The sequence below is a fragment of the Leptothoe spongobia TAU-MAC 1115 genome (assembly GCF_018739885.1).
GTDB lineage: Bacteria > Cyanobacteriota > Cyanobacteriia > Phormidesmidales > Phormidesmidaceae > Leptothoe > Leptothoe spongobia.
The window spans coordinates 173581-231251 of record NZ_JADOES010000004.1; the positions used below are offsets into that span (position 1 = coordinate 173581).

Sequence of the window (57671 nt, forward strand, 5' to 3'; positions counted from 1 at the left end):
CCACATTGACGGCATTGGGTCCCGTTCAGAGTACTCTCTACCTTGATCAACCAGGCTCCTGTGCCTGTCGTGCAGGTTTCTAGTACTCGCACGCTGGGCAAATCCAAGGGGATATGAATTGAGTTATCCATAAGCTAGGGCAGACGCTGTTCTTCCTCTATTATCCCTAACGGGGAAGAACCTGAACTCTACACTAAATGTAGGGGGCTCCACGGGAATTCCGGAAGAGCCTATTTTTACCATCGCTGAGGCATTGCAGGATCCTGACTGGCAACGCTTTTTGCGAAGAAGAGCGGCTAAGGAGAGGGCGGTCAAGTGAAGAGAAGTCTGTTTACCCCCTTACACCACCACTACAACCATGAATCTCGAACAATTTATTCGTCGGCAACGTCAACAAAAAGATATTTTACTGATGTCCCATACAGTCTTAGGCTATCCATCCTGGGACGATAACCGGAAGGCGATCGCGGCCCTGGTTCACGCTGATGTAGAGCTGATTGAACTACAATTTCCGTTCTCAGAACCCATTGCCGATGGACCGACCTTATTAGCCGCAAACCATGCCGCCATCCAGTCAGGTGTTTCGACTCAAGACTGTCTGGATTTTGCCGCAGAGGTCAGCCAGCAATACCCCCAGACTCGCTTTGTGATCATGACCTATGTCAATATTCTCTTTCGGTATGGCATCCATAACTTTATCAAAGCGGCTGCCCAGGCAGGAATTTCTGGATGTATCATCCCCGATCTCCCCTTGGAACAGGCTCAAAGTTATATTAAAGCTTGTCGTGAACAAGCACTGGCCACTATCTTCTTAGTAACTACTGAAAATAGTCAACAACGGATACAACAGATTCTTGATCACACCAGTGGTTTGGTTTACTGTGTGGCCCGAACAGGAGTAACGGGTCAACGCACCCAATTCTCGACACAACTCCATCAATACCTGGACCGGGTACGCTCAGCCACCCCATTACCCATGGCCATTGGCTTTGGCATCCAATCTACCGATGATGTCCGCGACCTAATCGGATATGCCGATATCGCCGTTGTCGGTAGCCAGGCTGTCAAACACTATGCTGACTTTGGAGCGAATGCCCTGCAACAGTTTGCCCAGGGACTAAGGGATTAACTCAGATCTTGCACCTAGCGAAGCAGCGTTAGACCACCATGGACTCAAAGTCGCACGGCTAATTGAATCAAAACCCACTATAGGCGCAAGACTTCTCGCAGAGTAGGGGTTGAGAGATCGGTAAGAGTTCTATATCCAGAGCCTCACAGCCAAGTTGTCGCTTTAGCAGACAGCCCTCGATTAGCGCTGGGTTTTGAACCCGGCGTGGGTTATTGCCTCATCACTAGCAGACTATTCTATCTTGCGAGCAGCAATGGGATTCTTCTCTAGGGATTCGGATTCCCAGTCATTAAACTGATAATCCATAAACACGAGCCCCGAGAAAAACGTAAAGAATAGCCATAGGATCATTGCTTTCGCCAGCATCCTTCCAATCAAGAACACTGCTCCCTTCTAAACAACACTGAACCTGAGAGCCTCAGAATTAAGGAAACTGCAGCTGCTCAATGGAACTGTAATTGAGAAATCAATTTTGATTATGCTATTTGATTACCGCTAATCATAATTTTACATCTTAGGGAGACTCAAGTTAATTACAAGTAAATTAATATAGTTTCTTTGCTTGTAGACAAATACTGGATGTTCGTTTTTCAGAATTTTGGGTGAGAATATCTAAAATCCATCAATAATGCTTGAAATTTGCCTGGAATGGGATGGTGAGCAATAAGAAATAGATCGTTATCATCTTAAATAATATTTAAACTTTGGATGGCTAAGCTCCTGGGTGGCGTTACCGGTTGTTTATCAAAAAGTTAAGCTGTGGCCTCTTCTGCTGGACAGTTATAAAAATATTTCGTCAGAGATTTAGTCTAAATTATGCAAGAAGTTTAGGCTTAGAATAATGCTGAGACGATTTAAGCGATATCTTCGCTGGCGTTCAAGTGATGAAGGATTTTCAACAGGAATTAAGCAATTTGAAAGCTTGGTTTCAAAGTTGCTTTCCATAGCAATGTTGATTGTGATTATGGTGATCATGGTCGATCTTGTTCTGTTTTTGTCAACCGAACTCTTTAATCCCAGTCCAAAAGGCTTTTTTGTGACGACGCTCAAAGAAATTTTTGGTCTGTTTCTGAGTGTGTTGATTGCTTTGGAAATTCTTGAAAATATTACGGCCTACCTGAGAAAGCATGTGGTTCAGGTTGAACTGGTGATTGTGACATCGCTGATTGCCGTTGCCCGTAAGATTATTATTCTGGAGCTGGAGAAGGTTTCGGGGCTAAGCTTGATTGGACTTGCGATCGCAATTCTAGCCCTATCCATCAGCTACTGGATTGTTCACAATATCCATCAATAATCACTGATTACTGTTCGCTTGATGCGGTAAGTTGTTGTCAAGACTTGCCATTATTGACGATGAATGGAACTGGATTTTGAGCGACCCTGAGGGGTTGTGGTTAACAGATCATTAGCTATGGCCGTTCCTAGCAACACCAACCCACAGCCCAAAATCATTGATGATGTCACCGTTTCCTTCAGGACAATGGTCCCCCATAGCATGGCAAATATGGGAATCAGATAGGTCACTGTCAGAGCTTTGGTGGAACCGATATTTTGAATTAGTCTAAAAAAGAGAATGTAGGCAAAGGCTGTAGACAGGACAGCCAGGGAGAGAACAGAAATGATCACTTTTGCAGACGGTACTTGTTGCGGCACCGTAAATGGTAGGGCCGGTATGATGACCAGGGCTGCTCCAAGCTGACTACCTGTAGTCGCTACTAATGAAGGCACATCGGCTAGGTTTTGCTTAATGTAAGGCGCTGCGATCGCGTACATGAATGCGGCCAACAGTGCTGCCACGATAGCAATCAAAAAACCAGGTGTGGTTTCAACCGCTTGCCATCCCACGAGAATCACAACGCCGATAAATCCTAGAAAAAAGCCCAGCATCCTTGCTGGCGTGAGCTTCTCCTGTAACCAAACCGATGCCACCACAGTGCCAAATAGGGGAGCCGTACCATTCAAAATGGAGGTAAACCCTGCAGGTAGAGATACGGATGCAAAAGCGAGTAGTAAAAATGGAATGGCTGAGTTGATGCATCCAACCGTCAGGAGGGGGATGAGATTGCGGCGCATCTCACCTAATAGACCTAATCGGGCCAACAGTGGCAACAGGGCTAACCCTGCTAGCAACACCCGAAACTCAATTAACCAGATTGGCCCAATCACCGGGGCGGCAATCCGCATAAACAGAAATGAACCACCCCATAGGGCAGCCAGCAATAACATCTCAAAAACGTCTGATAGTTTCATGATTGCCCTTCCTGTTGACTTGCTTCCCAGCCCAAAAGAACCGTTTTACGATCCAGACCCCAACGATAGCCACCGATCTCCCCCGAACCGCGAATCACCCGATGGCAAGGGATGAGATACCCCACTGGATTGCGTCCCACAGCATTGCCAATGGCCCGTGCTGCTGTGGGTTTACCGATAGAAGTGGCTAATCCTTGATAGGTGGTAAGACTGCCAAAGGGGATTTGTAGGAGTGCTTGCCACACCTGGATCTGAAAATTTGTTCCTTTGACATGGAGTACTAGGGGAGAGGGAAGGGGCGATTGGAAGATAAGATCTCGAATATTCTCAGTCCCTCTTTGATCAGCCATAATGTCAGCATTGGGCCATTCTGTTTGTAAATGCTGTTTAGCTGTAGCTCTATCGACTTTATCTAAAAAGTGTAAATTGCAGATGCCACGGTCAGTCGTTGCAATTAGACAGGCCCCAAAAGGTGTTTCATGGATGCCATAGCAAATCTTCAATCCTGCACCTTCCGCTTTAAATTCACCCGGTGTCATGGCCACTAGCTGTACAAACAGATCGTGTAAACGACCTGAGCTTGACAACCCAGACTCTAGAGATAACTCTAAGAGATTTTTTGTTTCAGTGATTTTTGATTTTGCATATTCCAGGGTGAGATATTGCAAAAAGCGTTTTGGGCTAATGCCAGCCCATTTTGTAAACAATCGCTGAAAATGATACTCACTGAGATTGACATGCTGAGCGATGGTGGTCAGACTAGGCTGCTCCAAATGATTGTCGCGAATAAACGCAATTGCCTTAGCTATTTGACCATAGGTTTGTCTATCGTAAACAGGGCTTTCCATCAATGAATTTATGCAGTAACAGGTTCTGATGCATCTGTTCCACAGGCTAGATACACCCCATTAAGATATCGACAGCAAGGGGCGAAAGCCACCCGTTTCTTGCTAACTGTAACTTTTAGTACAGTTACTTTTGCTGCTCGACCATAGACTACTGTAAGTCAAGCATGAAGCATAGACTTGATTACTCCTATGCTAGGGCGTTACTAATTTATGGACCTCAGGTACATTGTTCCGATGACTAGAGATGTCATTATTTAGAAATCTTTGGTGCGGGAGAACCATGGCCAGGAGTTGCCGATTTTAGTAACGCCATTTTTCTGCCATGACTTGGATCGTACGGGGGCACATCTGACCTGCTGTGCGTCTACCCTGCGTCCGCCGATGGATGTAGTCCGTGCTTATGTGCTTGTTCTGCAGTGACCTAATGTGGTTTATCCTTGAGGCAAGGAGAATACCTTGCCTCTTTTTTTTTATGACTATTGAGCAAGACTCTTCCCTATGTTGTAATCTCAATAGAGGTTAAATCACTTCTATTTGAGTGCCTTTTTTGAGCCTCTATAACATCGACTTGTTTTGCAGTCTGAATAGGCTATCCATTGAGAATACGATCTGGGGAGCAGTTGCTTGCATTAATTGACTGTGCATGGTTTTCTAAAGAGAATGTTAAGTATCTAGCCTGGCCGAGCTTAAGCCTTGTGGCGTACGCAATATTAGACAAATTGCTTGAAAAACATTGGTTCACTGGAAAGTAAGTACATCAGGTAAGTACTCTTATAGGTATCTTGAGAGGTTGCATTTACATTAATAAAATCCGGCGTTGCTGATCCCCGGAATGGTTTTATCGCTCAAGTTCAGATTTATGGCCTCATTGATCGATCGATTCATACCCTAAATCAGCAATGGCAAAATCCATTATCGATTGAGGCTAGTTTTGTGGCCAGTATTTTAATAATTGAAGATGAACCCCGTACTGTGTCCTTCTTATCACAAGGGCTTCAACAGATGGGATATCGAACGTTTGCCGTCACTAATGGAGAGCGAGCCCTACCTTTAGCGCTCTCAAAGATGTTTGATCTTGTTTTGCTAGATTTGATGCTACCTGGATTAGAGGGGGTGTCAATCCTCAGTGTTATCCGGGCGCAGAGACTACAGGTGCCTGTCATTGTGATGACGGCCTTATCCAGTGAAAAGGAGCGCTCCCATGCTTTTCTGTTGGGAGCCAATGAATATATCGCTAAACCCTTTAACTTTGATTATCTGTTAAGTCATATCCGTACCTATGTGTAAGCAAGGTATATTTGCATCTAAGTAGTTTTAGTTGAGAAAAGTCGTCCCATCAAATCTTCGCCATCAAATCTTCGTTAGCAATCATTAGGGCGTGCTTGATATCAGTTGTAAAAACTTTTGTCTAGTTTGTCTAGATAGTTATTTACCTACATAATAAATTTGCCGTTAGCATAAAGAAAACTGTGTTGCACAACGCGCAGATTTACCATGACCTCTTGCCCCTTTTGCGACATTGTTAACGGGACCGGCCCTGCTAGCCTCGTCCACGAAGACGATTTGACCATGGCGTTCATCCCACTAAACCCCATCTATCCAGGGGCATGTATTGTTATTCCCAAAGAACACATTGATCACTTTACCGAGCTGCCCGATGATTTAGCCGCTGCCGTTATGGTTGTGAGCCAGCGGATTGGTCGCAAAATCATGAAAATCTATCAGCCCCTAAAGGTGGGTATGGTAGTCCATGGATTTGGTGTTCGTCATGCTCATCTGAACTTGATTCCCCAGTATCATCCCCTCGATATTACCTATAAGCATCTAGCCTACATTGAAGATGGGAAAGTGAAGTTTAGTGAAAAGCATTTGCCACATCCGACCCGCGATGAGTTGGATGCACTCGCAGCGGTTTTGCGGTTGGATTGATAGCGCATAGGGCATAGAAAATAGGGATGATTGGGGGGATTAATCTGCCAGGCAGATACACTATCTTCTAGTACGCATAGCCAGGTATACGCTTGGAACATATTGATATCATGTATGCTAGAGCACTGTACAGCAATAGATTGAATTCGACCTTGACAACTCATATGATTAGGATAAGTTCTCAAAATCTTTTGGTACGTGAGAATTGAGATTGAGTGTACATTCTACAAACAATTTCACGAGGGTGCTCTATTTATTGGTAAGTCCCTAAACGCTTTCTAAAAGAGACCTCAGCAGTAGGGTATCTCATATCTTGCACCTGGCAGTTAGGTTCTATCTTTTGATGTACAGGTTGCTATGGAACAGCTCTTCAGACATGGTTTTTGGATCTTATAAAATCCTTATCCCTAAGTAGCCTGGAAATTGGGTTGACTTTACAATCCTGATCGGCAATTGGGACAATAGGGTTAGAAACCCGACTTATGGGCGATAGGTAAGATATTTATTCATCCATGGATCAGATCGACGCTCAGACCGATCAAACCGAGGTGACCCATAGCTTTCTAGCCTGGTTGCCTCAGTTCAGACGCGAAATATGGATTTTAGCAACCGGTCAACTGCTGTTGTACATCGGTCAAGGCTTTACCCTGGTCTACGCATCCATTTACTTTGTCAATGAGTTAGGTTTTTCCCCTACTCAGGTGGGTTTAGCCCTTAGCAGCAGCGGTTTTGCGGGCATTGCAGGCCGATTTTGGTCAGGCTATGCCATTGATGCTGAGTTCTGGGGACGTCGCCGCACATTGATACTATCGTCAGTAGTTACGGCTCTAGCCTGTTTTTGTCTAGCCTTTGCCAGTACTTTTGTGCTGTTGGTGCTTGGTAATATGCTGCTGGGATTAGGTGTGAGTCTATATTGGCCAGCAAATTTATCGGTAACAACGGACCTGACTACAGTCGAAAATCGTACAGAGGCCTTTGCCCTGACACGACTGGTGGATAATTTGGGCCTTGCCCTGGGGGCACTATTAGCTGGACAGTATGTCGCCATGTCCGGTAACTACAGCATTCTGTTTATTCTCAAAGGCTTGACCTATCTTTTATTTGCTGGGGTTATTTATGTTGCTATTGGGGAAACACGACAACCTCAAATTGAGGTACGTAATGTATGGCAGGATTGGTCACAGGCATTTCGCGATCGCACCCTCCTCACCTTTCTCAGCGCCAACATCATCTTTACCATCTACGCCGCCCAGCACACCAGCACTCTGCCCCTGTATTTAGCCAACTTTATTCCCCATGGCAATACAGAAAGCGGCTTCTCAGAACAGTGGATTAGTTACTTCTTCGTCTGGCAAGTCTTTCTAAAAATTTTCCTACAGCTACCCATTACCCGGCTAGTCAAAACCATTAACCATGTCTCAACGTTATTAATTGCCTTAATCATCTGGAGCATAGGCTTTTTCCTGCTCTGGATCATTGGCATTACCCCCACCATTACCCTGCCATTCACCATCGCCGCCTTCAGCCTGATTGCCTTAGCCGAGATCCTCTACTCCCCAGCCGGTGTCTCTCTCATTGGCGAAATGGCTCCATTAAATCTACGCGGTATCTACTTTTCCCTAGAGTCCCAATGCTGGTCCATTGGCTTCACCATCGGCCCCGCCCTGGGTGGGTGGGCACTGGATCATCCTGAGACAGTCGGCGTTAATCTGTGGTTGTATTTAATCACTGGAGGGTTGATTGCGAGCGTGATTTTGACGGTTTTAAAGCAACAAATGACAGTCGTGGGTAAATCTGATCTTGCGGTTGATGGGTTCTGAATGGCTTTGTCATAGTTAGTTGGCTGGTTTTTGGGATCAGAGTAGTATAAATTGTCACCGAGGGAATTTTTGTATGGTGGTGTAGGGGTTGAAGCTGGAGGATGAGTTAGGAATGGAGAGCTTGGTAGCGTTGACTGAGGAGATGATCTGAATTGCGCTTCAGGCGCTGAGGCTGTCTTTTTATGGAGATAGTTTTATTATCTCAACAAGGTGAAATAGTCTCTTCTCAGTTCTGGGAGAGATCGATCTCAAAGCTTGCGACTTTGAGGGGGCATATTTGAGATTGTGGGCTCTTGGTTTTCTATTTTATATCTGCTTTGGTCAACTTGCTCAGGGGTATGCAAGGAGAAGATATGAGGGAAAAATGTCAGGTTATGGATATATGGAAAGGGCTAAGGGGATATACATCCACACGATGTTAAAAGGTGCGCATATATCTCTGATTTGGCGGCCTATGTGCACCTTTTGGGTAATGACACAGTAGAAATAAACGGAACAGTGCCGTTATTTGCAATGTTATAGGGAATAATGGAAAGCCTATAACAACGAATTAAGAAAAATCAAAAAGGTTTGAGGTATGTATGAACAAGTAGAGAAGCCGAAAGAAAATAAAAGTAGGGCGATTTCAAATTTTGTTTCTCAGAAGAAAAGTAACGAGAAGCAAGGTTTTGGGTTTGTGGATAATCGACCTGAAGCAGCTCATCAGCATAATTTGCAAAAAATGGCTGCCAATGCTTCGAATTCAAATAAAGAATTGCAACCTATTGTTGATACCAGAAGTATCCCGAGTTCCGATAATGGGGTGATTCAAGGCATGTTCTACGAAAAGGATGCAGAAACTGGTGAAATGATTTGGCACTGGGATCCTGTTGTCAACATGATTTGGCAAAAAAAAATGAACGGTGACACCCAGGAAACGTATAAAGGCTATGGCGTTTGGGAACGTAAAATAAATGCTGATAGTGGCGAAAGAATGTCATTTTCAGACTATCTGCAGCATCATAGTAAAACTATTGTTGCTGCAGCTCCTAATATCGCGCTTGGTTACTTTATTCTGACTGCTCTCGAGTCTATTCCTGGAGCCGTTGCTCAGGAAATTTTTGTGCAAAGCAATAGTACAAATGCCACGGCTATTGCCATTGCTAATTCTTCGGATTTGTCGCTGGCAAGCATGTTCTTAAATGCAACGATTTTGAACGCTGCAATGCTGGGTTATTTGGCCCAGCATTACGCAATGACAAGAGCCTCTGATAACGCGACTATTCTTCGAATCAATGCCCCCCTTCGAGACTTTGTAGGCGATGACCTCTTTGAACGTCATTTTCAACTCGCGGAGGTAACTGAATATGACGAAGTTATTGTCAGTGATCAAGTAGATTTGCGTAATGAAGATGAATCAAGTTCTGAAGAATCTCACGAAACTCATGGAACAGAGATAGACACTCCTGTTCCGATTGATGGGAGCACAGTTGTTTTTAAAAACTGGATATTAAACGAGGTGAAGGAACACTATGATGGCAGTGAAGAAGATGTGCTGTGGTGGTTACATGAAAAACACCCAGGAAAGTTTGAATTTTCTGGTGCTGATGTAATGAGAACCGAGAACTACAAATTTTTTATAAAAGAAGACCCGTATGGTGTGCGATATGCGGGATCGCTAGCCGTTAAAAGAGTAATAAAAGAGTATTCCCTGACAAGAATCGTAGGACCCGAGAAAACCCAGTTAAACTTGGCCGGGAAGTCCTTTGTTTTAGTCGAAGGGTTGCCTTTGGCAGAAAAGGAACAGCGTGATGCTGCAGATTGGGATCAACCAGATTCAAAGTTGCTCAGTGAAGTAGGCTTTGTAATTTTGAAAGGAGGTATTGGAGATCTTGCTTCGATAAATGTTAGAAAATTAAAAGGAGATGTAGATCCTCCACTATATGCACTTGCAGACCCAGGTGGAAGTTTCGTTGATGATCCACGGGAGATCATGGAAGGAGAAACAGATGAAGAGATGAGAAAAAGGAAACTTCAGCATCTGAAACAAAATTACCAGAACTTTCTGGAAGGTCTAGGTCAGTACGCATCCGTACTCAAACCCGCCGATAACATCCTGGAAATAGTACTCGAAAAACCTGAGGATTTGTTAAAATAATTTTCTTTATAAAAAGCAACGTCTTTTCAGAAAACCCACGTCCATAACAAAACCTAAAAGCCATTAAAAACGTCTTTTAGCCCAATTGTTACCAAGCCAGAAAAGTCAAACCATTTAACAGCAATACGATCGCACCGTTTCCAACTTACTGGCTGCATGTAAAAGTTGTCCCATCAGGCAAGATCGCTCCACAGAGCTTAGTGGTATCACTAAATTGAATGCCCCCTAACGATGCACCATCAAGGTTCGCTCCCCGTAAATCTGCGCCGCTAAAATTAGTGTTTGTCAGCGTAGCACCTGCGAAATTAGCCTCCCGAAAATCTCCCTCACTTAGATCAGCTTCTGTAAGATCAGCGCCACTTAAATTTGTTCTCATCAGCTTGGCCCCAATCAAAAGACTATGGGTGAGAACCGCACCGCTAAGGTTGGCATCTCTCAAGTCAGAGTTGCTCAGATTACTATTGCTTAAGTCCGAACCTGAAAAGTCAACGCCTCGTAAATTCTGACGACTCAGGTCAACGGACTGTAAACTAAGACCCCGCAGGGTCTCCAAATCGTTAGTGCTAAATGCCCTGGCTGGTAAAGGCATCAGTAGTAAAACAACGATAGGCAAAACAAAGGTGGGCTTGGCACGGAGGATGATCATTGGTTGAAAGGGGGCGACAGGAGAGAATAAATTATGTGGACAGGCTCCAAACGTCTGTTAAGGAATCTGTACGGTAAACTGGCCGGGGTTGATAATCGAAATCACCCCACCCCAGGTACATATACATTTCGAACTATTATTCAGCGCCGGGAATGTGCCAATCAACACCGTTGGTGACCCCGGTGCCCAGGGAGCCGGAATCACAGGAATACAGGGCATAGGCGTCAACACCCCCAGGGCCGCCGCTGTTGCAGTGGCCACCGTCGGATTTGCCAACGACGTACACATCCCAAAGGGCATAACATTTGCAATCGGGGCAAAGTCCATAATCGTTGCAGCGAAAGGCCCCGATGCAAATGTAGGGGGTCCCTTGGGAATCACATTAAGCGTACTCGGAGCAACACCAAACGGACATTGGAGCATGGCCCCCGCCACAACTTGCATTCCCATAATTCACCTTAATTTAGCTTCAAGATACTGCCCGCCACCTTAGTCATACCTGTACTTTGCACATTGACACTCCCCTGCCCTTTCACATCCACCATCGCCCCCTGTAGCTTGGCACTCGCATTGGCCTTCATATTCAGTTGCGTACCTGTAATATCGATTCCCGAACTACTGAGAACAATTGTATTGCTACCCACCTTCAGGGTAATTTTAGTTGTACCCGTGAGGGTAATCTCACCCCCATTAATATTGATCTTTTCACTGTTGCCACTGGTTCCCGATTTAGCATTAAGACTGCCAGTGGAGATAATATTCACCTTCTTACCGCCGTCATCCATGGTGATTTGATGACCACCTTTGGTTTTTAGATCGATTTTTTTGTTTTTATCATCCAACTTCAGCTGATGACTATCTTTCGTCTTGAGTTCAATGTACTTATCCGTATCATTAAAATGCAGCAAATGATTATCGACCGTGGTCAAATAAACTCCTTTTTTACTATCCCCCTTATCCTCTTCGACAAACTGTAACGTGTGTCCCAAACGGGTTTTGAATGTCCGCAGTCGCACCTTACCTCCGGCAACAACATCCTCTGTCTTTTCCGGAGGAGCATCTTTTCCATTCCAAATGCCGCCCAACACAAACGGTCGATGAATATCACCATGTTCAAAGGCTACCAATACCTCATCATTAATTTCCGGTAACCAATCCACCCCCCGTGATGGTCCCACCCCTGCTGATACTACCCGCGCCCAGTTACTCATGTGCTCCTCAGTTAAAGTGGGTAGCTTAACGCGCACCCGTCCCCATCCCTTCGGATCATTATTGTCGGCAACAATGCCCACCATGTGGGTTTGCCCTGGCTGTAAGGTATTTCTAGCTTCCAGGGTTTGGAGCAAATCACCACCCCGCAGGCCCCTAACCGCAAACTCTGTCGTATAGATCCGTTCATGGAAAAGCTGACGGGTTTCTGTTACGTAATAACTCCCGCTATACTTGCCCATCCCCGTCAGCTTAACCACCCGCCCCGGACGGATCAATGGGTTACCTTCCGCCCGCGCATCGGCCTGGACAAACTCTCCCCCCAGTTCATCAAATAGGGCCTGGGCCATGGTTTTGGCTTCTTTGGATTGAGAGATCGGTTGGTCCACCATCACTAGGGTGGGAGTGCTAGGCTGTCCATTAAAGCTACTGACGGTTTTACTGCCCGCACCGCTATCTGTTTCCGTCAACACCTTTTGAGTGGAGCTAATACTTTCCGCAATCACTTCCTTGCGGCTATAGTCCCACCCTCGCACCTCCACGCTTTTCATCTGTTCCGCACTGCTGACGCGGACGCGGAAACTGTGGACGTTTTTCAACCACTCCAGTTCTAGGGTGCTATCTTTTTTAGGCTTACGAAAATACAGTTTTCCATCCTGCACAAATAGTTCAAATCCATTGCGAGCCGCCCGCTCCCGCAAAAACTCCATATTGGTCTGGTTTTGTTGAAACACATAGCCACTGGCCCCACCAATGTCACCATAACCATAGGGACCGCCCGTGGTATCTACAGTCCCGACTGAAATACCCACTTCAGACGCAATCGATTTAACAATGTCAGAGTCTGTTTTATTTTGAAATGACCGATTGTGACGACCGCGATGTAACCGATGGGAGGTATCATAACCGCGCACAATGATGGGTGCTTGGGCCTCACTGGTAAAATGGGTTTCAATCGCGGTAATTTCGCCCTTAATTACATTACCTTTATTCTCATCGTCAAAATCATCGGACTCCGTCGTGCTAGAGGCAAAGCCAATCTCTATGGATTTGCCAATTTCAAAGAGTTTCTCATGTTTCCAGACTTCATAATTGGCAGCACCACCGTAATAGTCATTCCGGATGACAAGGGTAAACATGCCTGGCAAGTGTAAACTCTCCTCCACAACAATTTGGAGGATATCATCCATTAAGTCAGATGACGCTGTCGACCCATCAATTTTGAGGGTGGGTTGGGCTATAAAGGAGGATGCAGGCATGGGGGGAGCATTTTCTCCGCAAAGAATACTTAATTCTAAAGGGGGTTATTCCCAGGGAACGCATTGGCAGCAATAGATTCACATTAGTATAAATGACTCAAAATTTTCTAAGCCATTTATGTTGAGCGAGTTGTACTGCCTCGACCCGGTGTTCCCGAACTGGCAGCGCCACTGACTTCACCAATTTCCGTGAGGGTAATATCCACGGTGGCACGAACGGGGGTGCCATCGGCTAAAAACATGGTGAGTTTATAGGATAGGGACTCCACAAAACAGCGTAAATATTCTTGCTTGCCCCAGGTTAAGAGATAGATGGGAGGACGCTCCTGGCTATCCATAAATTCAACCGCCTGACGAAAATTTTCGACATATTTATCGATCACATTTTCACCGGTTTCATAGGTATCAAAAACCAGACCAGATACGTTAACGCTGTAGGGCTCAGGCGAACCAAAACTAACCTTGGGTAGACCCTCATCAGTGCGAGCACCGCCGGAGCTATTGAGCCGAAGACTCCGACTGAAACCCAACTCTGTTGGGTTAAACATAAACTCAATATTGTTGCCACCCCCTTGGGCAATCAGTTTGGCTTTGACGAATGTGCTCATCGGTTAATGGACTTTATCAAGGTTGACAATGTGTGGTGGTGAAATATTTTCTGGTATCAACGTGCTGGTATCAACGATATAAGAACTATCGGATTATCGGGGATATTTAGGCCCTCGACGTTCCTGTTCCAAGCAAAGGCGTTGTCTTAACAGGCCATAGACCTCCTGGGCCAATAACTCCAGGTAATGACTATAGTTTTGAATAGCATGGGCGTCCTCTCCCTGGTTGGCGTTGGCTTTGCGGCGGATAGTGACTGTGGGTAGATCTTGAGCTGTTTGGATTACATTAACAGGGGAGGTGGGTGGTGGATTAGGCCGATCCAGTTTGCGTTGGATAGAAACAACGGGGGGATCTACGGGGTGCTTAGTTGATTGGGTACGGTTGATGGAGGTGGGTGGTGCTGAAGCTGTAGAGTTTGAACTGGTGTCTGTTGTGACAGTAGGAATAGTAGGCGTGGATAATGTTGGGGCACTAATCTCTTGGGCAGATATCTCTGGGTTAGGGGTGGGCTGAAAATGAGTGACCAGATCTTCGATATTAGACCAGGTACTGGGAAACGCTTTCTCCGGTGGCTGGTCTGATAGTTGATTAGATATCTGGCGTTGAACGGTGGAGTGCTCTGGAGACTGCGTAGGTGACGATTGAGCAGAGGTGTGATTTGAGGCTGGAGGCGAGGGGTGGGCCGATGATGGGGTAGAGGAAGTAGAGGAGGTCATATGGGTCACTAAGTCCTCTAAACTAGACCATGCGCTGGGCATCTCTTCGTCTCTGTTCTGGGGCGTTATTTGACGCTGGATCGGGTTGGCCTGGGTTGGATTGGGAGGAGCCGGAGTCGAGCTATGGGGAATCTCTACAGACGGTGAGTAAGCACTGAGTTGGTTGGTTTGAGAATGGGTTACCACCGATGACTTTAAAGACGGTAAAGGGCGCAGCACACCAATGGGCTTAAGCACTTTGAGCTGCATGCCATCAACACTGGTATGGGGGATGGCCACTTGCTCTGAGTCCATGGATGGACGGGAGTCTTGGCTATCTGGCCTGGGTAAGGGGTGTACAGATGGCCCAGCCTCGGTCTGTTTTTGAGAGAACTCAGTTGATGCGGCCTGGACTACAGGGGTGTGTTCAGACAAGGCAGACGGCGGAAAGTCTGCTGTACCAGGTTGTCCCATAGATTGAAGAGAACGTAATACTCCCAGGGGTTTGAGCACCATCGGTAATGGTGCAAGCTGGGAGGTATTGATATGGCGAGCTTCTGACTGGGAATGGGGATGCGTTGTCTCAGATGTATCAGTTATAGATCGCTGCACATCACGGGGTTGAACAACCTGTACTGGTTCTGTAGGTGAGACATTAGGGGCTTGAGCACTTGCCTGAATGGGGTCCCCAGACCCAGGAAAAGATGATTGGGCGGTAGACAAGGTGGCTTCAACATCAGAAGAGTTGAAAGATGACGATGCTGATGGTAAAACCGTGATTGACTGTTCTGGAGGTTTAGCGTTAGCAGAACGTTGGTGGATCGGCTTTTGAGCTTTAACCTGGAGATCGGAGACGCCAGGCTTGGAGGAGGAGCCTATGGCCGATTGACCCTTGGCGACTAATGGAGAAACATCAGTCGCTTCTGGTGATGGCGAGCGTTGAAGCGGTGCAGAAGCTGCCGTCGGCAGTTGAGTCCCATGGGAGACTTTTGGTGATTGTGATAAAGCGTTAGGGGGTTGGTCTAATGGGGAATTGGAGGGGTTATTCAGATGCTGAATCGGTGCAGAGACATCTGTTGGACTAGATAGTTGGGTATTAGGCTCAACTATGGATGGGGTAGCTGCGTTATCGGATCGCTCCTGATTGATAGAGAGCTGAGCGGGACTGGCTGAGGACTGGGGTAAGTCAGACTTTGGTTGGATGACGGTCGAATGATCAGGATCTACTGCCGATGCTGAAGGAGATAGATCAGTTGATTTCTTTGATCTGGTGGAAACAGAATCTATTAATGATGACGTTGGACTGGGACTGGAAATAGATTGAGGAGGATCGATTACCCTGTCATTTGATCCAATCGCAGACGCTAAGTCAGTCGGTTGGCTGTCGGTTGATTGTACACTTTTACGTTGAATAAATGGCAGCGACGCAGAATCTGTTCCTGCTTCTAACGTTGATGGAGATGTACTAATCGATTGCTCTGTTCTGTTCGGATCAGGAGCTGTAAATGATGACGTTGGACTAGAACTGACAATAGGTTGATGAGAATCGATTGACCCGTCATCTGAGCTAATCACAGACAGACGGTCAGTCTCTGGGCTGTCAGTTGATTGTGCTCTTTTACGTTGAATAAATGGCGAAGATGCAGGATTGGTGCCTGCGTCTAAGGTTGATGGAGATGTACTGCTCGGTTGCTCTATCCTGCTAGGCTCAGGGACTGTAAATGATGACGTTGGACTAGGACTAGGATCGATTACCCCACCATTTGATCCGCGCACAGACGGACGGTCAGTCAGTTGGCTGTCGGTTAACTGTGCATTTTTACGTTGAATAAACGAAGGCCCAGCATTTGGTCCTGTTTCCAATGCTGACGAAGATGTATTGGCCGATTGCCCTGCTCTGTTAGACTCAGAGGCTGTAAATGATGACGTTGGACTAGGACTGGCAACAGTTGGATGAGGAAGATCAGTTGACCCGTCACCTGATCCAATTACAGACGCGAAGTCAGTCAGTTGGCTATCGGTTGACTGTGTACTTTTACGTTGAATAAATGGCGGAGATGCAGGATTGGTGCCTGCTTCTAAGATTGCTGGAGATGCATGGCTTGATTGCTCTGTCCTGTCAGATGCAGAGGCTGTAAATGATGACGTTGAACCAACACTCGAAACAGGTTGAGGATAATCGGTTGCTCCTTCATCTGATCCAATCACAGACGCACGATCAGTCTGTGAGCTATCGGTTGACTGTACACTTTTACGTTGAATAAATGGCGGAGATGCAGGATTGGTGCCTGCTTCTAAGATTGCTGGAGATGCATGGCTTGATTGCTCTGTCCTGTCAGATGCAGAGGCTGTAAATGATGACGTTGAACCATGACTGGCAACAGGGTGAGGATAATCGGTTGACTCGTCATCTGATCCAATTACAGACGCTAAGTCAGTCTGTGAGCTATCGGTTGACTGTGTACTTTTACGTTGAATAAATGGAGACGGCGCAGGCTTGATACCTGTTTCTAAGGTTGATGGAGATGTACTGCTTGGTTGCTCTGTCCTGCTAGGCTCAGGGGCTGTAAATGATGACGTTGGACTAGGACTGACAACAGGTTGAGGAGGATCGGTTGACCCGTCACCTGATCCGATTACAGACGCTAAGTCAGTCTGTGAGATGTCGGTTGACTGTACACTTTTACGTTGGATAAATGGCAGCGATGCAGAATCTGTTCCTGCTTCTAACGTTGCTGGCGATGTACTGCTCGATTGCTCTGTTCTGCTAGGCCCAGGAGTTGTAAATGATGACGTTGGACCAGGGCTGGAAAAAGTTGGAGGAGGAGGATCGGTTGCTCCTTCATCTGATCTAGTTACAGACGCTAAGTCAGTCTGTGAGTTATCGGTTGACTGTGTACTTTTACGTTGAACAAATGGAGAAGGTGCAGAATCTGTTCCTATTTCTACAGTTGATGGAGATGCATTGCTCGATTGCCCCACTCTGTTAGGCTCAGGGGTGGTGAATGATGACGTTGGACTAGGACTGACAACAGGTTGAGAATGATCGGTTGCCTCGTCATCTGATCCAATCACGGACGGTAGACTAGTCGGTGAGCTATCGGTTGATTGTGCGCTTTTACGTTGAATTAATGGCGGCGGCAAAGGATTGGTGCCTGCTTCTAACGTTGATGGAGATGTACCGCTCGATTGCTCTTTCCTACTAGGCGCAGGGTCTGTAAATGATGACGTTGGACTAGGGCCAGAAACAATTGGGTGAGGATCGATTGCTCCTTCATCTGATCCGATTACAGGCGAACGGTCAGTCTGTGAGCTATCAGTTGACTGTGTACTTTTACGTTGAATAAATGGCAGCGACGCAGGATTGGTGCCTGCTTCTAAAGTCGATGGAGATGTACTGCTCGATGGTTCTGTTCTGTTAGGTATAGGGTCTGTAAATGATGAGGTTGGACTAGGGCCAGAAACAATTGGATGAGGATCGATTGCTCCTTCATCTGAGCCAATCACGGACGGTAGACTGGCCTGTGAGCTATCAGTTGACTGTGCGCTTTTACGTTGAACAAATGGAGGCGGCGTAGAAGCTGTTCCTGTTTCTACAGTTGATGGAGATGCATTGCTTGATTGCCCTGCTCTGTTCGGCTCAGGAGCTGTGAATGATGACGTTGAACCAAGACTCGAAACAATTGGATGAGAATCGGTTGCTCCTTCATCTGATCCGATTACAGACGAACGGTCAGTCTGTAAGTTATCGGTTGACTGTACACTTTTACGTTGAATAAATGGCAGCGACGGCGCAGAATTGGTGTCTGTTTCTAAAATTGATGGAGATGCATTGTTCGATTGCTCTGTCCTGTCAGATGCAGAGGCTGTGAACGATGACGTTGAACCAGGACTGACAACAGTTTGAGGAGAATCGATTGACTCGTCATCTGATCCAATCGCAGACGGATGGTCAGTCGGTTGGCTGTCGATTGACTGTACTCTTTTACGTTGAATAAATGGCAGCGACGCAGGATTGGTGTCTGCTGCTAAGGTTGGGGGAGATGCATTGCTCGATTGCTCTGTCCTGTCAGATGCAGAGGCTGTGAATGATGACGTTGAACCAGGACTGACAACAGGTTGAGAAGAATCGATTGACTCGTCATCTGATCCGATTACAGACGGACGGTCAGTCGGTGAGCTATCGGTTGACTGTGCGTTTTTGCGTTGAATAAAGGCAGGAGGATCAGGAGCTGTTCCGATCTCCATTGGAGCACCTGATTCAGCAGTTGGCGGCGGCGATGCTGCTGGCTGACCGGCTGCTTGAACAGGATCCACCGAGGCAAGAGTTTCATTCGTAGCAGCCTTGTTCGCAGAGGCTTTATGTGTGGTGGAGTGAACTGTGGGGGTTGTGGATGATGGTTGTTGTGGCGCTTGTAAGCTTTGAATTGATTGGGAAACATTAACGGGCGGAAAGTCTGTTGATGTTGACTCTGAAGATACCTGGCGTTGAGCGGTTTCTGAAGGAATCGATGGGGACTTCCCTGTTGTTAATGACGTATCGGGAGAGGCGGAACTGGTTGAGTCTGATGCCTGGGGCTGCTGTTGGGGCTGTCCCATAAAGTAACTCTGGAAGCTAGCTCGAAATGATTTGGCCTGGGTTAAGTTGCCCTTCAATCCTGGTTTGGGCAAGGCGGATGATGGTTTGGCGATCGCTTCCCCATCTGCTTTATTTTCTGCTCTATTTTCCGAGACTGCTTGACGAGATGCTTGTGCTGCAGAGCCAGGCTTAGGGATTTTATCTGTGATGGCAGGAGATGATGATGGGTCTGGCTGAGCAGTTATAGCTGATGTTGACTGGCGTGATACCAATTGGGCCGTTGATCCACTCACTGGCCCACTCGTTACCCCACCCGCTGGCCCACTCGTTGGCCCACGCTCTCCCTGGCCTCCCTCGCCAACGGAGCTTGTTGCTCCTGGTGCTCTGGAGGGAAACCCGTGGGGATAAAATGTCTTAAGATCTAGAAATGATAATGATGGCGTACCCAGGAGCCGTCGCTGTCCCCAGCCAGATGCGCCTAAGGGACGTAATGAACCTAATGGAGAGCGATGACCTAGCTGCTTTGCCATTGGTTAGTTGCTCTCAAAGTAGCCAGTCTTAGACCGATTGTCCAGGATGCTAGCACCGCCACCGCCACTGCCAAAGGTTACATTTAACCCTTCATAGGTTAATGTGAGTTCTTCAATGGCAACGGTACTACCATCGGCCTGGAGAGATGGAGCCTGCCAACCAATGGGAACGGCACCAATTAAGGTCCAACATTGTTGAATGTATCCGGCCTGGTTAAAGACTAAAATATTAATGTTACGGCGATGTTCTTTAATCCCTGTGCCGACTGTGCGTGGTTTAAAGAGAGCGCTGAGCCAGTCCCAAAACACTTGGTTACCACTGAGTCCTCTTTTGAGAGTTACGTCTGAAAAGTCTGGCTTCCCTAATAAAATGCGTTGCTGATCATTTAAGCCACCTTCTTCCACGGTTTCTTTTTTGACTTGTACGCCTAAGCCGGTACATTCTGTGAAAGAGGCTGTAATTTTACTTTCAATTTCAACATAGAAGCGATTGGTCGTAACGTAGTCGGCAGCATTGGATACGGCAGATTTGTTGTCGGTCGCCATTTTGATCACCTCCTCGGCTGCTAATAGCGTTTCCTATAGCTATGGGCGCGTTCATGCTGTGCCCGGACATCATCACAGAGTAGCTGATAGACGCGATCGCAAAATTGCTGCATCGCCATGGGATCATGGGCCAGCTGGGCCGCCACCTTGGCCATCATTTGCTTAACCGCCAACGGCTGATGGCTTTGCAAAATCGCCGGACCCACAAAACCAGCTGGATTAGAGACCGGACCAGTGGGGGGCTGAAATGTTGCATTTTCAGCCCCGGTCCTGTAATCGCCTGTGCCGTGACCATTCATGGATATACCGTTGTCCTATTCTTCAAGCCGATTAATCTTGAGATAAAAATTTTGCAAGTAATTTAAGTCCCCGGCAAACATATTTTCAATCACCACCGGACTCACATCGGGTAAAGTCCCTAGGGATAAAATCACCTGGGATAGAATAATCACCGTGGCATAGGCTGGATTTGCCTGGACCCGTGGGTCCGACATGGGGGCAATTTCGTCCACCGTGCGGGCCAACCGCATCATGCCCCGACGGTGAGATTGGCCCATGGCATCCACATAGCCAATGGGTAATTCAAAGGAGAATTCTGTTTGTATCTCTCCTTGTGGCTGCAGTTCTGATTGATCTCCCTGATCTCCCTGATTGATTAGGTTCTCAGCTGGTAAATCAGCTATTGATGATGATGAGGGAGCCATGGGCTGGAGTGATGGTTTTGCCCTGGGGGGAGCTAGTCCAAGATTGTTGCCGAGTTGAATAGAAGGCATGATATATTTTTCACAAAATTCTATACTTTCAGGCGTTTGAGGCCTTCCACTGCAATTTCTACTTCTTCGATATTGTGGTCTGCTCCTTTTACATCGAGGTCAGAGATTTTATAGCTGACGGGCCAGGCCCCTGTAAACTCAAATCGAAACTGTTCCTTCCCCGCTTGGCCATAGAGGCATAATGCGCCATTGCGTCGCTGATCGCTCCAGGCACCCATACCAATGCTATCCATCCAATCCCAAAATGTGGTGGACATGGTGAGACCCCGTTTCAGGGTGATATTGGTATAGGAACTGTTGCCCGGAACTTTAGAGCGAACCACATGGCCATGGCTGCGACCCTCTTTGCCCCATACCTGGGGCGTTACTTCACAGACTTCAATCACATCTTGCGATCGCTGAAATCCAGAACATTCCATAAAATAACCATCGGTAGAATCAACGCTACCTTCCAACCGCAGTTCCAAGTAAAACCGAGCCTTGGTTAAAATCTCAGGAAACATCGTTAATCTCCTGATGGGCTAATTCGCATCAAGAGCACCCTATTTAGCCCGTACAACTTTAGTAAAGTACAGCTCTAAAGTATCCTCGGCCAGGTTGCCGCTACTATCCACCGCCAGACTACTAATTTGTTTTTTAGTACCTGGGAACAGATCGATAAAGTTATAGCGCATGGCCTCCTGACCATTAGGATCATAAATGACTAAAGATCCCGTTTTGCGACTGTCCATCGCTTTAGACGCTCCCCCAGAAAATGTATCGGGGTGACAATCGTTGTACCAATCAGAAAGCTTTTTCTGATCGCCTTCATTACCCGCCACATAGGTTAACGACACGGTGGCATTATATTTGACGCCACCGATGGTTGCCTGGGTTTGGGTTTTAGCGTCCTTGGTAACACCAATGGCAGAATCTCCTCCCGCCACCTCCATTTCAATCTCTGGACCACTGCAGGTTTTCACGGCCAAAGCAGTCACACCGTCAATTTCAAAGTAAAACTTTGAATTGGTTAGATATTGAACCATCGTTTCCTCTGAATAAACTACTTGGTACGGTTAAACTTTTCGCAGGTAATGGTGTAAGTCTCTTCGATGTAAGCATCAGCGGTGACATCGAGATCGGCACACTTATACTTTGATGGCCAAGCTTCAACAAATTGCCACTGAGCAACTTCATCGCCATCCGTGTCATAGGCGGTAATACTGCCTTCTATTTTATTGTCACCCCACTTACTTTTACCACCATTGGAAGCAGGCAGACATTTTTCAAACCACTCATAAAGCTTTTTGCTGGTACTATCACCGTCACCACTGGCAATGCAAATACAATCAAAGGTAAATAAGCCTTCAAATCCAGCTGAGTTTACCTGCCAAATTGTTTTCCCTCCTTTGGTCGTACCAACGGCCTGTTGCCCACCCTGAACTTTAGGCGCATAGTCAGGGATAGTCACACTTTTGAATACGGACTTTTCTCCTTCACAGACGCCTGCTAGTTCCAGGTAAAAACTACTCGGGGCAATTGGTTTAACTAACTCGCCCATAAAATTACTCCTTATGCTTCTATTACAGGTGAACTAAGGTTGACTTGGTTAGGAATCAAGGGGACTTCATCCCTAACCAACATGCAACTAAAAAATTGACTGGGTTAGGAATCAAGGGGACTTCACCCCTAACCAACATGCAACTAAAAAAGCAGCCTATTCTGACTTAGCCCTAAACACTACTGATTGGGTGCCCACTGACTAATGCGAAAGATAACAAATTCTGCCGGACGCACAGGGCAAACACCCACTTCCACATAGAGACGTCCCAACATAATGGTGTCATGGGTATTTAATTCACCATCACACTTCACATAGAACGATTCTGCTGGAGCGCCGCCCATTAAGGCGCCCTCTCGCCACAGTCTCTCTAAGAAGTTACTGACGGTTCGAGTCACCCGCGCCCACAGGTCCTGATCGTTGGGTTCAAACACCACCCACTGGGTACCAATTTCAATGGACTTCTCAATGTAGCTCAGCAAGCGGCGGACGCTAATATACCGCCATTGCACATTGTCAGGCTCCACCAATGTGCGTGCCCCCCAAACCTTGAGGCCCCGATTATAGCTAGCAAAGTTCCGAATACAGTTGATCCCCAGGGGATTGAGTAGTTCCTGTTCTCTCATATTGGTCTCATAGGCCAGCCCGATCACCCCGCGCGGCGTTTCATTGGCAGGTGCTTTAAATACCCCCCGAGACTCGTCCGTGCGACACCAGATCCCCATCATGTGGCCACTGGGAGGTACCAATTTGGGTCGCCCACCATCCCGAGGATTGGCCACTTTAATCCAGGGATAATAGGTGGCCCCAAACATGGAGCGGCGATTAAACAAACTGAGCCACTTGGCCACATCGGCTGGGCGCTGACGATTCGGGGCTACCGGATCCATACTCTTACCTGGCTTCACTGGTGGGGGATCAATCACCGCCATCCGATAGGCCGGACCAGGGAATGAATTCTCACACATGCTGAGCATCATTTCCATGACCCCATGCACCTGATCAATATCAATTAGCCCCCTCTCGTAGGCTAATAACAAATCAGGGCAGGCCACCATGGAAACCTCATCGATTTCGTATAGCCCTTGGATACCCGTACGGTCATCCCGAGCCCCCTGCAGATCGCGGTTAAATCGCTCGGGCGTACCCACATAGGGTGGTGGGGCAATTTCGTAAGCACCATTGGCGGGACGACGAGAAAGCGGCTGTCCAGATTGAGAGATATTTTCAATGGTGATATAGTCAGAGGCCTCCAACACCGTTACGGCATAGTCAGCCAGCACCGTATCCACCTCTGGATTCATGGTCAGATGCTCGTATTTTTCGAGTTCTTCTTTACCACGGCTTACGACCACGGTGAAATATTCACCATTGTTGAGGGGTGGTTCAGCATCCTCAGGTGCATCCTCAGCCAATGGTTTAGGTTCTCCATTGGCAACAGTCACTGCCAATCGACCCAGGCTGGAGGGTAAGGCTAGGGGGGCTCCAGCCTCTGCAGGCGTTTCCTTGAGATAGCAAGATAGAGAGGGTTTACCACTCGATGTCAACATCTTGGTGGCATTCTCCGCAGCGGTGGGCTGGGGCGAACCCGGTAGCTGAGTGCCGATACTGGTTACCCAGCAGCGTCCGCCACCGTTCATAAACCAGCCTTGCACTGCGAAGGGTAAATAAGCCCCATAATCGGTAAATCCGTCGGAGCCAGGTTTAGAGAAAAATTCCAAATATTGAGCCCAGTTTGTGACCAACATGGGCTCAAATAGTTCGGCATCGCCACGCACATCCTCGGTAAAGCCAATAAATCCGGCAACACTCAGGCTCACCCCTTCAATCGGCCGACTGCCTCGGTCTACCTCTTCAACATAAACACCCGGTGCAAAGTAGTCTAACGCCATGCTGGCTATCCTCCGTGTGGATTGTGTTTGTAGCGTCTGGTGTAGTTTCTGGGAATATTTGTGGGTATAGCGGTATACTTTCACGTCCCTGGCGCGAATCTAGTCCAGAGACCATGCCAGAGATCATGGAAAAGTCTGACTCAGTAACTAATACGTAACTAGTATCTTAATTATGCTTAGCTTTGTTTTTATCACAACAATTTTATTTGTTGCAAAAAGATCTGCATAAATCGACCTCTAATCAGATGCTTTTTTACTGAGCCACATCTCCATATCGATTACGGGCAAGGAGATTTCGCGTTTAGAGTTCGTAGATTTTAAATAGCTGTTCCATTTACAAATACTTACGTTGATCCGGTGAGCGAGTAAACCGTCGCGACTATTGTTCTCGTAAGTTAACAATACTTGTCCGTGATTGAGTCATAAGTTAATGATGAGTTATAAAATGTTGTTGATTCTGGCTGTTTAATCGGCATAATTGTTGAGAGATACTCCAGTCTTTTGAGAAAATCCGTAGCTAAATACTCAATCAAGATGGCTATTAGCCTGTCAGCGATGACCATGGAGTCTTGTGCGAACATTGAAGCACTTACGAATCACTTAAAAGGGTGATTGCTCGGATGAGCGGCCCAATCAACCAGATTTAGAGCAGTCTAAAAAACAAATGAACCTAGAATTCGATGTGAGCAGTGTTAACCAACTGTATGCGCTGGCGACAGAGGCAATGGAAAAGAAATTAATTTCAGCCCATGGGTATCGAGGTGGGCAATATGAGCTGCTGTGTGAGGGCGAATTTATCTTGCTGTCTCCCCATGGGGCAATCGAACATTTGCAAACGCTATTGCAACAGTCAAGTCTCTAAACGTCCATACCGTGGCAATTCATCCTGACATCCATCTGTTGATGCTGATGTTAGGAGGGACCTAGCCAGAGGGATTTTTCTGTTAAACGGTTAGCATTTTTCTTGGGGTTCGTTGGCAAACTGTCCCAAGTGTTGCTGTTGGCTGCCCCTGCCAATTTGCCTTCTTTTTGTAGCTCACGCTGGATACCGTCTATCACATCATCTGTACAGATGATGGATGGTTGACGGTTAACGGCCTTAATACAGGCATAATGCAAGACGTTGATAATATTCCCGCCGGTTAGCTCGTACCCATGGGCTAGCTCTTTCAAATCGATGTCCTTCGCTACCTTGAAAGGTTTGTCCATAAAGGTATCTTGCCACAGCTGCAAGCGCTGCTTGGCATTGGGCTTGGGAAAGCGAATCATGGATTGAAACCGCCGGGCAAAGGCGCTGTCTAAATGAGATTGTAAATTGGTGGCGAGAATGACTAGTCCGGCGTAGTCTTCTATGCGCTGCAAGAGATATGAAACCTGTTGGTTAGCCGCCCGATCATTGGAGCTTTGGGATTCTATACGCTTACCAAACAGGGAATCGGCTTCATCAAAAAATAGGATCCAATCGTGATATTGAGCCTGATCAAACAGTCGAGCCAGGCTCTTTTCCGTTTCGCCGATGTACTTGGAAAGGATTTTCGATAGCTCCACTCGGAAGACGGGTAAACCGGCCTTTTTGCCGAGTAAACAAGCCGTCAAGGTTTTGCCGGTACCGGGGGGACCGTAGAACAGCGTGCGATAGCCTGGCTTAATGCGCTGCTTTAGCTGCCATTGTTCCATTAGCAACTCTTTGTTTTGGGCCCAGGCCAGGATATGCTCAATCTCCTGGCGGGCGGTGGGGTCAAGGACAAGATCGTCCCAATCCAAGGGGGTGGTAATGGCTTGGGCCGGAAATTCGGGAGTAAAGGCAGGGGTGTAGGGTTGTCCTGTGATCAGTCGTTGGCGATATTCTGGGCTGAGATTAATGGCGGCGCAGAGGGGCGGTTCGTTGAGGTGGGGATAATCGAGGGTGAGGATGCCCTGGGCAAATAGGCTGTGTTGCGGTTGGAAGATGTGGTCGTATTGCAGACGGGCATAGAGGTTGTCAGCGGCCAGTAAAAACATGGCGGTTTCACAGGTGGGGAGAAAGCCGCTGTGGGAGTTGCCGGTCAGTCCGCCAAATTCGGTGTAGCCGCGATCGAGATTTTGGTTGCGGATGAAGAATGTGTCGAGGAGATGGGGCTTGAGGTGGGAGATCAAGCAAAGACTTAGAACCAGACGTTCTGCAGACTGTAGCTGCAACTGATGCACGATGGTGGCGTAGGGGGCATCGGTGTCGGGTAACTCGGGTGGGGGAAACAATGCCAATAGGTCATCTGTTGGCTGTTTGTCTTCAAAATATAGTTTGATGCGCTGGTCTAAAATGGTATTGAACCAGGCAAGTTCGTACTCGATGCAGGCTGCATTTTGGGACAATTGATCTAAGGTCGTCATGCCGTCACCAGTGAATGGGCATTGGGTAGGGCCTCCCCAGAACCACTGCGAGATTGGGTAGGAAAGATTGCAGACGCAACGATCACCCCATTTTTAACCAGTCAAATATTTGATTAACCGTAAGGGTTAATTCTAACTCGGGAGAAACGGGCAGGGCCTGGTCCGACTGCCATAGAACGGGCTGTTGTTGTGCTTGGAAAACTAAAATGCTGAGGTCATCGGGATCAATAAACCAGCCCAGATGACTGCCATGCTCCAGGCAATGCAGGATATTTCCTAATACCTTATTGGGTCGCTGATCAGGAGACAGGATTTCGATGGTCCAATCGGGTGGTAGATCAAAGTTGTCGGGCACTTCTCCGGTGGCCGTGAAAGGGATTCGCTCCCATAGAAAAACTGCCACATCGGGAACCGTTGAGCGTCCACCAAAACTGCATCTTAATTCTGGAAAGGCATAGGCAAGTTTTGAGTCTTCTGCAACTTGATTGATGGCAGCACAAAGCTTTCCCTGTAGGCGGCTATGGCGTCCCTTTGGCATTGGCTTTTGGATGATTTTTCCGTCAATGTACTCACTGGCGGGTTTGGTTTCTGGCAATGCCAGAAATTCTGGCAAGGTCAGTGGTTTGGAAGGTGCTTGTACCATTTAGATCACCAAAAGCTGCGGGCTGCTTTGGCACCCATCCGATCAGCTTCCCGTTCTAGGGCCACATCATCATTAATCGCCTCGCCCTGTAAGGTCATCGTCGGTTTTACCCGACCCTGCATCTGCTGTACTACATGCCAGCCTTCGTGGGGGAGCTGCCGGTCCTGGCCCGGTGCTAGGTGAATGTTCTGGCCCTGGGCATAGGCATGGGCATTTAGTTGGGCTGGTTTGGCGGAGTTGTGATGCACGCGGACATCGGAGAGGTCAAAGCCGGACATTTGTTCTAATCCTGCCTTTAAGCGGTCGGGCATGCCCGTACGATTTTTCACGGGAGCGTTTTCTGGCTGGAGTTGAAGCGGGGATTTAGGATCTGTCCTGGCGGTGCTGAGCTGGGCTGGCGAGGTTTGGAGCATTTCGGTCACATCATAGGCTGGGAGGCCGCTGCTCTTCGCCTGGTTCACGGCCACCTGTTGCTGCACGGGACTCGTGGCTGTCTGAGAGGTTAATCCTTTTTTCCAGGATGGGGCAAAAAAGTTATCCGCTGTCGTGGGTTCCGATCCGGGGCGATTACGTTTGCGGTCTTTGGGGGCAAGCATCGTCAGTTTCCTCGATCGTAGGCCTGGGGTTACCTATGGGGTTCGATTGTCCTTAATGGTAATAGTCTATCAATCTTTTCAGGGTCTGATCGGGGGAAATATAGCATTCCCACTACAATAGAGCGGTAAAGACAGAGCGGTAAAGACAGAGCGGTAAAGACGGGACAAACAATGTCAGTTGCGATCACAGAAGCGATCACCACCCTGGCAGAGGCGGAGCAGCGATTTGATCTGCGCCGTACGGAGTCAGACGATTTCTTTCTGGAATGGTTTACTGACTTACCAGCTCTGCTCGACGAGGAGAAAACAGGCTTAACGGAGCTACGTCGTCGATACCAGTATCAGCGTGCCCAGGGGCAGTTGTTAGAAAATACAGTCACACTGTTGTTTGCATCGCCATTGCTTACCCTGGCGGGGTTTTATGATCCTCCGTTTAGGCTAAAGGCGGCGGAGTCGGTCCGGCTTATCCTGGAGGATCCTCAGGAGGTTTTGCAGGGACGGTTAGATGTACTGGTGCTGACGGATCAGTTTTGGGTTGTGGTGCTGGAATCGAAGAAGAAGGCTTTGTCAGTATGGTCGGCGTTACCGCAGACGCTGGCCTATTTGATGGCGAATCCGCAGTCTGAACAACCAGGTTATGCGCTGATGACGAATGGTGATAGCTCGGTATTTGTAAAGCTGGCTAGGGCGTCGGGCGGAGAGTACAATTTCTCGAGGGTGTTTGCGGCACTGACGTCTAATCAGGAATTGTACGGGATTTTGCAAGTTTTGAAGCGGATTGGACAAGTGGTGGTAAACAGGTGACGGGTGGTGGACCATGGACCGTTTTCTAGCGATGAAAGCGGTGCGATGCATTGCTCCCTATATGGCTCACATCTCAGTAAGGTATCCTACAATGGGAAACGGTAGTTCCTAAGGAAACAGTGATGGTTGCAGCGTCACCTAAGTCAGCAGAGCTGTGTATCACCTGGGACCCATTACCAGAGGACTTTAAGCTAGATGAAAAGCCAGTGGAAAATACTGGTCAACCGCTGCTGGCAGGAGCATTGCGAGAATCCCTAGAACTCAGCGGCTGGATCCAACCAAAGATGCTGATTGCCTCTAATTTTGGCCTATGCGCCACGATGAATAAAAACCTGGTGATTAAAGCTCCTGATTGGCTTTATGTTGCCAAAGTAAATAAGCCAATACCAACCCGAAAAGCCTACACTCCCAACTTAGAGGGCGAGGTGCCTGCCGATGGCTATTGGCTACGATGGTGGGATGCCAATGGGCAATTACTCCCGTGGGCGGTAGAAAAAGTGGCTGCCGTTACTCAAAAGGCTGAACAGGAACGACAACGAGCAGAGCGATTGGCTGAAATATTACGCGCGCAGGGGATTGATCCAGATACGGTGATCTCCTAGTGTAGGCGGTGCGACGAGTCACTGAGTTGGATTTGAACACAGATGCGATATTTGCAGCAGGGGGTTGAAGTAGAGAGTAACGAGTAGCAAGTAACAAGTTTTTCGGTAGGGTGTGTTAGCGAGGCTTCGCGTAACGCACCTTCGGGATTGTGGGTAAGCGCGTAATGGGTTGGAAGCGGTGCGACGAGTCACACCCTACTCGCTCAACCGGGCAAAGCATTAAATTTGTTAGGGTGGACATAACAATGTTTCCTTAGAAGCAAGAAAGTGAGCAAATTCTAGGCCTAAAGCCAGTTTTTAGATCCGGGTTGAGGATTTCTTATGGTTCAGGTGCGGGTAGCCAGCCCGATGAGTTTTGAGGCTTTTCTGGAATGGTATCCAGACGATAGTCGTCGGTATGAATTGATTGAGGGAGTTGTGGTTGAGATGTTGCCAACAGGTCCCCATGAAGATATCGGTGGCTTTTTGGGTGCGGAGTTCAACTTTGAAATTCGGCGAAATAAGTTGCCTTATTCAATTCCGCGTACTTGTTTAGTTAAGCCCCATGCGGCAGGCTCAGGCTATATGCCTGATGTGGTGGTCCTAAATCGTGAGTTGCTGAAGCAGGAGCCTCTCTGGCCAACAGCTTCGGTGATTCAGGATGGTAAAACGGCTCCGTTGGTTGTTGAGGTAGTGAGTACCAACTGGCGGGATGATTATGGTCACAAGTTTGTCGAATATGAGGCGATGGGTATTGCTGAATATTGGCTGGTTGATTTTCGGGCACTAGGTGCCGTGCGTCATATTGGTAAGCCGAAGCAGCCAACGATTACGATCTGTCAGCTTGAGGGCGAAGAGTATCAAATTCGACGATTTGTGGCGGGAGAAAAGTTGGTTTCTGGGGTATTTCCTGAGTTGGATTTGACCACAGATGCGGTATTTGCGGCAGGGGAATAAAGTAACGAGTAGCAAGTTCTTCGGTAGGGTGTGTTAGCGAGGCTTCGCGTAACGCACCTTCGGGATTGTGGGTAAGTGCGTAATGGGTTGGAAGCGGTGCGACGAGTCACTCCCTACCCGGCTTTTTAAGTGTGAGTAATTAGTTGGCCATTATTGATTCCAGTGGGGATAATAGGTTTAGAGCCCATTAGTCAAGAGGTCTGATTGTGGTTGTTTCTCAATCCAAGCTCCCCGATGACATCTCAACTCGTCTCACATTAGATGAGTATCGGGCGATGGAAAAAAATAATCCAGAACGCCACGAATACCGGAATGGAGAAATTTTTACGATGTCGGGTGGTTCTGAGATCCACAGCTTGATCGCAAGTAATTTTTTGATTTATTTGGGTTTTTTATTGAGAGATACTGACTTTCGGCTGTACGGTAGTGACTTGCGGCTGTGGATCCCTGACTATCAGTGCGGCACATATGCTGATGTGATGGTGATTAATGGCGAACCCGCGTTAAATGGCGATCGCCAGGATGAGATTCTCAATCCTATATTGATTGTTGAGGTATTATCGCCCTCGACTGAGGCGTACGATCGGGGTGATAAGTTCAGAAAATATCGCTCTCTTTCCAGTTTTTGTGAATATTTGCTGGTTAGCCAAACTGAGCCTTATATTGAGCAATACCATAACCTTGATCGGGATAGTAATGATTTTTGGCAATGGCAGGATCATTCGCACCTGGAGCAAGCGGTCTTTTTGAACTGTTTAAATGTGGAAATTCCCCTCAGTGAAATCTATCGACGCATTCGGTTTTAAGTTGGCAGCGGTGCGACGAGTCACACCCTACGAGCTGGCATTCGATGACATCAATTTATTGTCCAATTCTCTATACGAATGCTATTTATTCTTTCGAAATGTTTGACATTGTTGGTTACAAGCACCATATCATTTGAGATCGCACTTGTTCCTATCAGTAGGTCAAAATCATCAACTGGAATACCTGATTTTCTTAATCTTGCTTTCTCTTTGGCGAATATATCCAGGGCTTCAAAAATGGGCAAGATTTGTAGTCCAGATAAGAAGTCTTGTAGGACGACTCTATTTTTATCTGGGGTGGCACTATTCTCAACACCAAATTTCAGTTCAGCCAGGGTGATTTCGGAGATAAAAAGCGAGTTATCGTCTACGGCGTCGAATTTTTTATCTAGATTATATTTACCCTTGATGTAATAGATACAGATATTTGTATCAAGCAAATATCCATTCATAGTTCTTCAATTTGTCGGTTGGTATTTCGGCTATTTCGTAGTTCCTGAATGATTTGCTCTGCTGATTGAGCAGACTGCCAAGCACCAAAGGCATTTTTCATGGTGTTTGGACCTTGAGACAGATTTTGACGGATGGATTGGGTGAGCCGTTCGATTAAGTCTAATTTCCAGCTGATATGCAGATTTTTGATTAAGCCCCAATAATTGTTTAATACCTGTGAGTTAGATGTTTTCATAGTGCGAAGATAGGATTTTCTATTTTTTATGGTGTAATTTTTAATTAATTGCTCTCAACCATTATAGCGATTATGTTCGGTGCGAAAACGATGTCTGTATTGGGGGCAATGGGGCGGAGTCTTCGGTAGGGTGTGTTAGCGCAGCGTAACGCACCTCCAGGATCGTTGGCAGAATGGGGCGGAGAAGGTGCGACGCGTCACACCCTACAAGGTTCTCGGTGTCGCCCCCTACCTGGCTTATTTTATTACACAGGTGACGTATCAGCGGGTGCCGTGGTTGTGTGAGGAGGTGGGTCGTAAAGCGCTGCGAGAGGCGATCATCCAGGTCAAGCGGACGCATCCGTTTTCGATCGATGAGATCGCGTTGTTACCGGATCATTTTCATTGTTTATTGACGCTGCCGCCAGATGATGCGGATTTTTCGGTGCGGTTACGGTTGGTTAAGGGGTATGTGACGAGGCATTACGGATCGGCGTTGGGGATAAATCGAGGGGTTTCGTTATCTCGGCAAAAGCGTGGAGAACGGAATCTTTGGCAGCGGCGGTATTGGGAACATTTGATTCGCGATGAACGCGATTTTGCACGGCATTGTGATTATATTCATTACAATCCGGTGCGGCATGGGTTATGTAAGAATCCTCAGGATTGGTGCTTTTCAAGCGTGCATCGATTTATCGCAGAGGGAATTTATCCCTCAAATTGGGGCCAAGATGACGATACCAGCGGTAGGGTGTGTTAGCGAGGCTTCGCGTAACGCACCTTCGGGATTGTGGGCAAAAGCGAGAGATTAATTATGTTGCAAAGAGTGAATTAAGTGAAGCGGGGTGGGTTGAAAGCGGTGCGACGAGTCACACCCTACGGTCTCGGTGACACACCCTACCTGGCTTCCTCTGTTCCGGGATGAACGTGATTTTGCGCGGCATTGTGATTATATTCATTACAATCCGGTGCGGCACGGGTTATGTGAAAGGCCGCAGGATTGGCGGTTTTCGAGTGTTCATCGGTTTATTGCGCAGGGGATTTATCCCGAAAATTGGGGTATGGATGAGTGTCCGGCCATTCCGCATGCGTCGTGGGATCGGTAAAAAGGCCGGTAGAGTTTTTTCGACAATCGGTCATACCGTGGGTCGTCGGTCATCGGTAGGGTGTGTTAGCGCAGCGTAACGCACCGCCAGGATTGTTGGAGGACTTATTGGCAACAGAAATTGGGGCGATTTTTGCGGGCGGGGATTTTTTCATGAGGGGAATCGGGTTTGGGGCGAAATGAGTTAGCGGTGCGACGCGTCACACCCTACGCTCGGTGACTACGCTCGGTGACGCTAACAATTGGGCTAAAAGCCTTTTCAATGGCTTTTAGGTTTTGTTATGGGCTTTTTCTTCATTTCGGTTTTGTTATTCGTGTCCCAATTATTTTTCATCATTCAAGGTGTCATAATATAAGTTTCTTGAAACAAGTCTTCATAATCCCATCTTCCCGTTTTTCTACTACTATCCTAATTCGCTTTCTAATTCCTGTATTACCTTTCTTCTATTTTTAATTTAGGGGACATTCACCGTAAGAGTTTTCGATCTGGCAGCAACCCTGAGTAGTTCTTGAAAATTTTGTGTGGTTAAGATACTTTGTGCATCTAGCCAACGGCCTCTATTTGCTTGCAGTATATTCAAAGCTTCCTTCGCTATCTGATAAGCGGCTCTATGTGCTCCATCGGTTATTTTGATTGCCCCAGTAAGGTCGATACCTTGAACCACTCCCTTATTAGGATCAAATGCGTGTCCAGGTCCTTGATCTCCCTCCCATGCAGAAATTTTGGTGGTAAAAACAGCCGCAGAATGCTGAGATGCCTGTCCGAGATAATTAAGCCAAGCACTTTCCAGATTGGCATATCTTTCATAGTTTTCGCGACTTCTTTGGCCTAAACCGGGTTCTTTGGTTATGTTAGCTCTTGTGAGTAAATTTGAAAAAACGAATGCACTGTGCGGTGTATTCGCAATTGGCGTGAGTCTGGTAGTGTGTCCACCAGTTGCAAGATATTGCTGAAAGTTTTGACCTTGACTAAGTTCTACGAAGGTTTCATGGAGAAACCTCTCCCCTTTTACTAAAATTTGCCGGGTGTATGTTTGAGTTGCATCGTCGAATATTTGTCCATCGAAATCGCCAGAGCGAGCAGGTGCGTTTCCAGCTACTGGTTTGTTATCATGTATCCACCGGTTTGATGACCACAAGTATTTCCGCCTCTGCATGATAATTTGGCTATTTGGTAAATTATTTGCTACTATTTTATTCATGGAATAGTTATTCATAGTTGATTGGATTTTTTTTTGGGCAACAGCCTCAGTTCGGTTATCCATAAACCTAAAACCTTGCTTCACAACACTTTTCTTCTGAGCAACCGCATTAGCAACAGCCCTACTTTTATTCTCAGTTGCTTTATTTTCTTGAGCATACATATTCCAATTCCTTTTAATTTTCATTAGTGTTTGTTATAGGCTTTTCTTCATTACCTATAACATTGCAAATAATTGACACTATTCCGTTTATTTGGACTGTGTCATTACTCAAAAGGTGCACATATACCTCCGATTTGGCGGTATATGTGCACCTTCTCACACATCCATATCATCCAATGGTGACTTGAGATTTTCAAATCCCTTTGACGTGATATGGGTGTATATCTCAGTCGTCTTCGAACTACTATGACCTAGCAACGACTGGATATACCGCAGATCCGTTCCCCGCTCCAGCAAATGGGTCGCAAAACTATGTCGCAGCGTGTGTAACGTCACCTCCTTTTTAATCCCCGCATTCTCCACAGCCCGTTGCAATATCTTGCGCAGACTAGTAGTGCTGTACTTGCCGCCCTCAGCACCCTCAAACAACCACTCCTTTGGGCGGTACTGCTTGTAATACTCTCGCAGCAGCAACAATGCTTTTTGCGATAGGAGTGTAATCCTATCTTTATTCCCTTTCGCATCCCGAATGTTGATGCAATTCCGCTTTGAATCAATATCCGTCGGCTTCAGGTTCAGAACTTCACTCCGTCGCAATCCCGCAGAATAGATCAAGTAGATGGCACACTTGTGCTTCAGGTTTTTGATCTGCTTGAAAATCAGCGCCACTTCCTCCTCACTCAACACAGCGGGCAGCTTCTTCGCTTTTCTGGGCCTCTGAATCACAATGGGATCAACCGACTGGCCCAGCACCGCTTCAAAATAGAACTTGATCGCATTGATCGCCTGATTTTGGTAGCTGGCGGAGAGATCCGTGTACTCAACCAAATGCAGCATATAGGCGCGTATCCGCTCCGGCTCGATCTGGTCTGGCTCCCGATCACTATTAAATTCGAGGAACCGAGCCAGGGTAGAGGTATAAGCCTTGATCGTATTCTGGCTGTACCGCCGTATCTTCATCTGCTCCACAAAGGCGGGTGGAACCTGCACCTGTCTGGATGATTTGGCCTGGTTAGAAGATGGTGCATCTGCAGCATTTGCCTCCTTCACCGGCACTTCCTGCACTGGAACAAAGCGGATCTGACCACCGAACTTCCGGTTCAAAAATTCCAGATGATTGGCATAACATAGTAGTGCTCCACCGACAGTCCCTAATCCGTCGCACCAGCTGAATCAACTCATCATCCCGATCAAACAGGAGTTTCAGGCGTTGCTGATTACGATGAATCGTCTTTTCAACTCTGATGATCTTGGTCATGGTCGCCATGGCTATCATTCAACCAGTGTCCCCACTCCTAGAACAAAATAGAACAAAAACGAATTAAACTGCATCGTCGATTTCCCCCGCCCCTGCATCAGTTGCACCCTATGGCTCCGTTCATCGTGCAAAAGCCGCTCCAGACACGTCCCTATCTCGGATGAACTTGGATTTGTTTTTTCCCTGTGTGCTCCACCAATTCAAACATCCTTAGATGTCGCCGGAGGAGATCGTTTCCCAATCCTTCGCGGGTTGTCCTTGCCCATCCCACACAAATTCAGCCTCATACACCTGCCGCTCCAACTTCCCATACTCCGTCCTCATCGCCGCCAACACCTGCCTCATTCCCACCTGCGTCCCCTGCTCCGCTGCCATAAACGCCGCATTCAACGCCACCGTATGAATCGTCCCCCCCGTCACATTAAACCCACCCAACCGCTCATAATCCATCACGCCCATCGGTATCCCCACCGGAAACACCTTCCGCCACAACGCCTGCCGATACTCCTGCGACGGAAACGGAAACTCCACCAAAAACCTCAGCCTTCTCAAAAACGCATCATCCAACGCCCCCCGCAAATTCGTCGCCAACACCGCCAGCCCCCGATACGCCTCTATCCGCTGCAACAAATAATTAATCTCCACATTCGCATACCGATCATGACTATCCTTCACCTCACTCCGCTTCCCAAATAACGCATCCGCCTCATCAAAAAACAAAATCGCCCCCCCCTCTTCCGCCGCATCAAACAACCGCCGCAAATTTTTCTCCGTCTCACCGATATACTTACTCACCACCGACGACAAATCAATTCGATAAAGGTATAGATTCAGCTCATTCGCAATCACCTCCGCCGCCATCGTCTTCCCCGTCCCACTCACCCCCGCAAACATTGCACTCACCCCCAGGCCCCGGTTCATCCGCTCCCGAAAGCCCCAATCATCGTACACACGACTCCGCAACCGCACCTGGTCCACAATCTGGCGTAGTACACCCATTGCCTCATCCGGCAACACTAACTGATCCCAGGTCGCCTTTACATCGATCCGTTGTGCCAATGACTCCAGGCGTGGGCGGGTACGGTTTAAGCAGGCGTTCCAAAGTAGGGGAGCAGGGGAGCAGGGGAGCAGGGGTGAGGGGGTGTCAGACTTGCTACTTTTTACTTGTTCCTTGTTACTTTTTTTCTTTGACTTTTGACTTTTGCCTGTCGCCTTTTGACTTCCTATTTCCCCTATCTCAGAAAAATTTAAACAAAACTGACTACTCAAAACCGCCGCCTGCCCCGCCGCGTCCTTACCCAACACCGCCACCCATTCCTGCCGCTGCTCCACCGCCGTCGGCTTGCCCACCTCTCTTGTAATCGCCTGTCGATGGGGCGGCAACCGCACCTCCCGACTATCCACAAACACCAACCCACTACACTGACTCAAAAACCGCCGCAGCGACACCTTATTTTGCGCATCTGAGCCCAGCTCCTGAGTATCAATAAATAATCCCACCCGCGACAAATACGCCTCCCGCTCCCATAGCCGCAGAAACTGCGTAAAGTCGCTATTACCCGCAGGGATCAACTCCCCCATCAACCCATACAGCTGCGCCCCGAACTGAGCCGCCACCACCTGGGCCAACAACGACTTCGTCTCCTCGCTAGTGCCCAACAACTGCACCACCGGCAACGGCCCACTCACCCCCGCCAACGACTCGCACAGCTCTGCGACCACTTTTTGCTGCGATGTCGAAATCCTGGGCTCCTGAACCGGGTCCGACCCCACCAACGGCGTCAACAACGACGCCAGCCGATGATCCAACCGCCCCGAGCCCATAATATGATTGACGATCCGCTCATCCGCCTTCAGCATCGACTGGGGCAACGGCTGCGGCTGGTTCCCATGGATTTCCACCAAGCGCCAGTACCGCAACGGTGCATCAATGGTCATCACATCCCACTGCACCGCTTCAAATAACTGAAACCCCAAGGCAAATGTGGGAAACGCCCAACCCCGGCCCCCCTGGGCCTGATCACACAGCTCCGGCAGTAGCGGATCCACCTCCATGGCCACACACAGCAACAAGATCCCCATTTCCAGCTCAGAGAGATTAAACCGATCGCCCAGATCGATCGCCGCCGGGGGTGGATCCACCGCAGCGGAGGCTGCGATCGCAGCTTCCGCCTCAGCCATCATCTCAGTCGTCACCGCTTCATCGCCCACCACCCGTCGCAGCCGCAGCCGCAACCCCTGACAGACCGCTAACAAATAAGACCGATTATTCTCTTCCCAGGTACTCATGGCACCGTAATCCTCACCTGCTGTTGCGGGTCAACCTGCATGGGCACAGCAGACACATCCACCGGCATACTATCCACGCCATCCACCCGCAACCGCACCGGATATACCCCCGGCGTCAGCTCACGAATCCGAAATGTGAGTCGCGATGCCCTCGGATCATCCTCAGGATGAGACATCTCATAGACCGCAATGGTGCGATCGCCCCAGATCAGCATCACCCGCTGGTCCCCACGCACCGCAGGCACACAAGTCAACGACAAACTCACATTCCCCGCCGACACCTCCAACGGATCCAACCCCGAAATGATCGGAGCCACCGCCAGGGGAAACTCATTACTCACCCGCATTGAACCAGAGGCCCGCAACACCCCCACCGCCACCGTCCAAAATCCGGCCAGCCAGGGAGAGTCCGGGGACAACATCGTTTCCACCGACGTCGCCGAAGGTGGCACCTGGGGCACCAGATCAATCGGCTTCGCCAATAACGGATGCCGTAACTGCACCGTCACCGCATCCCCAGCAAAATGTTCACCCCGAACTAACACCCGATCGCCCACCCGCGCACTGGGTTGTCGATGGGGCAATGTTATCCCCGTAATCATCGGCGGCAACCCCGGCATGACAAAGGGACCATCCCCCACACCACTGCGGGACAACACCGGCATCGCCCCACCCACCGGGCCACCGATGTCGATCATAATCACCGATACCTTTAAGGCCACACTGGGTCGATAGGGATTTTGTAGCACCTGCCACACCTTAGACATCTCCTCAAAAGTGAGGGCAACGGGGCTAATTTGAATCTTTTCAAGTTGGCGATGTAAATCACTATTGGGCAACTCACGGGCCGTAGCAGTTTCAATCTCGGCCGCACCCAGGGTAAGACCATCCGACAAAAACTGAATCACCCGCCCTAACAAAAGATGACTTTTCGCTTCACTGCCATTTTCACCATAGGCCGCCACCAGATAATAGAGATCTAAGGCAACGGACGTTTTCTGGGGCGTTCTCACCTTGCCACGGGGCTGGAGTGACTGTTGATGCCCTAACTCTAGCTTGGGCATGGCGTGATACAGCAACAGATTAATCCGATTGCTGTCACCATTGGCCTGGGCTTTTTCCAGCGTCACGGCTGTGACAGTGGCACTATCAATGGCACTGCGAATTCCCTGATTAATCAAAGACTGCAAGGTGGTGGTGACCGCTGCAATGGCCAACGAATTACTCATAACAAGATAGAATAAACCACCTTAGACGGCACTTCTTTTGCACCCAAAAAACCGTAGGGTGGGTAACACCCCTGGATTACCTATTACAATCATCCAACAACACCCGTACCCACCAATGCCAACATTCAAGCATCAGAAAAAACCGTAGGGTGGGTAACCCCCTGGATTACCTGTTGCAATTATTCAACAACAACTTTACCCACCAATGCCGACATTCAAGGGCGAATCAGGTAGGTGGATAACGATTTTGCCTTAGCCGGTGGGCAGTGCCCACCCTACGGGGTTAAATGCCTGGAATCTCCGAGAGTTCACATTCCAACTCTTCTACCGAAAACCGCATCATATCCTGCCATTCATTGAGGGTAAACGTGAACCCTTGTTGATTCGCCATCGTCACAAACGATTCCACATTGGGGGCCGTATTCAACGAATCCCGTAAACCAGGATTCGACTGGGCTTCACGATAAAGCTTGATCACCTGCTCTTTAGCCATCGTTAAGGGGGCTCCTGACACTATTGAGTAACTAAGGTTGAATAAAGACTGTTATGCAACTTGTGGCGCAGATAGGAATAATACTAGCAACTTTTATTGATGGGTTTACTAAATAATTTAATTTCATCCGTGAACCCACGATTTCCGTAGATTATTTGCAATATTACTTATTTAACGTTACAGACAGCCTCTAAATCTCAACTTATTTAACGATAGGTAACTAAAACGCAATCGAAAAGTATCAAAAAGAATTTATTTGTAAAAGCGGTGTCAACTCTGAAAATCACACCTATTATTGAAAAGCATTCTGGGAGGAGATGACATCTTCTGGATGTTCTTTGTTGATTATGTGTAATTGTGTGATCACAACTACACCTCCCTATAAACCAGTATTATCATCCGTATTCTCCTTTTCTCCTGTTTTCGAGGCTTCAGGCATAATCATTGTCGGATGTACCATCAGTGGCCAACACCCAAGACCCGTTACCAAAAGAACGAGACTTATTAGGAGAAGGCTGGGGCTTTCCTGTGCGGGTAACTGTACAAGGAGGGTTTCAGCAAAGTCAGGATTATCGCAACCTGGATGAGTCCATTGTGATTATTTTGGGCACCCGCTTAGGAGAGCGGGTGTACCGCCCCGATTTTGGCTCTCGACTCCATGAACTCGTCTTTGCCCCATTAAACGATGACACTTTGTTGCTGGCCCAAATTTATGCCCGTGAGGCCCTGCAACAATGGGAACCCCGGATAACGATTGAATCAGTGACGGCCACTCCCCTGCCCGATGCCGCCAGTTTGAGCATTACCGTTCACTATCGGGTGCGCACCACCCACCACCGACGCAGTTTAGTGTATCCGTTTTATCTCACCCCCTCTGTTTAATGGAGCAGCAAGAAATGCAGTACTTAAGACAAAGGCCGAGATGTAATCCCCTCCTGGGAGGGGCAACGGGGTGGGTTGACCACTGGCGCTAGCTATGAAACCCACCCCGCCTAAAGGCATCGATGCTAAGAGATATTTTTTCACTGAGACCTAATTAAATTCTCATTTCTAACTCCATCTGTTTGCCCCCCAGACGCTATGGAATTTGACTTTTTACCTAAGCTGCCAAACTCCAACCTAGATGACCGTCAGTTTAAGGACCTGGTGGAAGAATGTTTGTTGCGCATTCCCCGCTACTGTCCCGACTGGACCAACCATAACCCCAGTGATCCGGGGATTACCATGGTGGAGCTATTTGGCTGGCTGACGGATCAAATGATGATGCGGTTTAACCAGGTGCCGCGTCGTAACTATGTAGCATTTTTAGAATTACTCGGGATTCGATTACAGCCTCCGGCTCCGGCCCAGACGGCACTCACCTTCTATCTGTCCGCCAGCTTGCCCGACCCCTATACCATTCCAGCCTCGGTGGAAGTGGCCACCGAACGAACAGAGACAGAAGAGGCGATTGTGTTTAGTACGGATCGGGCCTTGACGGTGGGGATCCCCCATATTGTTCATCTGCTGACGGCGGAGACTGACGAACAGCAGCCGACTGTGCTGCATGATCGGCTGTCGGTGCGGTGGACTCGGCGGTCCGATGGTCGCTGGGCCGGGGCCGAACAGGCGATCTTTGACCCCACGCCCCAAGTGGGGAATTGTTTTTACCTGGTGCTTGATCCGGACCAGGCCCTGGAGGGTAATGTCATTGCTCTAAATTTTGAAGGTGAGTCGGCCACCCCCACAGGCATTCGCCCAGAGGTTCCCCCCCGACAATGGCAGGCCTGGAATGGTCAAACCTGGGTGTCGGATGTGCTGATGCAGGAGAGTGATGATGAAACCCACGGGTTTAGTTTTTATGATTCTGGCAGTGACAGTGATGTGCAGCAGGGGGAAGTGGTCTTACATTTGCCCCAAAATCTCCCCGTAACCGAATTTGCTAGCTATCGGGGACGTTGGGTGCGGTGTGTGTGTACAGATTCGACAGTGGCGACGTATACCAATTCCCCCCAATTGCTGAGTGTGGCTGCGCGGGCCATTGGGGGGACGGTGGATGCTCGCCAATGCCTGACTATTCACAATGAACTGCTGGGGGAAAGCAATGGCCAGGCGGGACAGAAATTTCAAGTGCAAACTACCCCCATCCTGCCCCGGCAAGACTCAGAAACATTGGTGGTGACGTTGCCCGATGGGCAGCGGCAGGAATGGCAGGAGGTGCCGGATTTTGCTGATTCGGGGCCAGAGGATCTACATTACACGTTGGACTCTCTCACGGGGTTGATACAGTTTGGGCCTTTGATTCGAGAACCGGCTCAGTTGAAATCGGCGACTCAGGTGCGATCGCACCAACAATCTCTCTCCTCCAGTGCCCACAGCTCCCGCGACACCGCCGTCCTGACCCTGTCTCCCCAACTGTTAGAACGACAATATGGGGCAGTCCCCCCCCGAGGGGCGGTGCTCACCATGGGGGCCTATCGCACCGGCGGTGGCCAACAGGGTAATGTGCAACCCCAAACCCTGCGGGTGATTAAGTCGGCGGTGCCCTATGTGGCCTCCGTGACTAATCATCAAGCCGCCTACTACGGTACCGATGCAGAATCCCTGGACTCGGCGGTATTGCGGGTCCCCAAATTGTTGCGCACTCGCGATCGCGCCGTCACCGCCGAAGACTTTGAAACCCTGGCCATAGAAGCGGGGGCGGGGGCCGTGGCCCGCAGTCTTTGTCCGCGTCAGCTCAACACCCAGCCAGGGCTGATCACGGTGATGGTGGTGCCCAAAACCAACCTGGGTGATATTGAGGCAGGTATGGGCATTTCTCCCCAGGCCCTCAGTCTCACACCGCAGCTCAGCCAAACTGTGCTGCAATATTTAGACGAACGGCGACCCCTGGGGCTACAGGTCAAGCTAGACTCTCCCAGCTATGTGGGGGTGAGTGTGACCGCCGAAGTGGCGATTGAACCCAGCTACGGTTCGCCCGAAGCACAACAGGTCATACTACACGATCTCCAAGTGGCCCTATATCGGTTCTTAAATCCGTTGACCGGTGGCCCCCATGGAGACGGCTGGCCCTTTGGCACACCCGTGTATCCGTCCGATATTATTACCCGGTTGCAAACCATGACCGGGGTGCGATATTTGGGCACGGTGATGTTGTATGAAATTCGGCAACAGGGAACAGCATGGGTACGGCGACTGGCCCCGGACAATGTGGTGACGCCTGACCCGCTGGGCCTGGTGTGTTCCTGGGCCAATGCCCAACTGCATTCGGGCCACACCATTAGTTTGATCGGTTAGGGGAGACACCATGGCACAGACCCAAACCGGACGGCTGATAGACATTTCCCTAGTATCTTTGCAAGAACCAGATCTCTCGTCTGGCTCGGCGATGACGTTTTCTCCCTCTAGCACGTTCTCCAAAATTGCCGGGTCCCCGTCGTCCTCTCCCCAGGCCACCCGTCTGCAGCTGCATCCTGGAGAGTTGGGAGAGTTAGTGGTGCGGATTAAACATCAGGGGGACACGCCGCTGCAGCTCCAGTTTTCAGTGACGGGGGATGTGCCCCGAGACTGGTGGCAGCTACGCACGGAGGGGTCTGAGCTACCGGCTAATCATCAGATGGAGGCGGTGTTGTATTTTGCGATCGCATCCGATTTCTTTGAACGTCCCCTATCGCCGCAACAATTGCCCCTGCGATTAGATTACAAAGGACAACTTAAGGTAACCGCCATCTCTCCACGCGGTGATAGCGAAGAACATCTCAGTCCCTTTGAAGTATTAGTGCGTCCCCCCAGTTTATATCTGGACTTTTTACCCGATATTTACCGACGCATTGATATTGTTGGTCGATTTCTCAAAATTTTTGAGACCACCTTTGAACCCACCGTTGATATCCTGGATCATCTCTGGGCCTACCTGGACCCCCTGACCGCGCCCCGCTCCATGTTGCCGTTTTTGTCCCATTGGGTCGGATGGTCCTTCGAAGCTCCCCTAAGTTTAGAACAACAACGCACCCTGATTCGCTACGCCATGGAGATCTATCGTTGGCGTGGCACCCGGCGAGGATTGCGGTTTTATCTACATTTAGCTAGTGGGTTACCCCTGGATGATCATTTACCCGATGAATCACAAAAATCCATCGGCATCCATGAAAACTTTAGCCCTGGTCATGTATTAGGTCAAACCGTTCTCGGCAGCTCAACCATTCTCGGCGGCAGTCGTCCCTGTCACTTTTCCGTGCATTTGCGCGCCCCCGACAACTATTCCCTAGACGAAGCCTTAATTCGCACCATCATCGATCAAGAAAAACCCGCCTTCTCTAGCTACGATCTTGCCATTGAAACTCCGTCAGACAGTAGTTAATAAATTAAAAAGTCAAAAGTCAAAAGTCAAAAGTCAAAATGAATCAGCAAGTCCGATACCCCAAGCCTAACTTTCATTTTTGACTTTTTAATTGCTAATTTTTAATTTTTAATTTCTCTCCCCCCATGCCCCTCCAACCCCTCCAACGCCTCCACGTCAACGACGGTCTACTGATTACGGCCAACCACTGGCAGATTGCCCATAGCTATCACCAAAACCGCCAGACGATTCATTATCAATCGCTCCACCAGGGTGGCATTGTCGATGGCTTAGGCATTAGTGTGGCCGAGATTCCTGAGGCGGCCCCCAGTCGCTATCGCTATCCGCGCTGGCTGACGATCCAACCGGGCTTGGCGATTGATGGCCAGGGCAATCCCATTGTCGTCTCCCGACCTGAAAACTGTTATCTGTCGGCCCGACCCACTGAAGAAACGACTATCTACATTGTACTCAAACACTCGGAGCAAACATCTCAAGCAGAGACCGAGATTGTCCAGGACGCTTTCCAGATTATTGAGAAAGACGTGCCTGCGGAGGCCGACGAGGTGGAGCTATGTCGGGTGCAATTATCACCGGGGATGAATGCCCTCTCCGCTCCAGAAAATGTCTTTGCCCCTGGGTTTGATCAGCTCGATTTGCGCCATCGCCGCTCGGTACAATCCCAGTCATCCCTAACCTGTCATGTGGGTCTGTTGGCACACTCTCCCATGGGTGCAGCTCAGTTTGAGTCTCTGTTTGAATCCTTGCCAGGACTGTATCCTAGCCTCCAGGGAGCCATGGTGGACTCTCCCCTGGAGGGGAATCTCAGCCATGTATCCTACGATGAGTTTTGTCAATTGGATCGGTCCACCCACCATCAACTGGCCCAATATTTGCAGCGGGGGTGTGTCCTGCTAATTGATGCGGCTGAAGATGAGGTGCTGAATCTGTATCGGGCTGAGCTAGAGCTACAGCAGGCGATGGCCGCTAAGCCTCAGCGCGGCGGGCCGTCGTTGAGGGAGAAGGCCCAGGAAGAATTGCAGAGAATCCAAGCTTGTATTACCGATGAAATTGCCACCCTCGCTGCACCAATTCACACATTTCTAGACACCGAAGGCTTGTCAGACCCCTTAGGGACAAATAGGACAAACGGAACAAATGCCCTAACTGCCGAGCAACGGGTTCACCAGGGAGAGTTTTCCCTGGCGCGCGCCCATCCGTTTCGCTTTAGTCATTTGCCCACGGTGCAGCAGCGACCCATTGGGTTATATCGCTGGGGTGGTGTGCTGTTATTAATCGGTCCATTACTCCAGGCCTGGGGAGCCAACGATGATCTGTATCTTGACCGGGAAGAGATTCGCTCGGCCCAGGAATTGGGCATTAATCTCCTCACCTTTGCTGCCCGTCACCAGCAGCTACACCAGTGGCTGATGCCTGTCAGTCATCCTCCCCACCCACCGTCTAACTAGGCTATCTCGCTCGATTAATGGCTAAACAGATTCTGACCCAGTTGTCCACCCATTCGCTTCAGGTTGGCGCAGGCCGTGACCAATTTGAAGTGATGGTCAATAATCTCAGCGATCGCTTTGCCACCTTTACCCTGGAGTTATCTGCGCCCGGCATCGCCCGTAACGCTAGTCAGGATTGGTATCGTTTGACTCCCGATATCTCTGCCAAAATTCCAGCGGGGGATCAGGCTAACTTTATTGTGAATTTGCTGGCGCTACCCCCCGTCTCTGGTGGTTTCACCGGCAAGATGAACCTTAATGTGAATGTCACCTGTTTAGAACTGGGGGAAAAAGATCGGCAAATTATTAACCTGGTGGTGCAGGGACCGGGGATCACGCCTCCCCAGATATCGATGTCTACCCTTGACTTTCAAGGAGAGCCTGGGGATTTGATCGAAATTCCGCTGCACATCGCCAACCATCAGCGGAATACGGCCAATATTCAGGTTGAGCTTAAGGGGTTACCACAATCTTGGCTGATTGATGGTCATAAACGACGGTTGCAGTTGTCGCCTCGGGGCCAGGCTGAGTTGTTATTTATCTGTCAACTACCGTCCTTGAGTGAAGCGCCCAGCCAGGTTTATGACTTTGAAGTGGAGGCCAGCCAAATTCAAACCCAGCCCGTGAGTCAGGCGGCCACCCTGGAGATTTTGCCCGTGGGGTCTTTGTTGTTTGACTGTGACCTGGCGGGAATTAACCCAGGGGATGATGGGACCTACGATGATGCGGATTATGTTGAATTGTGGGAATCGAGATCGCACCAGTCCCCATCGACGGAACCTGAAACCACTCCAGTCAGAACGTCCAACGGAAGAGATCCCATTAGCTATAGGGTGACCCTTGACAATGCGAGTAATGTGGCCCAATCTGTCAGGATTGCCTTAAACCGCATTGATGTACCCTGGTTTAAGCGACTATGGGCCACATTACAACGAGATTTTCCCACACCCGCCCGCACCACTCGCCATTGCCTGCAATTAAGTCCATCCCAGGTCGCTTTAAAGCCAGGCGCGCGCACCACCATGGCGTTGACGGTTCAACCCCAGCCCCCCTGGTGGGGGTGGCGACGGCGACAACGGTTTCAGCTACGTTCCCAACTGCAGCAAACCGACATTGATCCCGCCGATCAACAAATTGAGCTGGTAATTCCACCCAAAATACCACTTTGGCTGCAGTGTCTAGCCTTGCTGCTATTGGGCCTGGCTTTGGGACTATGGTTCAAACACCTGACCAACCACCGGGCTCCGGTTAATGCGGTGCAATTTGACGGTCAGGCCAGCATGGTGATTAGCGGAGCCAATGACAACACCATTCGCCGTTGGCAAATAGTGCGTCGGCTGCGCCGGATTGACGTTTTGCGGAAGGATATCAGCAAAGCCGTGCGGGTGGTGCGCTATCGCCCCCGTAACAATAATGTCCTAGCCGCCGGATTGGAAAACGGTGAAATTCAGGTTTGGAATCTGCTATCGGAGTCATCCCCAAAAGCCCTCGTCTTCAAACGAGATGATCGCGTCTTTGACCTGCAGTTTAGTCCAGATTCTCGCAGTTTGTTTAGTGCCCACGGTAGCGGGTTAGTGTTGCGCTGGCACCTACAAGACCTAGAGACCCATAATCGACTCACCACCCCGGCCCAGGAAAAACAGTTTAACTTTGCCATTCAAGCCATGGCCCCGATTGGTTCAGTTCCTGACGAACAAACCAATGGTGCCGCCACCCTGGCTATTGGTGGGCGTCGTAACCAGCTCCGGTTATGGAATACCCAGACCAACCGGGTAAGATCCCTACCCTATCCCCCAGGGCAAGAAGAAGACTATATCACCAGCCTGGACACGGCTGAAAATAAGTTAACTCGTCTAGCAACCGCCGACAACCAGGGCCGCATTAGTCTCTGGAATATGAGTCGGTGCAGGCCTGATAGCTCTGATCATACAAATAATACAAACTGTTTACCCACTGACCAATGGACAGATGGCCATCGGGAACGACCTGTCAACGCAGTGGCCCTGACCCAGGATGGCTGTTATCTAGTCAGCGGCGGTGACGATGGTCGAGTCATGCTGTGGTCCCTCAATATCGATGGTCAAATCATGGAACACCGACAACTCGCTAAGTTTTCAAAATCTATCAACAGTGTTGATATTGTTCAAAAGGAGAATAAACTGACCATAGTCAGCGGCGGCGATAACCACCAGGTTAAGTTACACCGCACTACTGCCGACAACACAGCCTGCCCCTAAAAATCTTCCTCGTTCCTCGTTCCTCGTTCCTTCCCCCCTTCCCCTCTTCCCCTCTTCCCCTCTTCCCCCCTTCCCCCGCCATGACCCGCTATTCTGTGCCAATGGAAGCGTTGCCCCAAATTGCTCTGGATCATGCTGCCGCAACCGATCCCATTGGTGTGATTATCTCGTCATCGGGTCAAGATCAGGTCTTACCAGGGGACTCTTTAGAAATCAGGGTTACCGTTACCAATAAAGGGGATAAAAGTGCCGTCATTGACATTTTCCTGGATGAGCTGCCCGTCGCCATTCACCCCTGGTGTGAAACAATTCAGACCCAGCTGGCCTTAGACCCAGGTGAGGGAGAAGATGTCACCTTGCGCTTTGATGTCCCGGCCACGGCTCTGGCTGGAGCCTATGACTATTGGCTAGTGGTGGATGCCCCGGATCACTATTCCGGTAGACCGCCCCATCGTTATCCGCACAGCCTCAAGGTGTTGCCCCCACCCCAATCGGCACTAAGAGAAAATACTCCCACCTTTGCGGTGGAACCGGTGACCACCCACACCAAACCGATCAAGGTTCTGCCCGGCAACCCCCTGCAGTTTCAGGTGTATGTTTACAATCGCTCGGACCGGGTTGATCGCTTTCGGCTGCGTTGTGCCGATCTGCCAGAGGACTGGGTCACCATTAATTATCCCCAAGGGTTTCGCACCCCTGGGTTAGCTATTGTTGAATCCCAGCTGGATCTGAATCCAGACATGGAAGGGGTGATTTTACTCACCCTGACACCGCCCCCCAATGCCCTGGCCCAAACCATGTTGGTTACCCTCCAGGTCAAATCAGAAAACAACCCAAAACTTAAGTTGCTGGATGTTCTCTACCTGCAGATTGAACCGCTTTATCAGGTGACGACCCATTTTCGCACCCTGGTCAGCCGCATTCAGCAACAGCCGGGACGTTATAGCGTGCAGGCCACCAATCAAGGCAATACCACCAGAACCCTGGATTTTCAAATTGTTGGGTTGGAAGGGGGAGATCTCTGTAATTACACTATCCACCCATCATCCTTAACCCTGGCCCCTCAACAGGCTTTGGTAAGTGATGTCATGGTTCAGCCCAAGCATCCGTGGAAGCGACCTCTGTTTGGTGGCGGACGGGTGATTCAGTTTGAAGTGGTGGCCACGGACCCTGCCAAAAAGCCATTGATCGAGAACCCGATGCAGGGGTTACTGATGTGGGAGGCACGGCCCTGGTGGCAAATTTTACCCTTTATTTTGTTACTGATTGGCTCTTTTATCGGGCTGATGTGGCTGACCTGGTGGTTCTTTATTCATCCCCCCGCGCCCTCTAGGGTGCTACGCTTTGCCCCAGAAAGTACTGCCTATGATGCTAGTAATGACGATACGGTATCCGTCGGGTTTGAGATTAGCAATCCTGGCCGCATTCAACAGCTAGAAATCATTGGTCAGTCTGTTGAGGGAGATTTGTTAAGTGGTCCCTTAACCTATGATCTCAGTGGCAAAACATTACCGCCAGAGCTTGAATCGTTTTGTATTGAGCGACGACAGGCCCTCACCTGCCGCAATGTGCGCACGGATGCCAAACGGGCCGGAGAGTATCAGTTTATTCTCAATGTTATTCCTAAGCCTGGGCGTAATGCGATTCCGACCCAGGCTCAGTCGGCTTTGGTTGCGATCGCACCCATTCCACCGGCCCCATTACCCAGTATTGAAGTCGCTCCCTCTGCCAAAAGCTATGTAGAAAAAGCTCCATCTATCGTAAAAGATCCAATCGAGCAGACCAATACTCAAACTGCAAAGATTGATTCCTCGGCGGTCCCTTTAGCTGAACAAACCTTTTTAGATCCCAATAATAGTGAGCATTTTGAACCCTCTACACCTGTTGAAGATCCCCATGTAGTTCGGGCAAATTGGTATATCAGTCATCCTGAGCAAATCAAAGCCATCAAGTTAATTGTAAGGGATGCCGAAAAAGCTGTTGCAGCTAAGCCTCTAACATTTGAATTTAATCAGCAGCAGCAGCCCAAGGAGCCAGCTAACTTAAAGGATATAATTCCTACAAAGCTGGCCGATGGCTTTTGCAATATTGATGAAACTCAAATCTTAAAGTGCGAGAATGTGCCAACGGGTTTACGACAGCCGGGCACTTACACCATTGATGTTGTTGCAATTCTCCGAGATAAACCTTTGGCAGAGGCGATTGTCACCACAAGCGAGCCCACCCAGATTAGTCCTCGTCCACCTAAAATAATTTCTCTTACGTATAACGACTCAACCGGTCCGATACCGCTAGTCACACCTGGTATACCCAACTATTTATCCGATTTTTTCGTAGCCGTTGAAGCAGGAAATGCTCAGAAGATAGTCACGTTGAACTGGGAAGTGGAGGAGAATGTAGGCACTCAGGTGATGATCCTACCGACACCAGGACCTGTCGCAGCAGTGGGCACTTTATCAGTGCCCATCAGATTAGATTCAGGAAAAACCATCCTCTCCTTTAAAGTTCAAAATTCAGCCGGGGAAATGGAGGCGAGATCCTTTAGTATTACCCCCTATGATCCTACCCCAGAAAAACCACCCGAAATCGTTATTAATACGGGCAGTGACCAGGCAGCTGGTGCGACAGCTGCTGGAGCAGCCAACGGTGCAGCGACGGGAGAGAATTCTTCAGGCGAATCAGAGACATTTGAAGGCCCGCCCGTAACCATTAAACCAGGGAAGGTCTCTCCTGTAGAATTACCCCCTCAATTTGAATGATTTTCTACTGAAGTTGGACTTTCAGCCTTTAGTTACTCTAATTTATCAACAGCCTTAGAAGAATCATGTCAGAACTATTTCCATTTGAATACTCTGGGGAGTCACCCACTCAACCCCCGAAAAAATCATTCATTTCAATCCGTTGGATTTTACCCTTGTTTGTTGTTGCCCCTGTTATTGCCGGCATCGCTCTAACGGGTTGGTTCGCTTATATCAGTGGTCGACAAGCCGTTGAAGACACCGTTAATCAAATCAGTACAGAAGTTGCAAAAAATATTCAGACGGAAGTTGTCAGCTATCTTGAAGTGTCCATTGTGACCTCGAAAATGTTAGTGGCCGAAGTCAATAGTGATGTCCTTAATATTCAGGATATGGCCACACTCACCAACTATCTTAAGGAAACCCGAGAAACCTTCCAAACGACACGAGCAAGTCAGAATATTGCAAATCTTTTTTATGCTAATGAAGCCGGTAAGCACGCTACCAGTCAGTCAGACTCCACCAACTTTGATCGACGGAAGCGTCCCTGGTATGAAGCAGCCGAGAAAGCTCAAAAAGCAACCTGGGCAGAAGTTTATAACGACCAAAAAACCTCTGATTTAGTCTTGACCCGTGCAACTCCTATTCAAAATCAAGCCGGAAATTTGGAAGGTGTTTTTGGAATTGATATCAAGTTAGACTCCCTTAGTGATTTTCTTCAAAATTTAGAGGTTGGCAAAACGGGCCAGGCATTTATTTTAGAAATGATAGATTCTCAGCAGTCCACTGGGGAACTCATCGCCACACCTACAGATGAGGATTTGTTTAAGGAACAGGCGGGAATGAATGCTAGCATTCAAGCTAAAGATAGTGAAAATGAGCTGGTACAAAAAACAGCGAAACATATTCTAGATGTTAACAATAATCTTCTATTTCCAAATTGTGATCTAAGTAAACTTTCTAATGAGGCAACCATCAATCAAAAAAATGACAATTGTGAATTCAAGATTGATGGAAAAAGATATCGATTTCGGGTCAATTACCTTGGAGATCAGGATATTAAAATTAAATGGCTGATTGTGGTCACCATTCCTCAGCAGGATTATATGGGATCCATCAATAGCATTGTCCAAAAGGCACTATTAATTGGGATTGGGATTACCATTCTTGCGTCACTACTGGCCTTAATTGGTGCAATGTATATTATTCGTCCCATTGAAAAGCTAAACCAGGCTGCCGATGATATTAAACAACATCAGTTTGAACCTCAAACCCTGGCGGATGTAAGAAATCGTCCAGATGAGTTTAGTATTCTTGCGGATGTATTTGACGACATGGCCACGGTAGTAGTAAGTCGGGAACAAAGTTTGTCGGACCAGGTCAAGCAGCTGGAGACTGAGAAGCTACAGTATGGTGGTAAAGGCGGCGACCGTTATGCGTTGGACGTCGCCTTGCGCCAAGCAAAGCAGGCCCGTCGTCAATATCGTCAGCGTTAAAAGGAGAGAGTCTATGCTGCGTAGATCTACGATGAGTATGGCTGTGAGCCGTAACATAGTCCGTAGTATAGTTAGTTGTGCCATGCCGGTAGCGGTTTTCCTGGTGTTGCCATCATCGATGGCTTGGGCACAAACATCCCCTTTAGAAGATGCAATTGAAGATTTTGAATATTGGCAGAATCTGTGCCAGCTCCACATTAGTGCGGCAGAGGATAAGACGGCCGCAGACGAAAAAGAAGCAGACTATGGAAAAGCGCTGATGGCCTGTGAGCAGGCCATTGCCCTGGAGCCGGAAGATGCGGGTATCTGGGTGCAGCACAGCCGTATTTTACTGAATACAAAGCAATATCCGGATGCGATCGCATCGGCCAATCGAGCCTTACTATTTGATGCGGAGCATTCCTTAGCCATGACCTACCAGTGTATGGCCTATAGCGCCCTCACCCAAACCGAAGCGGCCCTGGATCGCTGTAATGAGGCTCTACGGGTGAACGGCAACTGGGGAGACAACAATCCCACCTTAGCCTGGTTATATCGTGGCATTATTCTGGCCCAGGAAAACCAATATGATCAGGCGCTGGTGGCCTATGAACGCACCCTATTGTTGGAGCCCGATTACGCCTTTGCCCTAGCCCGCAAATGTGAAGCCCATGTAGCATTGCAACAGGCGTCTCTGGCAATTCAAACCTGCAATGCAGCGTTGGCAGGCAATGACCAATGGGGAGAGGCCAGTCCAGCAATGGTATGGATGGCACTGGGGCGAACCCACACCCAGTTGGGCCTATATGATGATGCGATTTTTGCCTATGATCAGGCTCTGAGTCTGGATCCAATGAGTGCCGTCACCTGGGCAGCTCAAGGGCAGGTGTTTGAATACCTAAGACATAACGAAGAAGCGTTAATTTCTTATAACCGGGCGGTAGCCATTAAGGCAGATTTTGCTGACGCTTTATTAGGCCAATGCAAGACTTTAAATCGGTTAGCAGTGGATGCAAAGCCAGATAAAACAGGAGAAATCTATGGAAAGTCTCTAGCTGCCTGTGATGCGGCATTGGCCGGGGATGGTGATTGGGGAGAGAATACTCCGGCGAATGCATGGCATGAGCGCAGCATTGCTTTGACGGGAACGGGTAAATATGAAGAAGCTCTGGCATCGATTAATCGGGCTGTGGGAATAGAACCGCGCTATGCGGAGGCTTACAATCAGCGGAGTATTGTTTATTGGTATTTGCGGGACTACAACCGGGCGTTAGAGGCGAATGCTCATGCGTTGGCATTGGATGAGTCCTATGGCCATGGTTGGTTTACCCGTGGGTTAATTTTCCGGGCTCAGAGGCAATATCCTCAGGCGTTGGAGGCTTATAATCGGGGGTTGGGGTTGAATCCTTGGAATGAGTGGGCCTGGACGAACCGTAGTTTGGTTTTGTGGGAGCTGGAAGAGTATGAGGATGCCCTCATATCGGCGGAAGAAGCGATCACAATTAATCCGTCGTCGGTTCAGGCTTGGTATAACAGGGGGGCGGCTCAGTCGGCGTTGGGGGCTTATGGGAGTGCCGTTGAAAGTTACGATCGAGTGCTAGAGCTAGATGAGAAATATGGGGCGGCGTTGACGGGGCGCGGCGTGGCGCGGTTTCATTTGGGTGAGGATGAGGATGCGATGATGGATCTCCAGATGGCGTTAGCGTTGAATCCAGAGGATGAATTGGCGAAGGAGACTTTGGAGGCGTTAAGTTCAGATGGGCAAGGGGAAGGTGATAGGTGAAATAGAATAGGGATCGAGTACTGAATAGTTTATGCGACTTAATTGGGCTAATAGCCACAGAGCAAAGCTTTTGCCTATAACTTGCACCCCTTAATAAATCCTCGATCCTAGGTGAAAATTTTGGGAAAAGGGTATTACAGATTGGTGACGGTGAAAATTTACACAGATATTATGTCAAAGGAGGGGAGAACCTGAAGTCTATGCCGGATGAGATGGAGGAAAGGGGGGTGCACATATACCGCTGAATCGGGGATATATGTGCACCTTTTGAGTAATGACACAGTGGAAATAAACGGAATAGGGACGGTTACTGGCAATGTTATAGGCAATTGAAGAAAACCTATAACATTAAATAAAGAAAAATATAAAAAGGCTTGAGTTATGCATGCACAAATCAAAGAATCAAAAGAGACTAAAAGTAGAGCGGTGGCTAATTTTTTAGCTCAAAAGAAAAGTAATCTAATCCAGAAGGTCGGTTTTGAGGATAGCCGATCGAAGGCTATTGCTAAGAAAAAACTACAAGAGACTATAAGTAATAGTTTGCATACCAAAAAAGCGGTCAAGTTGAAAAACTCTGTTCATCAATCAAATAAGTCTGTTGCACAAAAACAACACAAACATGGATTATATGAAATCAAAAACGATGGCACCAATCTACGAGAAGAGAACAGTCCTTATAATATTATAAAAAAACTTAATGAAAAAACGAAAGTTGAAGTGCTTGACAAGGGAGATCGTGAATCATATTTCAAAGCAGGATGGGTAAAGAATCAACACTCCTGGTCTAAGGTAGAAGGTAATAAGGGGTGGATACAAGATGGCAAATTAAGACAAATCTATGATTCTATATTATTCAATCCTTTTGAGCATCTTGAGCAGCAAAAGGAACCAAAAACTGGGAAAAAATGGCAAAATAATAATGGAGAGGCTATTTGGATAGAGAATAATAACGCATACGACAGGCAGGGGAAATGTATAGGCTCTGTGCAATCCAATATTAAAGATGACACACTTTTTATCGGTGGCATCAATAGTGATGTCTCAGGGGTTGGTTCTATTTTAATATTATCTGTTCTGGAAAAACATAAACATGTAAAAAATGCGGGAGCATCATCAATGGTTGGTTCTTTTGGTTACTGGAAAATGTTGGGACTAAATATAGATGAACGTTTGCTGTTAAAAAACACAAAAGAAATGAGTAGAGAAGACATACAAAAGGAGAATGATAACCTAAAGCTTAAGTATGGGTTGAAAGGAATCATAGGCAAAACGGAGGCCATAGACCGTTCAACTTTTGAACAAAATGTAAGAAAACATATCCAAAAACATAATTGGCTCCTAGAGAAATAGAGATTGCTTTGACAGTCCCAAGATTTTCATATCTTAATAAAGAAGCACTTTGCTTATATATTAAAGCTTCGATAGATTTTTTGCTTCTCATTGAGTATTAATATAGCCTATAACAAAAACTAAAAGCCATTGCAAACGTCTTTTAGCCCAATTATTATAGGCAATCGATGAAAGTCTATAACATCCACTAAGAACAATTAAAAAAGTTTGAGAGATGTATGAACAAATAGAAAGACCAAAGGATAATCAAAGCCAATCAGTTGCGAATGATATTTCTCAAAAGCTGAGCTGTGTTGAGTCTATTTTTCAATTTGTCGACAACAGGCCAGAGAATGTTGCGCAAAGAGTTATAAAAAAAGTTGCTAAGAATGGTGGCCGAAAATCAGGGCAGTTAGTTTCTCAGGTTCCAAAAATTCAGAATTCTAGTGCCGATGTGGTTCAGACGGATTCTGAATCAGCCATACTACAGCGGGTACAATCATTTGGTAATTTCCTTACTGCAAATGAACAATCAGAAGACCGCGTGAGTAATAGTTATTATAAACGGTATTTAAAAAATGTTTTAAAGCCGCTAGCTGATAAAGGCGCAGGCATAAAGGCAGAGGTTTTCTATAAGGGAAAAGATACCTATGATGATATCTTGGCAGCTGTAGCGGAGATAGGCAGTAAATATCAAACGCTATTTGAGTTTGCCTTAGATAATGAGGGGGTAAACCATTCTGTTGCCAATTTACAACAGAGACTGTTGCCAATAATGGCAGACCTTACCACAATAGAGTCATTTGTTATTCCACAGCAAGCGATAGATGAAGCTTATGAGCAAGCCGCTTTTAAGGGTTCATATAGTGATTTTGTTGCATGGGTGGCAGTGACTAAGGATGAAGAGGCTTACTCGGGGTTGGGCAATGCAATAGCCGTAATGACTGAGCTGGAAAAGAATTTTCCAATGCTCTTTGAGTGGATAAAACCCGATATCATGTGTACCAGAGATAAGCGTTTTTTTATTAAAGAGGATGTTTATGGTGATAGAGTTGCAGCGGCGACCAGCCTACGAAAGGTTATTACAGAACACCAATTACAAAAAACTGCTGGACCAGAAAAAACCGCAATGGTATTGGGTGGCCAGAATGTGGCAATTGTAAAAGGTATGCCATTGCAGGAAGTTGATGATATGGAGGTTGAGGAGAAGTTTGCAAGCGATGACGTAGTTATGCTTTCCGAGGTGGGTTTTTTAATTGTGACCACCGGTGTGGGTGATGCGGCTCCTGTGAATATTAGAAAGTTAGTGGACGTTGATAAACACGCTTTTATCGATACGGGCGGTAATTATGCTCATACCTCGGCAGAGGGTGCTCCTTCGGTTGATGAACAAACACAAACTAATTATGAATCATTTTTAGACACTCTTCCTGAACAAACCCGCTCGCAGTTTAAGCCATGGGCTGACTTAGAACGACCGCTAGCCCGTCCTGCGGCGATTTTACGATAATGAACTAGATCTATTTTAAAACCGATAACAAAACCTAAAAGGCTCAATCGGCGTTTCAGGGAGTTAGACGAGCAAGGTGCTCAATAGACTATTCAGCAAGGCTTTCCCCCTTTTTCTAGCATTATGCACAAATTCAAAGAACCCCAAATAGATCGGTAATTTCTCTTGCGAGATACCTCAATGGGGTCTCAACCATGACCGTAGCAATGACTAGAAACCTTCCATCGTATTGACATGGACTTCACAGAAGCCATCCCCATCGTCATCTCGGGCATATTCTCCGGCACTGTGGCAAACACTCTTGTGAGAATAGCCCCAATCCGGGTAGGATGCGATGCATCGCACCAGTTTCAGTAGCTGAAGCCAAAGCATCATAAACACCAGGAATCTCCACCGTATCAACCATTCGCTTTCCCTCCATTCTAAACACCTGCTCCTGCCCAGATTGCAAACGCCCATTCCCCTCCGGCAACAACACACAAGCCGTAATCACCGCCGCACTGCCCAACAACACCGGCCAAAACAACAACTTCGGATGAACATTGTCATCTTTATGAATCCAATACATAATTCGATTGTTACCATCATCCGGCAATGCAAACAAATAAGAATTAACCGAGACCCCCAACAATGCCAGATACATTAACGGATAAAAATACTCAACATAAACAATACTAGACCCCGCAAACTGCTCGCGGATCTGCACCTGCGATAACAGCACCACAAAAAACAGACCAGAACAAACACCTATCACTCCACTAGTGTTCATGCCGAACCTTGATTCTTTTGCAGGATCGTTAGTAATCATTATTAACGTCGCAAATGTCAGACAGGCAACAATAGCAAGCGGCAAAATATAAATAACAAGAGAATTTAAGAAACGTCGCTTGAGCACAATATTAAAATAAAGTTCCGGATAGTCATTCTGCATTCCTTCTTCAAAGATGCCAAAATTAGAATTATATTTGTACTCTTTATAATCAAAGTAAGTCTCTTCTATATCCCAATGACCTAGAACAATATTTTCATCATAGCCAAATGCTTTGCCAGCTTCGGTAGACTCATATCCGTCGAAATCAGGTAGAAAAAACTTACCCTGACCAAATTCACTGCTCCATAGTCGGATCCAGGCTATCTTGTGATCAAATGGATACTTTGAATAATCAAATTTTTGCTTCAATGTCGTTTCAAAATACCAACCAACAACTTCTTTATCGCCT

48 protein-coding genes and 3 pseudogenes (1 of these 51 running past the window's edge) are annotated in these 57671 nt (G+C 48.1%); 24 read left to right on the plus strand and 27 right to left on the minus strand.

Annotation, left to right across the window (positions count from 1 at the left end; genetic code table 11):
- A pseudogene (locus IXB50_RS21980) lies at positions 1 to 131 on the minus strand (ISL3 family transposase); the annotation flags it as partial.
- A 227-nt stretch (positions 132 to 358) separates the two neighbouring features.
- Between IXB50_RS21980 and trpA the strand changes: the two are divergent.
- Together trpA and IXB50_RS03545 are read left to right on the plus strand one after the other, a co-directional pair.
- Positions 359 to 1129 carry a tryptophan synthase subunit alpha gene (gene trpA / locus IXB50_RS03540; RefSeq protein ID WP_215607557.1) on the plus strand — a complete coding sequence of 257 codons (771 nt, stop codon included), beginning with the start codon at positions 359 to 361 and terminating at the stop codon, positions 1127 to 1129.
- Between the two features lie 841 nt (positions 1130 to 1970).
- The gene (locus tag IXB50_RS03545) at positions 1971 to 2423 is read left to right on the plus strand and encodes a phosphate-starvation-inducible PsiE family protein (RefSeq protein WP_215607558.1); all 453 of its coding nucleotides are present in this window, start codon (positions 1971 to 1973) and stop codon (positions 2421 to 2423) included.
- A 50-nt stretch (positions 2424 to 2473) separates the two neighbouring features.
- On the opposite strand, the gene IXB50_RS03550 is transcribed toward IXB50_RS03545, so the two are convergent.
- On the minus strand, positions 2474 to 3379 hold the full coding sequence (locus IXB50_RS03550; protein WP_215607559.1) for a DMT family transporter: 906 nt from the start codon (positions 3377 to 3379) through the stop codon (positions 2474 to 2476).
- Entirely contained in the window at positions 3376 to 4227 is an 852-nt protein-coding gene (locus IXB50_RS03555; RefSeq protein WP_215607560.1) for a methylated-DNA--[protein]-cysteine S-methyltransferase, read from the minus strand. The genes IXB50_RS03550 and IXB50_RS03555 overlap by 4 nt, the downstream gene beginning before the upstream one ends.
- Before the next feature lie 264 nt (positions 4228 to 4491).
- Between IXB50_RS03555 and IXB50_RS03560 the strand changes: the two genes are divergently transcribed.
- The 5 genes from IXB50_RS03560 (at position 4492) to IXB50_RS03580 (ending at position 10113) form a co-directional block, all read left to right on the plus strand.
- On the plus strand, positions 4492 to 4647 hold the full coding sequence (locus tag IXB50_RS03560) for a hypothetical protein (RefSeq protein ID WP_215607561.1): 156 nt from the start codon (positions 4492 to 4494) through the stop codon (positions 4645 to 4647).
- Positions 4648 to 5160: 513 nt separating this feature from the next.
- A complete protein-coding gene (locus IXB50_RS03565; protein WP_215607562.1) occupies positions 5161 to 5514 on the plus strand; it encodes a response regulator transcription factor in 354 nt (117 codons plus the stop codon).
- A gap of 207 nt (positions 5515 to 5721) precedes the next feature.
- The gene (locus IXB50_RS03570) at positions 5722 to 6156 is read left to right on the plus strand and encodes an HIT family protein (RefSeq protein WP_215607563.1); all 435 of its coding nucleotides are present in this window, start codon (positions 5722 to 5724) and stop codon (positions 6154 to 6156) included.
- Between the two features lie 512 nt (positions 6157 to 6668).
- Positions 6669 to 7976 (plus strand): MFS transporter, encoded by a 1308-nt coding sequence (locus IXB50_RS03575; protein ID WP_215607564.1) that lies wholly within the window; start codon positions 6669 to 6671, stop codon positions 7974 to 7976.
- 577 nt (positions 7977 to 8553) lie between these two features.
- A complete protein-coding gene (locus IXB50_RS03580) occupies positions 8554 to 10113 on the plus strand; it encodes a hypothetical protein (protein WP_215607565.1) in 1560 nt (519 codons plus the stop codon).
- A 145-nt stretch (positions 10114 to 10258) separates the two neighbouring features.
- Here the strand turns inward: IXB50_RS03580 and IXB50_RS03585 are convergent, their stop codons facing one another.
- The 12 genes from IXB50_RS03585 to IXB50_RS03640 form a co-directional block, all read right to left on the minus strand.
- Positions 10259 to 10759 carry a pentapeptide repeat-containing protein gene (locus tag IXB50_RS03585; protein ID WP_215607566.1) on the minus strand — a complete coding sequence of 167 codons (501 nt, stop codon included), beginning with the start codon at positions 10757 to 10759 and terminating at the stop codon, positions 10259 to 10261.
- A gap of 57 nt (positions 10760 to 10816) precedes the next feature.
- Positions 10817 to 11209, minus strand: coding sequence for a DUF4280 domain-containing protein (locus tag IXB50_RS03590; RefSeq protein WP_215607567.1), 393 nt, complete (start codon positions 11207 to 11209; stop codon positions 10817 to 10819).
- A gap of 8 nt (positions 11210 to 11217) precedes the next feature.
- On the minus strand, positions 11218 to 13227 hold the full coding sequence (locus IXB50_RS03595; RefSeq protein WP_215607568.1) for a VgrG-related protein: 2010 nt from the start codon (positions 13225 to 13227) through the stop codon (positions 11218 to 11220).
- Between the two features lie 116 nt (positions 13228 to 13343).
- A complete protein-coding gene (locus IXB50_RS03600; protein WP_215607569.1) occupies positions 13344 to 13835 on the minus strand; it encodes a CIS tube protein in 492 nt (163 codons plus the stop codon).
- A gap of 93 nt (positions 13836 to 13928) precedes the next feature.
- Entirely contained in the window at positions 13929 to 19640 is a 5712-nt protein-coding gene (locus IXB50_RS03605) for a hypothetical protein (RefSeq protein ID WP_215607570.1), read from the minus strand.
- A 3-nt stretch (positions 19641 to 19643) separates the two neighbouring features.
- The gene (locus IXB50_RS03610) at positions 19644 to 20186 is read right to left on the minus strand and encodes a phage tail protein (RefSeq protein WP_215607571.1); all 543 of its coding nucleotides are present in this window, start codon (positions 20184 to 20186) and stop codon (positions 19644 to 19646) included.
- 20 nt (positions 20187 to 20206) lie between these two features.
- Positions 20207 to 20485 (minus strand): hypothetical protein, encoded by a 279-nt coding sequence (locus IXB50_RS03615; protein ID WP_215607572.1) that lies wholly within the window; start codon positions 20483 to 20485, stop codon positions 20207 to 20209.
- Positions 20486 to 20500: 15 nt separating this feature from the next.
- Positions 20501 to 20959, minus strand: a complete 459-nt coding sequence (locus tag IXB50_RS03620) for a hypothetical protein (protein WP_215607573.1) — start codon at positions 20957 to 20959, stop codon at positions 20501 to 20503.
- 20 nt (positions 20960 to 20979) lie between these two features.
- Complete coding sequence (locus IXB50_RS03625; RefSeq protein ID WP_215607574.1) at positions 20980 to 21462, minus strand: phage tail protein; 483 nt, start codon at positions 21460 to 21462, stop codon at positions 20980 to 20982.
- A gap of 39 nt (positions 21463 to 21501) precedes the next feature.
- Positions 21502 to 21984: a phage tail protein gene (locus tag IXB50_RS03630; RefSeq protein WP_215607575.1), complete on the minus strand. Its 483-nt coding sequence runs from the start codon at positions 21982 to 21984 to the stop codon at positions 21502 to 21504.
- A 17-nt stretch (positions 21985 to 22001) separates the two neighbouring features.
- Complete coding sequence (locus IXB50_RS03635) at positions 22002 to 22499, minus strand: phage tail protein (RefSeq protein WP_215607576.1); 498 nt, start codon at positions 22497 to 22499, stop codon at positions 22002 to 22004.
- A 179-nt stretch (positions 22500 to 22678) separates the two neighbouring features.
- A complete protein-coding gene (locus tag IXB50_RS03640) occupies positions 22679 to 24391 on the minus strand; it encodes a phage tail sheath family protein (RefSeq protein ID WP_215607577.1) in 1713 nt (570 codons plus the stop codon).
- Positions 24392 to 25055: 664 nt separating this feature from the next.
- Here IXB50_RS03640 and IXB50_RS03645 point away from each other — a divergent pair.
- On the plus strand, positions 25056 to 25253 hold the full coding sequence (locus IXB50_RS03645) for a hypothetical protein (protein WP_215607578.1): 198 nt from the start codon (positions 25056 to 25058) through the stop codon (positions 25251 to 25253).
- A 50-nt stretch (positions 25254 to 25303) separates the two neighbouring features.
- On the opposite strand, the gene IXB50_RS03650 is transcribed toward IXB50_RS03645, so the two are convergent.
- From IXB50_RS03650 to IXB50_RS03660, 3 genes are all read right to left on the minus strand, one after another.
- The gene (locus IXB50_RS03650) at positions 25304 to 26761 is read right to left on the minus strand and encodes an ATP-binding protein (protein WP_215607579.1); all 1458 of its coding nucleotides are present in this window, start codon (positions 26759 to 26761) and stop codon (positions 25304 to 25306) included.
- 82 nt (positions 26762 to 26843) lie between these two features.
- A complete protein-coding gene (locus tag IXB50_RS03655) occupies positions 26844 to 27404 on the minus strand; it encodes a Uma2 family endonuclease (protein WP_215607580.1) in 561 nt (186 codons plus the stop codon).
- A gap of 5 nt (positions 27405 to 27409) precedes the next feature.
- Positions 27410 to 28000: an eCIS core domain-containing protein gene (locus IXB50_RS03660; protein ID WP_215607581.1), complete on the minus strand. Its 591-nt coding sequence runs from the start codon at positions 27998 to 28000 to the stop codon at positions 27410 to 27412.
- A gap of 171 nt (positions 28001 to 28171) precedes the next feature.
- Between IXB50_RS03660 and IXB50_RS03665 the strand changes: the two genes are divergently transcribed.
- From IXB50_RS03665 to IXB50_RS03680, 4 genes are all read left to right on the plus strand, one after another.
- A complete protein-coding gene (locus IXB50_RS03665; protein ID WP_215607582.1) occupies positions 28172 to 28804 on the plus strand; it encodes a type I restriction endonuclease subunit R in 633 nt (210 codons plus the stop codon).
- Between the two features lie 122 nt (positions 28805 to 28926).
- Positions 28927 to 29406: a hypothetical protein gene (locus tag IXB50_RS03670; protein WP_215607583.1), complete on the plus strand. Its 480-nt coding sequence runs from the start codon at positions 28927 to 28929 to the stop codon at positions 29404 to 29406.
- A gap of 321 nt (positions 29407 to 29727) precedes the next feature.
- Complete coding sequence (locus IXB50_RS03675) at positions 29728 to 30342, plus strand: Uma2 family endonuclease (RefSeq protein WP_215607584.1); 615 nt, start codon at positions 29728 to 29730, stop codon at positions 30340 to 30342.
- A 206-nt stretch (positions 30343 to 30548) separates the two neighbouring features.
- The gene (locus IXB50_RS03680; protein ID WP_326520719.1) at positions 30549 to 31148 is read left to right on the plus strand and encodes a Uma2 family endonuclease; all 600 of its coding nucleotides are present in this window, start codon (positions 30549 to 30551) and stop codon (positions 31146 to 31148) included.
- A 50-nt stretch (positions 31149 to 31198) separates the two neighbouring features.
- Here the strand turns inward: IXB50_RS03680 and vapC are convergent, their stop codons facing one another.
- Positions 31199 to 31600 carry a type II toxin-antitoxin system tRNA(fMet)-specific endonuclease VapC gene (vapC, locus tag IXB50_RS03685; RefSeq protein WP_215607585.1) on the minus strand — a complete coding sequence of 134 codons (402 nt, stop codon included), beginning with the start codon at positions 31598 to 31600 and terminating at the stop codon, positions 31199 to 31201.
- Positions 31597 to 31836: a hypothetical protein gene (locus IXB50_RS03690; RefSeq protein ID WP_215607586.1), complete on the minus strand. Its 240-nt coding sequence runs from the start codon at positions 31834 to 31836 to the stop codon at positions 31597 to 31599. Before IXB50_RS03690 ends, vapC begins: the two co-directional genes overlap by 4 nt.
- A 187-nt stretch (positions 31837 to 32023) precedes the next feature.
- On the opposite strand from IXB50_RS03690, the gene IXB50_RS03695 reads away from it, so the two are divergent.
- Entirely contained in the window at positions 32024 to 32575 is a 552-nt protein-coding gene (locus tag IXB50_RS03695) for an REP-associated tyrosine transposase (protein WP_326520720.1), read from the plus strand.
- Positions 32576 to 32717: 142 nt separating this feature from the next.
- A pseudogene (locus tag IXB50_RS22730) lies at positions 32718 to 32921 on the plus strand (REP-associated tyrosine transposase); the annotation flags it as partial.
- A 454-nt stretch (positions 32922 to 33375) separates the two neighbouring features.
- Here the strand turns inward: IXB50_RS22730 and IXB50_RS03700 are convergent.
- The 5 genes from IXB50_RS03700 to IXB50_RS03720 all read right to left on the minus strand — a co-directional run bounded on the left by IXB50_RS03700 (position 33376) and on the right by IXB50_RS03720 (position 39553).
- Positions 33376 to 34284 carry a hypothetical protein gene (locus IXB50_RS03700; protein ID WP_215607587.1) on the minus strand — a complete coding sequence of 303 codons (909 nt, stop codon included), beginning with the start codon at positions 34282 to 34284 and terminating at the stop codon, positions 33376 to 33378.
- 156 nt (positions 34285 to 34440) lie between these two features.
- The gene (gene xerA, locus IXB50_RS03705) at positions 34441 to 35388 is read right to left on the minus strand and encodes a site-specific tyrosine recombinase/integron integrase (RefSeq protein ID WP_215607588.1); all 948 of its coding nucleotides are present in this window, start codon (positions 35386 to 35388) and stop codon (positions 34441 to 34443) included.
- 364 nt (positions 35389 to 35752) lie between these two features.
- Positions 35753 to 37831 carry an ATP-binding protein gene (locus IXB50_RS03710; RefSeq protein WP_215607589.1) on the minus strand — a complete coding sequence of 693 codons (2079 nt, stop codon included), beginning with the start codon at positions 37829 to 37831 and terminating at the stop codon, positions 35753 to 35755.
- Complete coding sequence (locus tag IXB50_RS03715) at positions 37828 to 39060, minus strand: DUF4255 domain-containing protein (protein ID WP_215607590.1); 1233 nt, start codon at positions 39058 to 39060, stop codon at positions 37828 to 37830. The genes IXB50_RS03710 and IXB50_RS03715 overlap by 4 nt, the downstream gene beginning before the upstream one ends.
- Before the next feature lie 283 nt (positions 39061 to 39343).
- Positions 39344 to 39553, minus strand: a complete 210-nt coding sequence (locus IXB50_RS03720; protein ID WP_215607591.1) for a Nif11-like leader peptide family natural product precursor — start codon at positions 39551 to 39553, stop codon at positions 39344 to 39346.
- Between the two features lie 462 nt (positions 39554 to 40015).
- Here IXB50_RS03720 and IXB50_RS22385 point away from each other — a divergent pair, with 462 nt between their 5' ends.
- The 10 genes from IXB50_RS22385 to IXB50_RS03770 all read left to right on the plus strand — a co-directional run bounded on the left by IXB50_RS22385 (position 40016) and on the right by IXB50_RS03770 (position 56451).
- On the plus strand, positions 40016 to 40435 hold the full coding sequence (locus IXB50_RS22385; protein WP_215607592.1) for a GPW/gp25 family protein: 420 nt from the start codon (positions 40016 to 40018) through the stop codon (positions 40433 to 40435).
- A gap of 198 nt (positions 40436 to 40633) precedes the next feature.
- A complete protein-coding gene (locus IXB50_RS03730; RefSeq protein ID WP_215607593.1) occupies positions 40634 to 42829 on the plus strand; it encodes a putative baseplate assembly protein in 2196 nt (731 codons plus the stop codon).
- 10 nt (positions 42830 to 42839) lie between these two features.
- Positions 42840 to 43892 (plus strand): phage tail protein, encoded by a 1053-nt coding sequence (locus IXB50_RS03735; RefSeq protein WP_215607594.1) that lies wholly within the window; start codon positions 42840 to 42842, stop codon positions 43890 to 43892.
- Between the two features lie 125 nt (positions 43893 to 44017).
- A complete protein-coding gene (locus IXB50_RS03740; protein ID WP_215607595.1) occupies positions 44018 to 45340 on the plus strand; it encodes a hypothetical protein in 1323 nt (440 codons plus the stop codon).
- 17 nt (positions 45341 to 45357) lie between these two features.
- Complete coding sequence (locus IXB50_RS03745) at positions 45358 to 47616, plus strand: WD40 repeat domain-containing protein (RefSeq protein WP_215607596.1); 2259 nt, start codon at positions 45358 to 45360, stop codon at positions 47614 to 47616.
- Positions 47617 to 47696: 80 nt separating this feature from the next.
- A complete protein-coding gene (locus IXB50_RS03750) occupies positions 47697 to 50375 on the plus strand; it encodes a COG1470 family protein (RefSeq protein ID WP_215607597.1) in 2679 nt (892 codons plus the stop codon).
- A gap of 65 nt (positions 50376 to 50440) precedes the next feature.
- Positions 50441 to 51850: a PDC sensor domain-containing protein gene (locus IXB50_RS03755; protein ID WP_215607598.1), complete on the plus strand. Its 1410-nt coding sequence runs from the start codon at positions 50441 to 50443 to the stop codon at positions 51848 to 51850.
- A 13-nt stretch (positions 51851 to 51863) separates the two neighbouring features.
- Positions 51864 to 53612 carry a tetratricopeptide repeat protein gene (locus IXB50_RS03760; protein ID WP_215607599.1) on the plus strand — a complete coding sequence of 583 codons (1749 nt, stop codon included), beginning with the start codon at positions 51864 to 51866 and terminating at the stop codon, positions 53610 to 53612.
- 381 nt (positions 53613 to 53993) lie between these two features.
- Entirely contained in the window at positions 53994 to 54962 is a 969-nt protein-coding gene (locus IXB50_RS03765) for an SH3 domain-containing protein (RefSeq protein ID WP_215607600.1), read from the plus strand.
- 214 nt (positions 54963 to 55176) lie between these two features.
- Positions 55177 to 56451: a hypothetical protein gene (locus IXB50_RS03770; RefSeq protein ID WP_215607601.1), complete on the plus strand. Its 1275-nt coding sequence runs from the start codon at positions 55177 to 55179 to the stop codon at positions 56449 to 56451.
- 63 nt (positions 56452 to 56514) lie between these two features.
- On the opposite strand, the pseudogene IXB50_RS22735 reads toward IXB50_RS03770, so the two are convergent.
- Positions 56515 to 56772, minus strand: a pseudogene (locus IXB50_RS22735) (IS1595 family transposase); the annotation flags it as partial.
- Positions 56714 to 57671: the 3' portion of a ligand-gated ion channel gene (locus tag IXB50_RS03775; RefSeq protein ID WP_215607602.1), read on the minus strand. It continues 383 nt past the right edge of the window; the window shows 958 of its 1341 coding nt (coding positions 384-1341); its start codon lies beyond the right edge, outside the window — the gene reads right to left on this strand; it ends in the stop codon at positions 56714 to 56716. The gene IXB50_RS03775 and the pseudogene IXB50_RS22735, both read right to left, overlap by 59 nt.

What these genes read in the sequence shown, in the direction of transcription:
- IXB50_RS03630 (WP_215607575.1), bottom strand. Translation starts at nt 21,984, where the DNA reads ATGGTTCAATATCTAACCAATTCAAAGTTTTACTTTGAAATTGACGGT.
- IXB50_RS03665 (WP_215607582.1), top strand. Translation starts at nt 28,172, where the DNA reads ATGTCAGTTGCGATCACAGAAGCGATCACCACCCTGGCAGAGGCGGAG.
- IXB50_RS03595 (WP_215607568.1), bottom strand. Translation starts at nt 13,227, where the DNA reads ATGCCTGCATCCTCCTTTATAGCCCAACCCACCCTCAAAATTGATGGG.
- IXB50_RS03770 (WP_215607601.1), top strand. Translation starts at nt 55,177, where the DNA reads ATGTATGAACAAATAGAAAGACCAAAGGATAATCAAAGCCAATCAGTT.
- IXB50_RS03710 (WP_215607589.1), bottom strand. Translation starts at nt 37,831, where the DNA reads ATGAGTACCTGGGAAGAGAATAATCGGTCTTATTTGTTAGCGGTCTGT.
- IXB50_RS03635 (WP_215607576.1), bottom strand. Translation starts at nt 22,499, where the DNA reads ATGGGCGAGTTAGTTAAACCAATTGCCCCGAGTAGTTTTTACCTGGAA.
- IXB50_RS03575 (WP_215607564.1), top strand. Translation starts at nt 6,669, where the DNA reads ATGGATCAGATCGACGCTCAGACCGATCAAACCGAGGTGACCCATAGC.
- IXB50_RS03720 (WP_215607591.1), bottom strand. Translation starts at nt 39,553, where the DNA reads ATGGCTAAAGAGCAGGTGATCAAGCTTTATCGTGAAGCCCAGTCGAAT.
- IXB50_RS03755 (WP_215607598.1), top strand. Translation starts at nt 50,441, where the DNA reads ATGTCAGAACTATTTCCATTTGAATACTCTGGGGAGTCACCCACTCAA.
- IXB50_RS03640 (WP_215607577.1), bottom strand. Translation starts at nt 24,391, where the DNA reads ATGGCGTTAGACTACTTTGCACCGGGTGTTTATGTTGAAGAGGTAGAC.
- IXB50_RS03625 (WP_215607574.1), bottom strand. Translation starts at nt 21,462, where the DNA reads ATGTTTCCTGAGATTTTAACCAAGGCTCGGTTTTACTTGGAACTGCGG.
- vapC (WP_215607585.1), bottom strand. Translation starts at nt 31,600, where the DNA reads ATGAATGGATATTTGCTTGATACAAATATCTGTATCTATTACATCAAG.
- IXB50_RS03610 (WP_215607571.1), bottom strand. Translation starts at nt 20,186, where the DNA reads ATGGCGACCGACAACAAATCTGCCGTATCCAATGCTGCCGACTACGTT.
- IXB50_RS03550 (WP_215607559.1), bottom strand. Translation starts at nt 3,379, where the DNA reads ATGAAACTATCAGACGTTTTTGAGATGTTATTGCTGGCTGCCCTATGG.
- IXB50_RS03670 (WP_215607583.1), top strand. Translation starts at nt 28,927, where the DNA reads ATGGTTGCAGCGTCACCTAAGTCAGCAGAGCTGTGTATCACCTGGGAC.
- trpA (WP_215607557.1), top strand. Translation starts at nt 359, where the DNA reads ATGAATCTCGAACAATTTATTCGTCGGCAACGTCAACAAAAAGATATT.
- IXB50_RS03745 (WP_215607596.1), top strand. Translation starts at nt 45,358, where the DNA reads ATGGCTAAACAGATTCTGACCCAGTTGTCCACCCATTCGCTTCAGGTT.
- IXB50_RS03700 (WP_215607587.1), bottom strand. Translation starts at nt 34,284, where the DNA reads ATGTATGCTCAAGAAAATAAAGCAACTGAGAATAAAAGTAGGGCTGTT.
- IXB50_RS03735 (WP_215607594.1), top strand. Translation starts at nt 42,840, where the DNA reads ATGGCACAGACCCAAACCGGACGGCTGATAGACATTTCCCTAGTATCT.
- IXB50_RS03650 (WP_215607579.1), bottom strand. Translation starts at nt 26,761, where the DNA reads ATGACGACCTTAGATCAATTGTCCCAAAATGCAGCCTGCATCGAGTAC.
- IXB50_RS03590 (WP_215607567.1), bottom strand. Translation starts at nt 11,209, where the DNA reads ATGGGAATGCAAGTTGTGGCGGGGGCCATGCTCCAATGTCCGTTTGGT.
- IXB50_RS03555 (WP_215607560.1), bottom strand. Translation starts at nt 4,227, where the DNA reads ATGGAAAGCCCTGTTTACGATAGACAAACCTATGGTCAAATAGCTAAG.
- IXB50_RS03715 (WP_215607590.1), bottom strand. Translation starts at nt 39,060, where the DNA reads ATGAGTAATTCGTTGGCCATTGCAGCGGTCACCACCACCTTGCAGTCT.
- IXB50_RS03645 (WP_215607578.1), top strand. Translation starts at nt 25,056, where the DNA reads ATGAACCTAGAATTCGATGTGAGCAGTGTTAACCAACTGTATGCGCTG.
- IXB50_RS03570 (WP_215607563.1), top strand. Translation starts at nt 5,722, where the DNA reads ATGACCTCTTGCCCCTTTTGCGACATTGTTAACGGGACCGGCCCTGCT.
- IXB50_RS03690 (WP_215607586.1), bottom strand. Translation starts at nt 31,836, where the DNA reads ATGAAAACATCTAACTCACAGGTATTAAACAATTATTGGGGCTTAATC.
- IXB50_RS03730 (WP_215607593.1), top strand. Translation starts at nt 40,634, where the DNA reads ATGGAATTTGACTTTTTACCTAAGCTGCCAAACTCCAACCTAGATGAC.
- IXB50_RS03620 (WP_215607573.1), bottom strand. Translation starts at nt 20,959, where the DNA reads ATGCCTTCTATTCAACTCGGCAACAATCTTGGACTAGCTCCCCCCAGG.
- IXB50_RS03660 (WP_215607581.1), bottom strand. Translation starts at nt 28,000, where the DNA reads ATGCTTGCCCCCAAAGACCGCAAACGTAATCGCCCCGGATCGGAACCC.
- IXB50_RS03545 (WP_215607558.1), top strand. Translation starts at nt 1,971, where the DNA reads ATGCTGAGACGATTTAAGCGATATCTTCGCTGGCGTTCAAGTGATGAA.
- IXB50_RS03760 (WP_215607599.1), top strand. Translation starts at nt 51,864, where the DNA reads ATGCTGCGTAGATCTACGATGAGTATGGCTGTGAGCCGTAACATAGTC.
- IXB50_RS03675 (WP_215607584.1), top strand. Translation starts at nt 29,728, where the DNA reads ATGGTTCAGGTGCGGGTAGCCAGCCCGATGAGTTTTGAGGCTTTTCTG.
- IXB50_RS03765 (WP_215607600.1), top strand. Translation starts at nt 53,994, where the DNA reads ATGCATGCACAAATCAAAGAATCAAAAGAGACTAAAAGTAGAGCGGTG.
- IXB50_RS03615 (WP_215607572.1), bottom strand. Translation starts at nt 20,485, where the DNA reads ATGAATGGTCACGGCACAGGCGATTACAGGACCGGGGCTGAAAATGCA.
- IXB50_RS03605 (WP_215607570.1), bottom strand. Translation starts at nt 19,640, where the DNA reads ATGGCAAAGCAGCTAGGTCATCGCTCTCCATTAGGTTCATTACGTCCC.
- IXB50_RS03750 (WP_215607597.1), top strand. Translation starts at nt 47,697, where the DNA reads ATGACCCGCTATTCTGTGCCAATGGAAGCGTTGCCCCAAATTGCTCTG.
- IXB50_RS03580 (WP_215607565.1), top strand. Translation starts at nt 8,554, where the DNA reads ATGTATGAACAAGTAGAGAAGCCGAAAGAAAATAAAAGTAGGGCGATT.
- IXB50_RS03655 (WP_215607580.1), bottom strand. Translation starts at nt 27,404, where the DNA reads ATGGTACAAGCACCTTCCAAACCACTGACCTTGCCAGAATTTCTGGCA.
- IXB50_RS03585 (WP_215607566.1), bottom strand. Translation starts at nt 10,759, where the DNA reads ATGATCATCCTCCGTGCCAAGCCCACCTTTGTTTTGCCTATCGTTGTT.
- IXB50_RS03600 (WP_215607569.1), bottom strand. Translation starts at nt 13,835, where the DNA reads ATGAGCACATTCGTCAAAGCCAAACTGATTGCCCAAGGGGGTGGCAAC.
- IXB50_RS03740 (WP_215607595.1), top strand. Translation starts at nt 44,018, where the DNA reads ATGCCCCTCCAACCCCTCCAACGCCTCCACGTCAACGACGGTCTACTG.